Source organism: Shewanella sp. MTB7 (assembly GCF_027571385.1).
Taxonomy (GTDB): Bacteria; Pseudomonadota; Gammaproteobacteria; order Enterobacterales; family Shewanellaceae; genus Shewanella.
Map to the genome: position 1 here is coordinate 5,737,501 of NZ_CP085636.1, position 50,000 is coordinate 5,787,500.

The 50,000-nt window shown below is 42.5% G+C and carries 30 protein-coding genes, 4 rRNA genes and 3 pseudogenes (2 of these 37 only partly in view); 18 read left to right on the forward strand and 19 right to left on the reverse strand.

The genetic code is table 11. From position 1 onward, the window contains the following. From HWQ47_RS25025 to ampD, 11 genes and pseudogenes are all read right to left on the reverse strand, one after another. A 23S ribosomal RNA gene (locus HWQ47_RS25025) occupies window positions 1-150 on the reverse strand; it reaches 2,770 nt to the left of the window's first position. Between the two features lie 480 nt (window positions 151-630). Further along, window positions 631-2,181, reverse strand: a 16S ribosomal RNA gene (locus HWQ47_RS25030). The 16S and 23S rRNA genes sit together here, the layout of an rRNA operon. A gap of 795 nt (window positions 2,182-2,976) precedes the next feature. Then, on the reverse strand, window positions 2,977-5,031 hold the full coding sequence (locus HWQ47_RS25035; protein ID WP_269968677.1) for a M13 family metallopeptidase: 2,055 nt from the start codon (window positions 5,029-5,031) through the stop codon (window positions 2,977-2,979). A 123-nt stretch (window positions 5,032-5,154) separates the two neighbouring features. Continuing rightward, window positions 5,155-7,362 carry a patatin-like phospholipase family protein gene (locus HWQ47_RS25040; protein ID WP_269968678.1) on the reverse strand — a complete coding sequence of 736 codons (2,208 nt, stop codon included), beginning with the start codon at window positions 7,360-7,362 and terminating at the stop codon, window positions 5,155-5,157. 108 nt (window positions 7,363-7,470) lie between these two features. Further along, window positions 7,471-11,926, reverse strand: a pseudogene (locus tag HWQ47_RS28165) (EAL domain-containing protein). A 207-nt stretch (window positions 11,927-12,133) separates the two neighbouring features. Continuing rightward, a complete protein-coding gene (gene lpdA / locus HWQ47_RS25050; RefSeq protein ID WP_269968679.1) occupies window positions 12,134-13,588 on the reverse strand; it encodes a dihydrolipoyl dehydrogenase in 1,455 nt (484 codons plus the stop codon). A gap of 157 nt (window positions 13,589-13,745) precedes the next feature. Beyond that, window positions 13,746-15,611, reverse strand: a complete 1,866-nt coding sequence (gene aceF / locus HWQ47_RS25055; RefSeq protein WP_269968680.1) for a pyruvate dehydrogenase complex dihydrolipoyllysine-residue acetyltransferase — start codon at window positions 15,609-15,611, stop codon at window positions 13,746-13,748. A gap of 13 nt (window positions 15,612-15,624) precedes the next feature. After that, a complete protein-coding gene (aceE, locus tag HWQ47_RS25060; protein ID WP_269968681.1) occupies window positions 15,625-18,285 on the reverse strand; it encodes a pyruvate dehydrogenase (acetyl-transferring), homodimeric type in 2,661 nt (886 codons plus the stop codon). Window positions 18,286-18,361: 76 nt separating this feature from the next. Beyond that, window positions 18,362-19,114: a pyruvate dehydrogenase complex transcriptional repressor PdhR gene (pdhR, locus tag HWQ47_RS25065; protein WP_269968682.1), complete on the reverse strand. Its 753-nt coding sequence runs from the start codon at window positions 19,112-19,114 to the stop codon at window positions 18,362-18,364. 305 nt (window positions 19,115-19,419) lie between these two features. Continuing rightward, window positions 19,420-20,271, reverse strand: a complete 852-nt coding sequence (gene ampE / locus HWQ47_RS25070) for a beta-lactamase regulator AmpE (protein WP_269968683.1) — start codon at window positions 20,269-20,271, stop codon at window positions 19,420-19,422. Window positions 20,272-20,325: 54 nt separating this feature from the next. Beyond that, entirely contained in the window at window positions 20,326-20,922 is a 597-nt protein-coding gene (gene ampD / locus HWQ47_RS25075) for a 1,6-anhydro-N-acetylmuramyl-L-alanine amidase AmpD (protein WP_442802101.1), read from the reverse strand. Window positions 20,923-21,266: 344 nt separating this feature from the next. Between ampD and nadC the strand changes: the two genes are divergently transcribed. The 9 genes from nadC to mutT all read left to right on the forward strand — a co-directional run bounded on the left by nadC (window position 21,267) and on the right by mutT (window position 29,844). Further along, complete coding sequence (gene nadC, locus HWQ47_RS25080; protein WP_269968684.1) at window positions 21,267-22,157, forward strand: carboxylating nicotinate-nucleotide diphosphorylase; 891 nt, start codon at window positions 21,267-21,269, stop codon at window positions 22,155-22,157. A gap of 814 nt (window positions 22,158-22,971) precedes the next feature. Then, window positions 22,972-23,445: a prepilin-type N-terminal cleavage/methylation domain-containing protein gene (locus HWQ47_RS25085; RefSeq protein ID WP_269968685.1), complete on the forward strand. Its 474-nt coding sequence runs from the start codon at window positions 22,972-22,974 to the stop codon at window positions 23,443-23,445. A gap of 69 nt (window positions 23,446-23,514) precedes the next feature. Then, entirely contained in the window at window positions 23,515-25,224 is a 1,710-nt protein-coding gene (gene pilB / locus HWQ47_RS25090; RefSeq protein ID WP_269968686.1) for a type IV-A pilus assembly ATPase PilB, read from the forward strand. Between the two features lie 91 nt (window positions 25,225-25,315). Continuing rightward, complete coding sequence (locus tag HWQ47_RS25095; protein WP_269971857.1) at window positions 25,316-26,581, forward strand: type II secretion system F family protein; 1,266 nt, start codon at window positions 25,316-25,318, stop codon at window positions 26,579-26,581. A gap of 274 nt (window positions 26,582-26,855) precedes the next feature. Beyond that, window positions 26,856-27,767, forward strand: coding sequence for a prepilin peptidase (locus HWQ47_RS25100; RefSeq protein WP_269968687.1), 912 nt, complete (start codon window positions 26,856-26,858; stop codon window positions 27,765-27,767). 35 nt (window positions 27,768-27,802) lie between these two features. Further along, entirely contained in the window at window positions 27,803-28,408 is a 606-nt protein-coding gene (gene coaE, locus HWQ47_RS25105) for a dephospho-CoA kinase (RefSeq protein ID WP_269968688.1), read from the forward strand. Window positions 28,409-28,416: 8 nt separating this feature from the next. Beyond that, window positions 28,417-29,151 carry a cell division protein ZapD gene (gene zapD / locus HWQ47_RS25110; RefSeq protein WP_269968689.1) on the forward strand — a complete coding sequence of 245 codons (735 nt, stop codon included), beginning with the start codon at window positions 28,417-28,419 and terminating at the stop codon, window positions 29,149-29,151. A gap of 72 nt (window positions 29,152-29,223) precedes the next feature. After that, window positions 29,224-29,436 carry a DNA gyrase inhibitor YacG gene (gene yacG, locus HWQ47_RS25115; protein ID WP_269968690.1) on the forward strand — a complete coding sequence of 71 codons (213 nt, stop codon included), beginning with the start codon at window positions 29,224-29,226 and terminating at the stop codon, window positions 29,434-29,436. A 3-nt stretch (window positions 29,437-29,439) separates the two neighbouring features. After that, window positions 29,440-29,844, forward strand: a complete 405-nt coding sequence (gene mutT, locus HWQ47_RS25120) for an 8-oxo-dGTP diphosphatase MutT (RefSeq protein ID WP_269968691.1) — start codon at window positions 29,440-29,442, stop codon at window positions 29,842-29,844. Window positions 29,845-29,934: 90 nt separating this feature from the next. Here mutT and HWQ47_RS25125 read toward each other — a convergent pair whose 3' ends face one another. Continuing rightward, entirely contained in the window at window positions 29,935-31,194 is a 1,260-nt protein-coding gene (locus HWQ47_RS25125; RefSeq protein WP_269968692.1) for an SO_0444 family Cu/Zn efflux transporter, read from the reverse strand. A 3-nt stretch (window positions 31,195-31,197) separates the two neighbouring features. Next, window positions 31,198-31,677 (reverse strand): Zn(2+)-responsive transcriptional regulator, encoded by a 480-nt coding sequence (zntR, locus tag HWQ47_RS25130; RefSeq protein ID WP_269968693.1) that lies wholly within the window; start codon window positions 31,675-31,677, stop codon window positions 31,198-31,200. 397 nt (window positions 31,678-32,074) lie between these two features. Between zntR and purH the strand changes: the two genes are divergently transcribed. Both purH and purD read left to right on the forward strand, forming a co-directional pair. Further along, window positions 32,075-33,664, forward strand: a complete 1,590-nt coding sequence (gene purH / locus HWQ47_RS25135) for a bifunctional phosphoribosylaminoimidazolecarboxamide formyltransferase/IMP cyclohydrolase (RefSeq protein WP_269968694.1) — start codon at window positions 32,075-32,077, stop codon at window positions 33,662-33,664. Between the two features lie 81 nt (window positions 33,665-33,745). Next, the gene (gene purD, locus HWQ47_RS25140; protein ID WP_269968695.1) at window positions 33,746-35,038 is read left to right on the forward strand and encodes a phosphoribosylamine--glycine ligase; all 1,293 of its coding nucleotides are present in this window, start codon (window positions 33,746-33,748) and stop codon (window positions 35,036-35,038) included. Between the two features lie 148 nt (window positions 35,039-35,186). Here the strand turns inward: purD and HWQ47_RS25145 are convergent, their stop codons facing one another. Next, entirely contained in the window at window positions 35,187-37,793 is a 2,607-nt protein-coding gene (locus HWQ47_RS25145; protein WP_269968696.1) for a putative bifunctional diguanylate cyclase/phosphodiesterase, read from the reverse strand. A 356-nt stretch (window positions 37,794-38,149) separates the two neighbouring features. Here HWQ47_RS25145 and HWQ47_RS25150 point away from each other — a divergent pair, with 356 nt between their 5' ends. The 4 genes from HWQ47_RS25150 (at window position 38,150) to HWQ47_RS25165 (ending at window position 41,889) form a co-directional block, all read left to right on the forward strand. Then, window positions 38,150-38,851, forward strand: coding sequence for a spondin domain-containing protein (locus HWQ47_RS25150; protein WP_269968697.1), 702 nt, complete (start codon window positions 38,150-38,152; stop codon window positions 38,849-38,851). Between the two features lie 11 nt (window positions 38,852-38,862). Then, window positions 38,863-39,594 (forward strand): spondin domain-containing protein, encoded by a 732-nt coding sequence (locus HWQ47_RS25155; protein WP_269968698.1) that lies wholly within the window; start codon window positions 38,863-38,865, stop codon window positions 39,592-39,594. An 82-nt stretch (window positions 39,595-39,676) separates the two neighbouring features. Further along, window positions 39,677-40,408 (forward strand): response regulator transcription factor, encoded by a 732-nt coding sequence (locus tag HWQ47_RS25160; protein WP_269968699.1) that lies wholly within the window; start codon window positions 39,677-39,679, stop codon window positions 40,406-40,408. After that, entirely contained in the window at window positions 40,408-41,889 is a 1,482-nt protein-coding gene (locus HWQ47_RS25165) for a sensor histidine kinase (protein WP_269968700.1), read from the forward strand. Before HWQ47_RS25160 ends, HWQ47_RS25165 begins: the two co-directional genes overlap by 1 nt. Before the next feature lie 65 nt (window positions 41,890-41,954). Here HWQ47_RS25165 and hemE read toward each other — a convergent pair whose 3' ends face one another. Continuing rightward, window positions 41,955-43,019, reverse strand: coding sequence for a uroporphyrinogen decarboxylase (gene hemE, locus HWQ47_RS25170; protein WP_269968701.1), 1,065 nt, complete (start codon window positions 43,017-43,019; stop codon window positions 41,955-41,957). A gap of 501 nt (window positions 43,020-43,520) precedes the next feature. On the opposite strand from hemE, the gene rsd reads away from it, so the two are divergent. Continuing rightward, window positions 43,521-43,988 carry a sigma D regulator gene (gene rsd, locus HWQ47_RS25175; RefSeq protein ID WP_269968702.1) on the forward strand — a complete coding sequence of 156 codons (468 nt, stop codon included), beginning with the start codon at window positions 43,521-43,523 and terminating at the stop codon, window positions 43,986-43,988. A gap of 166 nt (window positions 43,989-44,154) precedes the next feature. Here rsd and acnB read toward each other — a convergent pair whose 3' ends face one another. Beyond that, entirely contained in the window at window positions 44,155-46,752 is a 2,598-nt protein-coding gene (gene acnB / locus HWQ47_RS25180; RefSeq protein WP_269968703.1) for a bifunctional aconitate hydratase 2/2-methylisocitrate dehydratase, read from the reverse strand. A 415-nt stretch (window positions 46,753-47,167) separates the two neighbouring features. On the opposite strand from acnB, the gene hxpB reads away from it, so the two are divergent. Both hxpB and HWQ47_RS25190 read left to right on the forward strand, forming a co-directional pair. Next, a complete protein-coding gene (gene hxpB, locus HWQ47_RS25185) occupies window positions 47,168-47,848 on the forward strand; it encodes a hexitol phosphatase HxpB (RefSeq protein WP_269968704.1) in 681 nt (226 codons plus the stop codon). Window positions 47,849-47,907: 59 nt separating this feature from the next. After that, window positions 47,908-48,259: pseudogene (locus HWQ47_RS25190) on the forward strand (winged helix-turn-helix domain-containing protein); the annotation flags it as partial. A 15-nt stretch (window positions 48,260-48,274) separates the two neighbouring features. Here the strand turns inward: HWQ47_RS25190 and HWQ47_RS25195 are convergent. The 3 genes and pseudogenes from HWQ47_RS25195 to HWQ47_RS25205 form a co-directional block, all read right to left on the reverse strand. Beyond that, window positions 48,275-49,309 (reverse strand): annotated as a pseudogene (locus HWQ47_RS25195) (IS630 family transposase). Window positions 49,310-49,478: 169 nt separating this feature from the next. After that, window positions 49,479-49,594 (reverse strand): 5S ribosomal RNA (gene rrf / locus HWQ47_RS25200). Window positions 49,595-49,809: 215 nt separating this feature from the next. Then, a 23S ribosomal RNA gene (locus HWQ47_RS25205) occupies window positions 49,810-50,000 on the reverse strand; it runs 2,729 nt beyond the window's last position.

Genomic DNA, 50,000 nt, shown 5'->3' on the forward strand with positions numbered 1-50,000 from the left:
TGATACATGCTTATGCATGTGGGTTTCCCCATTCGGACATCGTTAGCTCAATTGCTTGTTACTAGCTCGCCAACGCTTATCGCAAGTTACTACGTCCTTCATCGCCTCTGACTGCCAAGGCATCCACCGTATACGCTTAGTCACTTAACCATACAACCCACATAGGTTTTCTTTCGCTTGCCACTGAGCCACTATGCTGCGTTCATAAGTCGCACTCGTCAGTTATGTAGTAAACTACACGCCTTCCTCGTTTGCCTTATCGCCTTGCTTAGCATCACATTGACTGCGCTAATGTTATCTATTGTTCAAACGGGTAAGTCTGAACGAGATGTATCGCAACTAATGGTGTTTACTTTCGCCAAAAGAATACTCTTGAAACACTTCCCTAATAAAAGGTCGATGCTTCGGCACTTGATTTAAGTGTTTGAGAACTCAATTATTTATTTTTCGCGCTAATGCTATTAACAATAAATCACTTACAAATAAGATATTTACTGTCCCTTTCACATTAACACTATCAGCTTTCCAAATTTTTAAAGAACAAACATCACCGTAAAGGCGTGTTTCTCGCTCTAACAAGAACAAGTTATCTGTGTGAACACTCAACAAATATTAAGTTAGTCGTATAGGTAAGGAGGTGATCCAGCCCCAGGTTCCCCTAGGGCTACCTTGTTACGACTTCACCCCAGTCATGAACCACACCGTGGTAAACGCCCTCCCGAAGGGTTAAGCTATCTACTTCTGGTGCAGCCCACTCCCATGGTGTGACGGGCGGTGTGTACAAGGCCCGGGAACGTATTCACCGTAGCATTCTGATCTACGATTACTAGCGATTCCGACTTCACGGAGTCGAGTTGCAGACTCCGATCCGGACTACGACCGGCTTTGTGGGATTAGCTTGACCTCGCGGCGTTGCGACCCTCTGTACCGACCATTGTAGCACGTGTGTAGCCCTACTCGTAAGGGCCATGATGACTTGACGTCGTCCCCACCTTCCTCCGGTTTATCACCGGCAGTCTCCTAAAGTTCCCGACATAACTCGCTGGCAAATAAGGATAAGGGTTGCGCTCGTTGCGGGACTTAACCCAACATTTCACAACACGAGCTGACGACAGCCATGCAGCACCTGTCTCACAGTTCCCGAAGGCACCAAACCATCTCTGGTAAGTTCTGTGGATGTCAAGAGTAGGTAAGGTTCTTCGCGTTGCATCGAATTAAACCACATGCTCCACCGCTTGTGCGGGCCCCCGTCAATTCATTTGAGTTTTAACCTTGCGGCCGTACTCCCCAGGCGGTCTACTTAATGCGTTAGCTTGGGAGCCCAGTAACTAAGTTACCAAACTCCGAGTAGACATCGTTTACGGCGTGGACTACCAGGGTATCTAATCCTGTTTGCTCCCCACGCTTTCGTACCTGAGCGTCAGTCTTTGTCCAGGGGGCCGCCTTCGCCACCGGTATTCCTTCAGATCTCTACGCATTTCACCGCTACACCTGAAATTCTACCCCCCTCTACAAGACTCTAGTCTGTCAGTTCCAAATGCAATTCCCAGGTTGAGCCCGGGGCTTTCACATCTGGCTTAACAGACCGCCTGCGTACGCTTTACGCCCAGTAATTCCGATTAACGCTTGCACCCCTCGTATTACCGCGGCTGCTGGCACGAAGTTAGCCGGTGCTTCTTCTGCGAGTAACGTCACAGCTGTCGTTTATTAAACGACAACCTTTCCTCCTCGCTGAAAGTGCTTTACAACCCGAAGGCCTTCTTCACACACGCGGCATGGCTGCATCAGGCTTTCGCCCATTGTGCAATATTCCCCACTGCTGCCTCCCGTAGGAGTCTGGACCGTGTCTCAGTTCCAGTGTGGCTGATCATCCTCTCAGACCAGCTAGGGATCGTCGCCTAGGTGAGCCATTACCTCACCTACTAGCTAATCCCACCTAGACTCATCTAATCGCGAAAGGCGCTCTCGAAAGTGCGTCCTCCTTTCCCCCGTAGGGCGTATGCGGTATTAGCAGTCGTTTCCAACTGTTATCCCCCACGACTAGGCAGATATCTAGGCATTACTCACCCGTCCGCCGCTCGACAGCAAAAGTAGCAAGCTACTCCCCTGTTTCCGCTCGACTTGCATGTGTTAGGCCTGCCGCCAGCGTTCAATCTGAGCCATGATCAAACTCTTCAATTAAAGTTTTTTGCCTCATCCACCTTACAAGTAAGGCTAAATCAGCAACTCAACGAATTATACTGTTTTTCACAAACCCGAAGATTCATGAAGTTCACATATTATTGCTCCGTAACCTCATTTTCCCGAAAGAAGTTGAAGTCCGTTGCTATGGTCACTCAGTGGTTCATTGAGTAAATTTTTGATTGCCTCAAAAGAGACAATTTCGAATAACTCAACACCTGTGAGTGTCCACACAGATTTCTTGTTTTGAATTGTTAAAGAGCGTTAGCATCAATCTTTCAGATACTGCCGGTAGACGCTAGGTCATTGGCTTGAGGAGGCGTATTCTACACTCTCCAGTGTCGGCGTCAAGCGCTTATTTTAACAAGTTTTTCGAGTGGTGATTTCTTAAGCAGAAGTCAAACTCGAAGCCCGTAAAGCGGTTGTCACCTGAATCAAATCCCCGAAGAGTTTTAACTCTCACTCTTCGTTAAAAGAGTGAACTGATCACGCTGCAAGTCCCGTGCTATCTAGTTTTTCGACTATTGCTAATCTCAAGTCACTAGCTTAGTTGGCCTGCTGTGCCGTGTCAGTGGATGCGCATTATAGGGATATCGAAGAAGAGCACAAGGTTTTTTTTAGCTAAAAAGCACCATTTTTTGAAATGATTTTATTAAGCACATAATACCCACTTGTTACCCCCTAACTTATCCACAATTTCTTATAGAACAGCGAGTTTTAGCCATAATGAACAGATATAAGAAAGCCAGTTGATGCTTCAACTGGCTTAAATAGAAATAGAGTAAGAGGTATAACTTACCAGATCTTCACTCTATCTTCTGGTGCAAGAAACATCTTGTCTCCCTCTTTCAGATCGAAAGCTTGGTAGAACGCCGGAATGTTTCTTGGTGTCCCCATTGCACGGAAGTGACTCGGTGAATGTGAATCAGTCATCAAACGACGTCCTAGCTCTTCATCACGGTAGTTACGACGCCACACCTGTGACCAGCCAACAAATAATCTTTGCTCACCGGTTAAGCCATCGATCACGGGCCCTTGTTTACCATTAAGGCTCAGATGGTAGGAACGAGCTGCAACGGTAAGCCCGCCAAGATCACCAATATTTTCCCCTAAGGTCAGATCGCCATTTACATGCTTACCTGGTAATGCTTCATATTTTGAGTATTGGGCAGATAGTTGAGCACCACGTTTTTGGAACTCTTCACGATCGGCATCCGTCCACCAGTCACGTAAGTTACCATCCCCATCATATTTTGCACCTTGATCATCAAAACCATGACTAATCTCGTGGCCAATCACCGCGCCAATCCCACCAAAGTTAATCGCATCATCGGCATCCATATTGAAAAATGGCGGTTGAAGGATGGCGGCTGGAAATACAATTTCATTCATGACAGGATTGTAATATGCATTCACCGTTTGTGGTGTCATATGCCATTCGGTTCGATCGATAGGCTTACCCAGCTTATCCAACATGGTCTTGTATTCGAATTTGGCATAACGTTGATAGTTACCCACCAGCTCATCAGGTTTAATGGTTAGCTCTGTGTAGTCTCTCCATTTATCGGGATAGCCAATTTTATAGGTAAACTTAGATAGCTTTTCTTGCGCTGCTATCTTAGTTTCTGGAGTCATCCACTCAAGCTCATTGATGCTCACCTCAAAACCTTTAATCAGATCTTGGATAAGTAATTCCATCTTCTCTTTCGCTTCAGGCTGAAAGTGCTCCTTCACATATTCTTTACCCACCAGCTCACCAATAACTTGATCCGCTGAATCAACGGCTCTTTTCCATCGCGGCTTCTGAGCTTCAATTCCCATCAAGGTTTTACTGTGAAAGTCAAAATACAGATCCACAAAGTTCTGACTTAGGAGTTCTGCATAACTATCGACTAAATGAAATGATAAGTAGTCCTGCCACTCCTCAACGCTAAAGTCATCGAAATGAGCGCCGAATTTTTCAAAATAGGATTTTTGACGAACAATCACCTCTTTCACTTCACTGATATCAGCACTCGCAGCAAATTGCACAAAATCAAACTCTGGCGTATTTGCCTGCAGTTCAGCTCTATTCATCTTGTTATAACTCTTATTCACATCACGAGATTCAACACGACTCCATTGGCTCTGGGCAATAAAGAGTTCAATTTTGGCGACACTCATCGCAACCCGCTTAGCATCTTTGCTGCCAGACAGGATCATGATATCTGTCACGTAGGCGTTTAGTGCTACTCTATTGGCAACAAATTTGTCGTCATCTTTCAAGTAATAGTCACGATCTGGCAGGGTAAGGCCAGATTGATATAAATAGACAGCGTATTGAGTAGAGTTCTTAGCATCGTTATTAACATAGAAACCAAATGGGATCTGTACACCACTTAATAACAAGCTTCCCATTAAGCTCGCAATGTCAGCATGATCTTTTGCTAGCGAGATATCAGAGAGTTGTTCATTCAATGGTGAAACACCTAATTGCTCTACAATGTCGGTATTCATATAGCTAGCATAGAAATCACCGACCTTTTGTTCACTTGAACCATTTAGTTTATTTGGCTTTGAAGCCGCGTCATCAATGATTTTTTTTAGCGCATTTTGGCTCTGCTCATAAAGAACGGAAAAAGCACCATAATTAGATTTATCATCCGGGATAGGAGTATTGGCCAGCCAGTGGCCATTGACACTGTAAAAAAAGTCATCTTGATGACGTACTGAGGGATCAAAGTTAGCTTTCTCGACACCTGAAACCTTAGTTTTAACCTGCACCGTTGGCACATTAGCTTCATTGTTACTGCACGCTGTCAGCCCTAAACTTAAGGCAATACTGATTGCCAGCTTACTTACTCTTTTCATTATCATCCCCGTTATTATTATGATTTAGCTAATAAGCTCTCTAGCACGGAGCTTATTTAGTTTGGGTTCACTTTATCATTGAGCCTGAAAGCGCTATAGCCAGTTTTTGTAACCTTCTATGACTTACCAACTTTTACCTAAAAATAGAAACAGTGTCATTTCACCATCATCAGCCCAGCCGAAACCTAATGCTGCAGGCCCCATGGTGGTATCAGTACCGAAGAACACGCTGCCTGAATATATAAGATCGTTTAGGTCTATATTATCTCTGTTCTGCCACACGTTACCCGCCTCTAAACTTCCACCAAGATACAGTGGATACTCTGTCATTCCGAGAACATCACGGCCGAGATCATATTGATATACGAAGGCACCAAAAATTTTGTGAGCACCAACCAGAGAGTTCTTATGGTAACCAGACAAGTTAAGAAAGCCCCCAAGCTCAGCCAAGTGAGGATTGAAAGGATCTTCAGTATCAATAGTCGCTAAAGAAGCAATACCTACTAAAGCATGATTTCCTAAGCTTAGCGCCCCTCGCCAATCTGCTTCTACTTGAAAGGAGTAACCTGAACTTTCATATTCGAAAGATTGGTCGTTGTCATCTCTTCTATAGTACATACTCAAGGTGAAACGGTTACCCGTAGTCGGAAAGTTCATACTATTAAGATTATCGAAACCTAATTTCAAGTAACCACCATAAGAATGATAATGATTGTGGTCCTTCAGAAACTCAAACTCACCTTTCTCATTGGTGAATCCCAGTTCAATTAACCCTTCCAGCGTATAGTTATAACCTATTCCTATATCCGCTCGATACACGGTTTGAGAAAACTCAATAAACTTAGAATTACTCTCATATATATCAAAACTTTTAAGTTCATAAGCCAATTCTGTTCTAGCATAAAAGCCTTGATCATAATCCAGCGGTAGATAAAACTCGGTTGAAACTAATTTTTCAAAGCCTATTCGTAATTCATTGCGCCACTCACCACCGGTATCAGTCAAGTCAGTCATCGTATAGGAGAAATCCAATGACATACTTGAGTCCTCTGTAAGGTCATCCTCCCAGCTAAAACCTAAACCAAAATAATTAGGCCCCCATGACTTAGACCTGGTGTTTAAGGTCAGCACACGCCCTTTATCTGTATCGACAAACTCAGCATTGACCCGCTCAAATTTATCAAGAGAATAAACATTAGCAATTGCTTGTTCTAATACTTCTGTTGTGACAACTTCACCCACATGAAGGTCAAACGTTTCCCTCAACAACGACTCACTCACTTTAGAATCATTATTAAACACGATTTGTATAATGGGAAGTTGTACATTATTCTGCCAGCGCTGACTCAATCTGTGTTTATTATTCTTATATACAGCGTATTCAGCCTCCCCTACACTCAGTCCCTTAAGACTTAACACATGTTCAAGCGCGGCCTTTTCACCTAAAGCATAAGCTTGGGGCATAATCTCAAAATCAGTAGTGCTCATATTTCCCACATTTGGGCGAATAAGGATATCATCCTCACTGAGCAATAACTTTTGCCGCTCTGTGCTCGCATTCGTCAACATGGTTGATAACTGGTTAAGCACAGCAACGGTACTATCTAGTTCCTCCTTCTTTACCAGAGACGAGCCTATATCGACAGCAATGACTATATCGGCCCCCAGCGCCTTGACCACATCTACGGGCATGTTATTGGCGATGCCACCGTCCACCAACAGTTTTCCATCATACTTAATTGGCTGCAATGCCCCTGGCACGGTTGCCGATGCTTGCATCGCTTTGATAATACTGCCTTGGGAGAGAATAACCGGTTTACTGGTTTCTAGATCGGTCGCGACCGCACGGTAAGGGATAGCAAGTTCATCAAAATTGCCAAATTGATGAACTAAACCAGTGGATCTTTGCAGAAGCTGAGACATGGTTTGTCCACGAAGTAAACCGTTAGGTAACTTAACCGTTTCATCGCTATAACCCATATTGACTGGAATATTAAAACGGTCTCTCTGCTGCTTATCACGGTAACTCAGTGATTCTCTAGGAATGGTATCTGAATAACCATCGGACCATGATTCATTCATCATGATCTGCTCGATCTCTGAGGCAGAGTATCCAAGGGCGTACATACCAGCGACATAGGCTCCTATACTTGTACCTGCAATATAATCGACAGGTACTCTATTCGCTTCCAATACTTTGAGGACGCCAATATGAGCCGCACCTTTAGCCCCACCACCACTCAGTACTAAACCTATTTTAGGTCTGACTTCTGCCAGAGTAGAGAAAATGGTAAAAAATAGTAATAAAAATAGTGCAGTTGAACGTATCATTGAATGTTATTTCTTATAATTTTCTTATACAAGACTGATGTATAGTATCAAAAAAAACACAACATGGTAAAAACACAAGGGATAACAATTTAAAACATAATGCTCAGTTCAAGAATCTAATTTATTACGTTCCATATAAGCATTCATATCACTTTCGATTAAAGGCTTTGAGAAATAATATCCTTGGATAACATAACAGCCTCGACTGAAAACCTGCTCTAATTGTGCTTTAGTTTCTACGCCTTCGGCAATCACACTAAGTTTTAAGTTTCTAGCAAGCTCTATAATACTACTCGCTATCGCCTGATCTGATTCATTCGTTGCTATATCGATGAGAAAAGAACGATCAATTTTCAAAGTATCCACATCAAAATGTCGTAAGTAAGCTAACGATGAGTAACCCGTGCCAAAATCATCGATAGCGACCTTTATCCCTAAACGTCTTAACTCTTTGAGATGTGATTTTGCAGTATTTAACTCCTTCATCAATACTCCTTCAGTGATCTCAAAACCGAGTACTGAAGTTGGAATAGCAGTCTTCTTAAGAATGATTTTTATACTTTCAACAAAATCAGGTTGACGGAAATGAACCGCTGAAATATTCACCGACAGTTTAAAGGTCTCACCATATATACGAGACCAGTAGGCTCCTTGGATACAAACTTGGCGCAAGACCCAGCGATCGATATCTATGATTAAACCACAAGACTCTGCCACTTTGATAAAGGTATCAGTTCGTATTAAACCTTCACTGTGATGACGCCAACGTATTAATGCTTCCATGCCGACCAATTTGTCATTTTTCAGAATATCAACTTGTGGTTGATAATGTAATTCAAATTCATTACGTTCAATCGCACGACGCAGCTCAGCTTCCAGATGCAGATGGTACAAGGCCTCTAAGTTACGCTCTGAAGAATAGTATTGAAAGTTACCCTTTCCTTCCTCTTTAGCTTGATCTGCATTTTTAATCAATATTTCAGGTTCAGTCGTATCATCAGGCCACAAACTCACGCCAATACTGGTCGAAATAAAGAACTCTCGGCCATAAAGTTCAAACGGCATTTCTATCTGCTTTAGCAACTTGGTGCAGATATGATTAATCATATCAACATCATTGGCATTTTTGAGTAAAATCAAGAATTCATCGCCACCAAACCTGCACATAGTATGTTGTTCAGGAATACAGGACTGCAATCTGTTCGCAGCCTCGACAAGAAGTGCATCCCCCATACTATGACCATACGAATCATTAACATGTTTAAATCTATCTAAATCGAGGAACACTAACGCAAGCTTCTCACCAGTGTGATTGGCACGGTAAATGGACTGAGCTAGGCGAGTCGAAAACAGTGAACGATTGGGTAGACCGGTGAGTACATCATAATTTGCTAAACGACGTAGTTCAGCTTCTGAGCGTTTTCTCTCTGTAATATCAGAAAATACTGCGACATAGTGAATGATACCGCCCTTTTTCCCAAGCATGGTTGATACATTTAGCCACACTGGACAACTTGTACCATCAGAGCAGATAAACTCCCTCTCACCCGTCCAAGTATCTCCTTCATCTAATAATTTTGCGATCTCATCTAAACGCCCCTCTTTTGCCACGACAATAGTCGAAAATGCACAATAGTTTAACTGTTCAACACCTAATCTAAGGATAACTTGAGCCGCTTTATTAGATACTTTAACCCGCTCATTAGCGTCTAAAATCAACACCCCTTCTGACGTATTCTCGAATGCTTGAGCGAGTAGTTTCACATCATCTTCTAACTGGCGCTGAGCGGTAATATCTGAATATATCCCCGCAACTCGAGTGATTCTCCCGGTTTCAGGATCAAAATCAACTGGACGACCGCAAACACGTGTCCATCCCCAGGATTTGTCCTCACGACGGGAGCGATACTCCACTTCAAACCTATCGCTATCACCATCGATCATACTATTCCAACACGCCAACACCCCTTTCTTCTCATCACGATGAACCGGAAAGTCTTCCAGTGTTAACAGCAGGTTTGCACTACCACCCGCCGGTGCGGCTCCTTTATTTTCCAAATTAAACATTTGTGTATCATAGCGCCATTCCCATAACTCTGAATCACTGCCTTTCAATGACTGACGTAACCTATCTTCACTTTCAACCAGCGCCTTATTAACACTTTTAAACGCTGTGACTTGGCGTTGCCAGCCAATTAAAATGATGATTCCAATAAATAATAAAGCCATCACAAAGAAACTTTTGAACCAACTGTTTTCCCACCAAAATTCCTGCACTTTAAATTCATAGGAATAGGGCTCACTCGACCATATACCATTTTGTAAACTGAGTATTTCAAGCACGTAATCCCCAGCATGTAAACCTGAAACACTGACAAGCGACTGATCTGATAAGAATAAATAATTAACATTAGCTGACTCACTCTTAGCACGTATACGATATTGTAACGTGAGAGATGTATCGACTAAGTAATCGAGGCTGGTTAACTGAAAATTGATCATTCTAGCGCCAGGTTCAATAATACTGCTTTGCTCTGGAACCAAGTTTATCTCTGTATGGTTGTCATAAAAAACTGACACAGACTCTAGTAAAATTCCATCTTGTTGAATTCGATTTTTTAATCGAGCAACGTCGAGCAACATCGAGCAACATTGCACCATCAGGAGTCCCTACATAGAGGCCTGCATCAGGATCATAAAATGAAGCGCCATCGTTAAGCTCTTTACTTATCAATCCATCTTCATACTCTATGACTATTATCTCGTCGGAGTCCATGTCTTGACGAATAATTGAACTCAAACAACCTAATACCCTATATTGGTTAATTTCATGAATAAAATAAATTGAGGAACAATCCACCTTCCAGTCATTAGTTAACGAACGGGTTACCCCAGTTGCAAATTCATACTCGATTAACCCAGCAGAGCTACCCAACCACAATATTCCAGAAGAAACTTCTTTAATATAACTAATAGTGGGTAACCTTGTTTCATCATCAAAAATACCTAATGTTGAATGAAAGCTTCCCACGTTATCTATATATCCAAATATTTTGTCTCCAGCAAGCCATAACGTACCATCGAGACTACGGTAGATAATGCGCAACTCAGGTTTCTTATTGCCATTATCTAATCCCTTAATCAAAAGTTCTTGAGGGTTAGATAAACCCTGTTCCCAAAAAAATAACCCGCTTCCTGTAGCAAACCACCAGCGCCCTTCTATTTCAGGATCTTGATAACTTGAAAAAACAAATTTATTTTCTAAAGAATATTCACCATGGGTCCACCGAGCAAAACGCTGAGATTGAAAAGTATTTTTATTCACGACAAAGAGACCATTCGTGGTTGAGAGTAAAAGATGAGAGTCATCAAGTTCATCTATTTTATAGATACTACCGTTTAAGATTAGTTCTGCTGGTAACACTGTCGTGCTACTTTGGGAGTCTCTATTTATAACAACTAAACCTTTGTCGCTACCTAACCAAACATTGTTTTTCTCGGTAAAAATTGACCATATCATCTCATTAGAAATGAGATATGGAGGGGCTTGAGTGAAACGTTCAAGCATGAAGTCAGGAGTTTCAGCCAACACAGCAAGTCCATCTCCAGAGCTACCAACCCAAATGACGTCATTACGATCAACTTCAATGTCGAAAATGTAATCAATATCTGCAGCTTGCTTAATATCCTCCCTATAGATCTCTATCTCGGTACGATTAGCACTCCACTTTATTAAACCTTCCCAGCTTGCTAACCATAAAGCACCTTTGCTATCTTCAACTGCTTTAGTGATGAAAAAAGGAAGTTGTGGAACTTTCTTAACCTTAAAATCATCTTTAATTATTTCATACAAACCATAGCTGCTACTTAACCAAAGACGCCCAGAAGCGTCCTCTACAATCCCCTTTATCTTACCCATATCGTCTTGCCAATCTAAGTCATTGAGCAACGCTCCAGTCTGATCTCTTAATTGCAGCTGAAATGGAGATCCCACTAATAAGCGATTATCATCGAGGGCTAGCAACATTGACCATGGATCATCTGGATTATAAGGAAGTGCACTAACGGTTTTAAGAGTCATATTTGAATAGGAAAAAGTAAGCAGTTCACCTTGTTTGCTCAAAAAACTGTAATCACCATCCTCTCGTTTAGCAAAGGCGTAGAGCCCTGAGCTCTTATAATCAGGAAATAGCTGAGCACTACCAAAGCGAACAAAGTTATCTTGTAATATATCATATAGATAGGTGTCGAAATAATTACTGACGAGCAGATGTCTTTTACTTAATGGCTCCACAATATTAATATATTCATCGGATAGTCGGGTATTAAACCCTTTTTTATCAACTCTTCTGACTTTAGTATTACTAACCCGGTAAAGTCCCTCTTCTGTCGCTAGCCAAGTGAAGCCGTAACTATCGAAACTGATATCACTAATAGTGGCATTAACTAGACCATCTCGTTCAGTAAATACACGCTGCACAATATCACTCGCCTTCACTGGTACAAGGCTGGTAATTAACATCACTGTGAATAGCAGAGTAAAATGATTGATTCTATTTATCATTAGGCAACTAACTCATAAACTTATATTGAATGTAACAGTTCAACACATTGAATTCACCTGCTTAGTCCAAATTGAACTCATTTAATTTTAGTTTATGCTTAAATTTCAGGATATATTGCTAGAGATATGCAGTACAAGCAGATTAATTTATTTGGTCATAAAAAAGACGCTCATTGAGCGCCTTTTACTGTTGCAACAAAACTCAAATTACTTCTTTTTCTTTGCCTTTGGGTTTGGCAAATCAGTAATTGAACCTTCGTACATCTCAGCAGCAAGACCTACAGACTCATGCAGAGTCGGATGTGCATGGATAGTTAACGCTAAATCTTCAGCATCACAATCCATCTCAATAGCAAGACCAATCTCACCCAGTAGCTCACCACCGTTGACACCTACAATAGCACCACCGATAACGCGATGAGTCTCTTTATCAAAGATTAGCTTAGTCATACCATCGCTACAATCTGATGCAATTGCACGACCACTAGCAGCCCAAGGGAAAGTCGCGGTTTCATAAGCAATACCTTGCTCTTTAGCTTCTTTCTCAGTTAGACCAACCCATGCAACTTCTGGATCTGTGTATGCAATTGATGGAATAACTTTTGGATCGAAGAAGTGCTTAAGACCAGAAATAACTTCTGCAGCAACGTGACCTTCATGCACACCTTTATGTGCCAGCATAGGTTGACCAACGATATCACCGATAGCATAGATGTGTGGTACATTGGTACGCATCTGCTTATCAACATTGATAAAGCCACGCTCATCAACATTAACACCCGCTTTCTCAGCTTCAAGCAGCTTACCGTTAGGTGAACGACCAATGGCAACTAATACAGCATCATAACGAACAGGCTCAGCAGGGGCTTTCTTGCCTTCCATCGTCACATAAATACCGTCTTCTTTTGCTTCAACGGCTGTCACTTTTGTTTCGAGGATAAGATTGAATTTCTTCTTAATCTTCTTGGTATAAACGCGAACTACATCTTTATCCGCTGCTGGAATCACTTGGTCAAACATCTCAACCACGTCAATCTGACTGCCTAAAGAATAATAAACCGTTCCCATTTCCAGACCGATAATACCGCCACCCATAACGAGTAGTTTATCAGGTACTTCATTAAGCTCTAGCGCATCGGTTGAATCCCAAATACGTGGGTCTTCATGTGGGATGAATGGCAACTTGATTGGGCGCGAACCCGCAGCGATGATAGCATTTTCAAAGCGAACGACTTTAACAACGCCATCTTCACCAGTCACTTCAATCGTATTTGGACCAGTGAATTTACCTAGACCATGGACCACATCAACCTTACGCATCTTGGACATTCCGCCCAATCCGCCTGTAAGCTGATCGATCACAGATGTTTTATATTCACGAAGTTTAGCTAAATCTATTTTAGGCTCACCAAAAACAACACCGTGAGAGGAGATTGTTTTAGCATCTTCAATCACTTTAGCTACGTGTAATAGTGCCTTTGAAGGAATACAGCCCACATTTAAACATACACCGCCAAGTGTATTAAAACGCTCAATAATAATTACATCTAAACCTAAATCTGCCGCACGGAAAGCTGCTGAATATCCTGCAGGGCCTGCACCTAGTACTACTACCTGAGTTTTGATTTCGTTACTCATCTCTTCCTCTATTTTTCTAATCATAGCGCTGACGGATCAATCGTAAAACGGTTAAGAGTCAGCTAATTGAACATCAATGTTCTGTAGGTGGCTGCATTTTAACCTGTGTTTGGCACAGATAACAATCATTCACTTACATGCGAAATAGAAAAAGGCTACTTATACTAAGCAGCCTTCAATATTATAAAACCAGCGTGCGAATATCTGATAAACAGTTATTCAAGTAAGTGATGAAACGCGCACCTTCCGCGCCATCAACAACACGATGGTCATACGACAGTGATAAAGGCAGCATCAAGCGAGGCTCGAATTCTTTACCGTTCCAGACTGGCTTCATTTCAGACTTAGACACACCTAGAATACCAACTTCTGGCGCATTGACGATAGGCGTAAATGCTGTACCACCAATTCCGCCTAAGCTTGAAATCGTGAAACAACCACCTTGCATGTCAGCAGAAGTTAATTTTCCGCCGCGCGCTTTTTTAGAGATAACCTTAAGCTCATCAGACAATTCGTGAATGCCTTTCTTGTTCACATCTTTAAAGACAGGAACAACTAGACCATTTGGCGTATCAACAGCAATACCCACATTGACATACTTCTTCATGATCAAGCTTGCGCCGTCATCAGAAAGAGAGGAGTTAAATGTTGGGAAAGCTTCAAGCGCTTTAGCAACCGCTTTCATGATGAACACAAGTGGCGTTATTTTCATACCTGAGTCTTTCTTAGCTTCCGCAGCATTTTGTGCTTTACGGAACACTTCGAGCTCAGTGATATCAGCATTATCCCACTGAGTCACATGGGGGATTTTCACCCAGTTTCTATGCAGATTGGCACCAGAGATCTTCTGAATACGTGACAGAGGCTTAACTTCAGTCTCACCAAACTTGCTGAAATCAATTTTCGGCCATGGCAGTAAATCTAAATCACTATTACCACCTTTGCCAGCGCTAACAGTACCAGATTCGACCTGCTTAACAGCTGCTTTAACGTAGCTGTATACATCATCTTTAACGATACGATTTTTGCGGCCAGTGCCTTTTACATTCGCTAGGTTCACACCCAACTCACGTGCAAGACGACGGATAACAGGAGATGCGTGGGCATAAGCCTTATTAGCAACAAAATCTTCTTTCGCTGGTGCCGATGCTGCGGCCATTGCAACAGGGGCGGCTACTGGAGCAGCTTGAGCTGGTGCAGCAGATACAGGAGTCGCTACAGAAGCGCTACCAACAACTTCAAAGGTCATGATTAACGACCCTGTAGACACTTTATCACCTTGACTAATCTTAATCGCGGTCACTTTACCGGCAAAAGGTGCAGGTACTTCCATAGAAGCCTTATCACCTTCAACACTGATAAGAGATTGCTCTTCAGTGACCATATCGCCGACGTTGACCATAATTTCAGTCACTTCAACTTCATCACCACCAATATCAGGTACAAAGATATCTTGTACTGATGGGGCTGCTGAAGGAGTCGGAGCTGCAATAGGCGCGACTACTGGTGCTGCAGTTGCAGAACCTGCAACTTCAAACACCATGACCAAGCTACCTGTTGATACCTTGTCGCCTACCACTATTTTAATCTCTTTCAAAATACCAGCAAAGGGAGCAGGTACTTCCATTGAGGCTTTATCACCTTCAACACTTAACAGTGATTGCTCTTCAGCTATGCTGTCGCCTACGTTAACTAAAATCTCAGTAACTTCGACTTCGTCATCGCCAATATCAGGCACATGAACTTCTTTTAGCTCAGCAGATGCCGCTGGTGCCGCTACAGGAGCTGACTCCACAACGGGTGCAGCCTGAACTGCATCTGATTCAAAGATCATAATCAATGAGTCTGTAGAGACTTTATCGCCGACAGCAACTCTAATCTCTTTCACTATACCCGCTTGCGATGCAGGAACTTCCATCGAAGCTTTATCGCCTTCAACAGAGATCAGCGACTGCTCTTCTTCAACCTTGTCGCCTACGCTAACAAGGATCTCAGTCACTTCAACCTCATCGGCACCGATATCTGGTACATTAATTTCGATTGTCATTTTGTATTGCCTCTTACGCGTATAGCGGATTTGTCTTGTCAGCGTCGATGTTGAATTTAGCAATGGCTTTTGCAACCACTGACTTTTCAATATCGCCACGTTTAGCGAGTTCACTCAATGCTGCTACTACAACGTAACCAGCGTTCACTTCAAAGTGACGACGTAAATTCTCACGGCTATCTGAACGGCCGAAGCCATCAGTACCGAGTACTTTAAATGACTCAGCAGGTACGAAAGCGCGAACTTGCTCTGCATAGTTCTTCATGTAATCAGTCGCTGCAATGGCTGGCTCGCTGCCCATAACTTGAGTAATGTAAGCTTGCTTTGGCTCAGCTTCAGGATGCAGCATATTGAAACGCTCAACATCTTGACCTTCACGAGTTAACTCGTTGAAAGAGGTCACTGAGTAAACATCAGAAGCAACATCGTATTCATCACTCAAAATTTGGGCCGCTTTACGTACTTCATTCATGATAGTACCAGAGCTCATTAGCTGAACCTTATGACTACCTTTATAAGACTCAAGCTTATAGATACCTTTACGAATACCCTCTTCACTGCCTGCTGGCATCGCTGGCATCGCGTAGTTTTCATTCATTAGCGTTAAGTAGTAGAACACATTCTCTTGATCGCCATACATGCGACGGATACCGTCCTGCATAATGACTGCTAATTCATAAGCGAAAGTAGGATCATAAGAGATACAGTTAGGAATAGTGTTCGCCTGAATATGGCTGTGGCCATCTTCGTGCTGCAAACCTTCACCGTTCAATGTTGTACGACCCGCTGTAGCACCTAATAGGAAACCACGAGCTTGTTGATCACCCGCCATCCACGCCATGTCACCAACACGCTGGAAACCGAACATAGAATAGTAGATGTAGAATGGAATCATTGGCAAATCGTTAGTGCTGTATGACGTTGCTGCTGCAACCCATGAAGACATAGCACCTAACTCATTGATACCTTCTTGCAATACTTGACCCGACGTCGCTTCTTTGTAGTAAGAAACAACACTGCGATCTTCAGGCGTATATTCCTGACCATGTGGATTGTAGATACCGATTTGACGGAACAAGCCTTCCATACCAAAGGTACGCGCTTCATCGGCAATAATAGGAACGATATTCTTACCAATACCCTTGTTCTTTAACAAGATGTTCAATGTACGCACAAATGCCATTGTGGTAGATATTTCACGTTTTTGCTCAACAAGTAAAGGAGTAAACTCTTCAACTGTTGGTATCTCTAACGGCTTAGTAAAGTTAGGCAGACGCTGTGGAGTATAACCATGTAGTGCTTGACGACGAGCATGTAAATATTCATATTCAGCCGAGCCTTCCTCTAACTTAAGGTAGGGAAGTTCAGATACTTTCTCATCGGTTAACAAGTCTTCAAGACCCAGACGATTACGTAACTGAAGTACGTGTGTCATGTCCATCTTCTTCACGCCGTGAGCAATGTTCTTGCCTTCTGCGGCCTCACCCATGCCGTAACCTTTTACCGTTTTAGCAAGAATAACAGTTGGCTTACCTTTGGTATCTTGTGCATTCTTAAATGCAGCATACAACTTAGATGAATCATGACCACCACGCTTAAGCGCAAAGATCTCAACATCTGTCATATCAGATACAAGCGCGGCAGTTTCAGGGTACTTACCAAAGAAGTGTTCACGTACGTAAGCGCCATCTTTTGACTTAAATGTCTGGTAATCGCCATCGACAGTCTCATTCATCAACTGCAGTAGTTTGCCGGTGGTGTCTTTTGCTAATAGTGAATCCCAGTTGTTGCCCCAGATCACTTTAACCACATTCCAACCAGCACCTCTGAATAAGCCTTCAAGCTCTTGGATGATGCTACCGTTGCCCATCACAGGACCATCAAGGCGCTGTAGGTTACAGTTGATCAAGAAGCAGAGGTTATCTAGCTTTTCACGAGAAGCAAAAGAGATAGCACCACGTGATTCCGGTTCATCCATCTCACCGTCACCAAGGAAAGCATACACACGCTGTGCAGAGGTGTCTTTCAAGCCGCGACCATCTAAGTACTTAAGGAACCGTGCTTGATAAATAGCTGACATCGGACCCAGACCCATAGATACCGTTGGGAATTGCCAGAATTCAGGCATTAGCTTTGGATGAGGGTATGAAGGAAGACCTTTACCATCAACTTCTTGACGGAAGTTATCTAATTGGTCCTCAGTTAATCGACCTTCAACAAATGCACGAGAGTAGATACCAGGAGATATATGCCCTTGATAATAAACTAAATCACCACCATCGACTTCGTTTGGTGCACGGAAGAAGTGGTTAAAACAGACTTCATAAAATGAAGCCGCTGACTGGAATGAAGCCATGTGGCCACCGAGGTCTAAATCTTTTTTAGACGCACGTAGCACGATCATGATCGCGTTCCAGCGAATGATAGAACGAATACGACGCTCTATCGTCGTGTTACCAGGATATGCAGGTTCTTGGGTGGTAGGGATTGTGTTGATGTAATTAGTGGTGATACCCGTAGCCATATCAACACCGTCTAGACGGGCTTTATCAAGTACTTGCTCAAGTAAGAATTGAGCACGTTCAACGCCTTCTTCGCGTACAACTGATTCTAGAGCAGACAACCACTCGTTTGTTTCTAGTGGATCTACGTCTTGTAGCATATGTTCAGACATTTGGCTGTCCTTCCCTATATACGTTATGAAATTTGGATTTTCAGAATATGGTCTGGTGCTTACCTGCTGTCAGGTCTTAAGCACCGCTTTTTAAACGGCGCAGACTTCGCTGCAACCGACTATCTTCTTCCCGTACAGACAACATGACTTCCTCAATGTAACTTAAATGTTCATTTGAGGCTTCTCGTGCTGCATCAGGATCACGACGAACGATAGCTGCGAGTAGGGCTCGTCTGTGTTCATTCGCCGTAGTGGAAGCTTCCTCTCTCCGATCTAGAAGCTCCAAGTTCTGTGCCACGTTCTTATGCAGCACAGGAGATAAACTTAATACGAGATGAAGCATAGCAACGTTATGTGATGCCTCTGCAATGGCTCGGTAGAAGCACACAATCGCTTTAGCTTGCTGTTCAATCTCGTTAGCAGCCTCAACGTCCATAATAGTGCGCTTGATATTTTGCATATCAGCATCGGTTCCACGAAGTGCAGCAAAATAAGCCATCATGCCCTCTGTCGCATGACGAAACTCGAGCAGATCATATTGACTCTCAGAATCACTGTGCATCAGTTCCACGATGGGATCAGCTAAGCTCTGCCATAACTGCTCTTTGACATAAGTTCCACCACCTTGACGACGCATAAGCAAACCTTTCGCTTCAAGCTTTTGAATTGCTTCGCGTAATGATGGTCGTGACACTTCAAATTGAAGAGCAAGTTCACGTTCCGCTGGTAGTTTTTGGCCTGGTTGAAGACTTCCTTCAAGGATCATCTGCTCCAACTGTCCCATAATGACATCGGATATTTTTGGCTGGTTTATTTTGCTATAAGCCATGGGGCCCTCAGCTGCTATTGTAAATTGGTCTTACCAATTTAGTCGACTGCGCGCACTTTATCAAATCACATTTTAAATGTCTAGCTTGTGATCGCAATCATGTAAACGACTGATGTGTGAGCATAGCCGAAAATTGCCTCATTAGCGGTCAGACCATTGTCACCAAATTTGAATTTTATTATGGGTATGTGCTAAGAATTAGCTATGTAGGTACACGGACATTGAAAAGTAAAAAGATGAAAAGTAAAAATTAAACAATTTAGCTAAAGAAGACCCTATGTAGGATCTCCTCAAACAAGCCCAACCTATGCTACAACGCCAAATATCGTCAATATCGACAAACAAATAAGTAAAAGAATAAAATTTCGTTTACTTAACTGTAGTAAAGCTAATGTTGCTTGAGTACAGATAGGCATCGTCGACGACTCTGCTTGCGGTTCAGCGGCTAAAGCCACTTGGGTCACGATATCTCTTGCTGAGCTGCGAATATTAAAAGCATACTGTCCCCAGCGAGTAAAAGCCTGTGAGAATTGTCCGCTAAGTAAGTAGCCAAAAGCAAAAATACGACTAGGCAACCAATCAAGTAACATCAACACATCTTCAACTAGTGGTAATTCAAGTTTGTGCGCCTGGCTTTTATCGGAGAAATAACGAGCCGTACAATAAAAAACAGCGCCAGCAGGCCCCAGAAAAATCAAGAAAATTGCCACAGCGCCATAAAAACGATAATTGAGCCAGGCTGCACTTTGCCCTACCTTAGCTCCTAGCTCTTGTTCAGAAACGGCTTCTAATGAAGCACTAGGATCGAGCGCTTCAGCAAAATGGTAACAAGCTTGAGAATCTCCTCGGCAGGCAGCGAGCATATAGTGTTTAAACAATTGCCTCTGCTTCAGATGACTAAAACATAAAATGGAGATCCCAACCCATAAAATAAGACTCACACCGCCCCATAAAAGGCCATTAACAGCCCACATGATCACTTGCACTGCAATCGCAGGGAGAATCAATGCCAGTGCCATCATGACATCAGAATTAAGCTGTTTATTTCCAAACAGAGTCTTAGAATAGAGATTAAGCATTGAATCAAGTTGCCAAGATTGAGGCAGAAGCTTTAGCCTCTCTATCAAGATCGCCACCAGTAATGAAAAAAGTGCCATGGTTTATTCCTTAAATTCTATTGTTTATACCTAAACGCACATCAGAAATGTAACCTAAACGGCACCCGATGATCTGCTCAACGCGTTACTTAAACCATTCCTATACTTCGCCCAATCAAAACTATCACCTGGATCCGTTTTTCGCCCGGGGGCAATATCACTATGGCCGACTAACTTATCCATATTGAGCATAGGATATGCAGCGAACAAGGCAAGAGTCAGTCTAGTTAACTCTTGATATTGTATACAGGTATAAGGCATAAAGTCAGTGCCTTCCAACTCTACACCTATCGCAAAATCATTACAGCCTTGACGCCCTTGGTGATCAGAAACTCCAGCATGCCACGCACGTTTATCACAGGAAACATATTGCACTATCTCTCCATCTCTACGGATCATGAAATGAGCCGACACCTCTAAACCCTTCAAGTCAACAAAACTGCTATTAGCTTCCATATCTAAGCAACCTTGAAAGAGTTGATCAACATAAGGCGTTCCGAAACAGCCTGCAGGCAAACTAATATTATGGATCACCAGCAAACTCACCTCATTTTCAGGGCGGGCGTTAAAATAGGGAGATATACATTCTCTAGCGCCTTCTTGAATCCAACCAGAAGTTAATTTTATTGGTATTTTTGTAGTTATCGACAACGAGTTAGCCTTTAATACCCAGACCTTAATGACTAATACTTTATCAGCTAGATAAGCAACTGAAAAGAGCCTTGATTATGCAGACAAATATAGCAGTAATTGTTAACTAGCTTGTAGTGAGGATAAACAGCAAACTAATAACCAACAAAGTCCAACCTATCTGCCACACGTTGATCCAAGATAGGTAAATATTCATCCCTAGCGCTTACCTACCTTGCTGACTCTACTTTCTTCGTCAATTTTGTTATCATATCTCCACTAGCTTCTGCTATGTCATTCGTAGTAGTTAGGAACAATCCCAGACTTTTAATCTGTTCAGTTGTAGTAGTTCAAGGACATAGATCATGTTTGAAAATGACATAAGAATTGCCGTTAAAATCGCACTCGAAGAGGACTTAGGCTATCAGGATGAGAGCGCCTCCAACAAAGAACGTATTCTAGATAGAGCTTCAGCAGATATAACCGCACAACTAATACCAGCAGATAGATATGCTCAAGCCAACTTAATCACCCGTGAAGAGGGCGTGTTTTGTGGAAAAGCATGGGCTGAGCAAGTTTTTAACCAGTTAGGCAGCGAAGTCGCCCTCCATTGGCTTGTGGATGATGGCGATCTTTTGGTCCCCAATCAGCTTCTTTGTGAACTGTCCGGTCCAGCTAGAGCTATTCTGACCGGTGAACGTACTGCGATGAATTTTATTCAAACACTTTCTGGTGTCGCCACCATAACGAAACAGTACACAGACAAAATCTCAGCGACAAACACCAAACTGCTTGATACCAGGAAGACCATTCCAGGATTAAGAACCGCTCAGAAATATGCCGTCACATGTGGCGGTGGCAAAAATCACCGTATTGGCTTATTCGATGCTTTTCTTATCAAGGAGAACCACATTATGGCTTGTGGCGGTATCGCTCAGGCAATATCAAAAGCTCGCGAGCTCTACGCTGATAAGCTAGTAGAAGTGGAGGTCGAAAATATTTTAGAGTTTCAGCAAGCGTTAGAAGCGGGCGCTGATGTCATCATGCTCGACAACTTCGATGTAACTATGATGATTGAAGCGGTTGAATTGAATAAGCGTCTACCAGATGCCCAACAAGCTAAGCTGGAGGTATCAGGTAATGTGACCCTTGACACCATAGGTCATTTTGCTAAAACCGGTGTCGACTATATCTCTGTCGGTGCTTTGACAAAGCATGTTCGAGCGTTAGATCTCTCTCTCAGGCTTAAGAATTAACTCAGCTTCCAAATTAAATCCATAAAATATTAGCCTGTAAATCTGTAAAGAGCTGCAGGCTAATAACCAACTAAGCCACCACAAACACTAAACAAGCCAAATTAGCTATTAGCACAAGATGAAAACTTATCCCCTTAATGTCGAAGGCGGGCTCATTTATCATAACGGCAACGGTCCCCCACACACATGCAAGCGATCAACATTTGAGCAACATCCAGTTTAAATGAAGACTTCAACTAACAATATAACAAGAATACTGCATCCATATAAGTGACAAAAAATTGACAAACAAAGGTAAACGTCACTTTTTCATACAGCGACAAAAAAACGCTAGAACCTTTTTAACATTAAAAACACACCAGCAGACTAATTTATCATCAAATTAACACTTTATTGCAAATATGCATTCCAATCTCATTAACTTTATACTAACTTTGAACCTAGGCGAGATGGCCCCTTCGGTTTGCCTCACCTTAAGCTCACTTTAATTTCATTTTAAAAGAGCCGCTCAACCTTTCGAAACTGGATAGCAATCGGTATTGAACAGGAGGAGAAAACAAGGTGCGGTTTGCCGGAATAGAGCAACAATGAATCTACACCACAAGGTGTAACACTCTTACAACAGTTAGCAGATTGACAGGAAACAGAGACACTATAATAAAGCACATTTTAACACTTAGGTACCAACCGATTTTATAGACCTATTTATAAGCTCGATTGATTCAGGATGAAACAGCTAGCGCAGGAGCACCCAGCTAAGTGATCTATACTAAATGTACCAGTTATGATCTATGTTTGTCGACGGAGAGATATAATGAAAGGCACTAATTTTAGAAACAGCTTAAACAAGAATGCTAAGGGTTTCACCCTAATTGAATTAATGATCGTTGTGGCAATTATCGGTATTCTCGCCGCAGTTGCACTGCCTGCGTATAGAGATTATGTTGCAGCAGCCCATGGTGGTGCCGCAATGAAGGGGACTGGAGCCTACACATCCAAAGCTATTGCCTGTGTACAATCAGGTGTAGGTTGTCAAGCCATCGTTGATGATGCTGGAGCTGTTGCCGCATTAACCATTACCCCTGCTGCGGCTAATGCTGGTGCTGGTTCTTGGGACGAAGAAAACGGTGGTACTGTTGCTTACTCTGACGGAACATGTGTGATTACAGCAACAATTGCAGATGTTGGAACAGTTACATATGTAGCAACTCTAGCTGGAGCGGGTGGTGCAACAACAGCAGCACAATGTGCTGATGGCGCAGGTAGCAACGTTACATCAGCACCTTAAATCAAGTAGCAAATTGTGCTAAAAGAGAGCTTTAGCTCTCTTTTAGGTTTTTAATTATCAAGGTAACATATGCCAACAACAGGGCTACACCTAGGTCTATCTACACTTTTTATTCGTAAAAATCTGCTAAGTGAAGAGCAGATAGCCTCTGCCATCACCAAATCCAGACAAAGCACACAATCGCTCGTTTCAACTATCATCTCAGAAAAACTGATCTCAGCCCGTGAAATCGCTGAGCTTTGCTATGAGGAATATGGCACGCCACTGCTGGACTTGGATGAATTTGATGTCGCCAGTATTCCTGAAGATTTTCTTAATAAAAAACTGATCGAGAAACATAAATGCTTGCCCCTGTTTAAGCGAGGTAATCGCCTCTATATCGGCACTTCTGATCCCACCAACATTTCAGCTCTGGAAGATTTTCAATTCAGTGCAGGTCTGCATGCTGAAGCTATATTGGTCGAAGATGATAAACTCACCAAAGCATTAGATAAAATACTAGAAGATGATATATCGGGCTTAGACATCAGCGGCATAGATGAAGAGACTCTAGCCGGCATTGAAGTTGAAGATACCAGTAAACGCGTTGAGGATACGGCGGGTGAAAGTAGTGACGATGCGCCCATTGTTATCTACATTAATAAGATTCTCACCGATGCTATTCGTAAAGGTGCCTCGGATCTGCATTTTGAGCCCTATGAAAAACGCTATCGTATTCGCTTTCGTATCGATGGCATACTGCACGAAGTCTCCGAGCCTCCGGTTAACTTATCTAATCGTATATCCGCACGATTAAAGGTGATGTCAAAACTTGATATCGCCGAACGCCGAGTGCCACAAGATGGCCGTATCAAGATGAAACTGTCACGCACTAAGTCGATTGATTTCCGTGTCAGTACGCTCCCTACTATCTGGGGAGAGAAGATTGTGATGCGTATTCTAGATTCCTCTTCGGCGCAGCTTGGCATCGAGAAATTAGGCTATGAAGATGATCAACGGCAACTCTACGAAGAGATGCTGGCTAAACCCCAAGGCATGATTCTAGTCACTGGACCAACGGGTTCAGGTAAAACCGTCTCGCTGTATACTGGTCTCAATATCCTCAACACTGAAGAGCGCAATATTTCCACTGCTGAAGATCCGGTAGAGATTAACTTAGAAGGGGTTAATCAGGTTCACATCAATCTTAAGGCTGGGCTGACCTTCCCTGCCGCACTTAGATCTTTCCTGCGTCAAGACCCAGATGTAGTCATGGTCGGTGAAATTCGCGATTTAGAAACCGCCGAAATCGCCATTAAAGCTGCTCAAACCGGTCACTTAGTGCTCTCCACCCTGCACACTAATTCAGCGGCTGAAACACTCACCCGCTTGATCAACATGGGCGTGCCTGGCTACAACATCGCCAGCTCAGTCAACCTTATCATAGCCCAGCGATTAGCACGTCGATTGTGTCCTGAGTGTAAGCAACATGAAGAGGTCCCCGAACATGAGCTATTACGTCTCGGTTTTAAACAAACGCAGATTGACGAAGATCTAACCCTATTCAAACCCATAGGTTGCGACTTATGTTCCGGCGGTTACAAGGGGCGAGTCGGTATCTATGAGGTGATGAAGATGTCGGATGAGATAGCAAGGACCATTATGGAGGGAGGCAACTCTCTACAGATAGCCACTCAAGCCAAAGAGCAAGGAATGCGAGATCTGCGCGCTTCAGGCCTATTGAAGGTCATTCAAGGTGTGACCAGTATCACCGAGATCAATCGCGTCACTAGCTTCTAACGCTATAACGAAAGTAGTGCTATAACTAAGGAGTTGTTACCTAAATTGCGACTACCAAATAGCGAGTATCGAACAAAAACAAGGATAAGCTATAGCCATGGCAACAGCGACTAAAAAAGTTAAATCAACTAAAAAAGCTAAAGCCCAAACTAAAGTTCATACCTTCGAGTGGAAAGGTCTTAATCGCAATGGAGCAAAAACCTCCGGGGAGTTGCGTGGGGCAACGATTGCTGAGATAAAGAGCCAGCTTAAATCCCAAGGAGTCTCACCAAAATCAGTCAAGAAAAAAGCTCCCTCGCTTTTTAAGCTAGGCGAACCCAAAATATCAGCCATGGATATCGCTATGATGACCCGCCAGATAGCCACCATGCTTCAGGCTGGAGTTCCCTTAGTCACCACCATCGAGATGCTCGGGCGTGGTCATGAGAAAGTTAAGATGCGCGAACTGCTAGGGACTATTGTTTCTGAGATACAATCAGGTATCCCACTTTCAGATGCACTGCGCCCACACAGGCAATATTTTGATGACCTCTATGTCGATTTGGTTGCTGCGGGTGAGCATTCCGGTTCGCTAGATCAGGTTTTTGAGCGAGTAGCCCTCTATAAAGAGAAAGCTGAAGCATTAAAATCTAAAATAAAAAAAGCCATGTTCTATCCAGCTGCCGTCGTCGTCGTCGCCGTAGGTGTGACTACACTACTACTTCTTTTTGTGGTGCCACAATTTCAGGAAATTTTTGCAGGTTTTGGCGCCGAACTGCCCGCATTTACTCAATTTGTCATCGGCATATCTGAAGCCTTACAGGCTTCTTGGTATATCTTTGCCGTGGCGATTATTATTGCGGCTTTTCTATTTAAACGAGCCCACCTTCACTCGCAGACCTTTAGAGATAAGGTCGATACGTTAGTTTTAAAAATACCCATTGTTGGTCCTATTCTCCATAAAGCCGCCATGGCCCGTTTTGCGCGCACACTCGCGACAACTTTCGCCGCCGGTGTCCCCCTTATCGATGGACTGGAATCTGCAGCTGGAGCCTCCGGCAATGCTGTTTACCGTAACGCCGTAATTAAAGTGCGTTCTGAAGTCATGGCAGGAATGCAGATGAACGTTGCCATGAGAACCACAGGTCTCTTCCCTGACATGCTAATTCAGATGGTGATGATAGGTGAAGAATCTGGTTCACTGGATAATATGCTTAACAAAGTCGCCAACATCTACGAGATGCAGGTGGATGATGCCGTTGATGGCCTATCGAGCCTGATAGAACCCATCATGATGGTGGTGATTGGTACATTAGTGGGTGGATTGATTGTTGCTATGTACCTGCCGATATTCCAAATGGGTAAGATTGTGAGTTGAACCACCATAAAGCCCATGTACCTTACGAATAAATTCCAATGGGTAAGATTGTGAGTTGAACCATTATAAAGCCTATGTACCTTACGAATAAATTCCTGATGGGTAAGATTGTTAGTTGAGCCACCATAAAAGCCATGTACCTTACGGATAATGTCCAAATAGGTAAGATTGTGAGTTAAGGCCATCAATAACCATGTATCTAACAGATAGTTTCCAAATGGATAAGATCGTCAGTTAGAATACTGGTTAACAATATCAAAAAAACGTGGAAATCATGTCGGAATTCATCTCAACCATGAGTCAAAACTTGTGGCTCTTTGCTATTATAAGCTTTGTTTTTGCAAGCGTTATTGGTAGCTTTCTTAATGTAGTGATCCATCGTTTGCCTGTAATGATGAAGCGAGAGTGGCAACAGGAGTGTGATCAGTATTTGAATGAATATCATGAAAAGCTTGTTGCCCCTATCGCCAAAAAGTTAGCTAAACCCATTGACGATTATCCTGAGACATACAATTTAATCGTACCACATTCATCCTGTCCTAAATGTGGCAGCCATATTAAGCCTTGGCATAACCTGCCTATTTTAGGTTGGCTAATGCTCAAAGGTAAATGTGCTCAATGTAAAAGCCAAATATCGGCAAGATATCCCGTTGTAGAGCTATTTTCAGGGCTAGCGGTTGCTTTTCTCGCACTCCACTTCGGTCCAACGCTTGAGTTTGCACTTGCAACAACATTGACCTTCGGTTTGATCATTTTAACTGGTATCGACCTCGACGAGATGTTACTTCCCGATCAAATCACTCTACCTCTGCTTTGGCTGGGATTAATCATCAACTTGAATAGCACGTTTACCAGTCCAACTGATGCCGTTATTGGGGCTGCGGCCGGCTACTTGAGTCTCTGGAGTGTATTCTGGGCCTTTAAATTATTAACGGGTAAGGAGGGGATGGGTTATGGTGATTTCAAACTCTTAGCCGTTTTTGGTGCCTGGCTTGGCTGGCAGGTACTCCCCATCATTATTTTACTCTCTTCATTAGTGGGCGCGGTTATTGGTATAGGATTAATGCTAACTAAGAAAATGAATTCATCGAATCCCATTCCTTTCGGACCTTATATAGCTATAGCGGGTTGGATTGCCATGATATGGGGCTCCAGCATCAATACTTGGTACCTTTCAACTCTTTAGCATCATACCAGTCTCACTAAATAGGTACCTAGAATATGACAAAGCTAGTAATAGGATTAACAGGGGGGATCGGTAGCGGAAAAACTACCGTTGCTAATATATTTGCAGAGTTAGGTATTGAACTCGTCGACGCCGATGTCGTCGCCCGTGAAGTTGTGGCAAAAGGCACATATGGCTTAGCGCAAATTGTAGAACGCTTTGGAGATGAGATTTTAAACTCTGATGCCAGCCTAAACAGAGCCCAGTTAAGGCAGCGGATTTTTTCTGAGCCAACTGACCGAGAATGGTTGAATGCTTTGCTGCATCCGATAATACGCACAGAGATGCTAATACAACTCGATAAGACTAACTCTCCCTATACCATTTTGATTGCTCCCTTGCTATTTGAGAACGGATTAGATAGGTTAGTAAATCGAACACTTTTGATTGATATTTCACCAGAGCAACAACGAAATAGAACTATGTTTAGGGATTCTGTGCCCGCAATACAGGTACAGCGTATAATTGACAGCCAAGCCTCAAGAGAAGATAAACTGTCAAAAGCTGATGATGTCATCGACAATCATGGAGAGATATCGGCACTTAGAAGCAAAATAATTGCACTACATAATAACTATTTAAAATTGTCCAATAACGCTTAGCTGATACCATGACAAAATTGATCTATGAACAACCTTTAAATGAAAAGACCAGAAGCTTTCTTCGCTTAGAGTATTTATCTCAGCAGCTTCAGACCAATGTAGATCAGGATCATCAACACAGATGTTTCTATCCGCTGTTTTCTCTATGTGAATTGACGGAGCGCTGTGACTATCGAGGTGAAGTGTTACAAGACCTCGATAAAAAAATAATCAAGCTATCTAACTGGCAATCCCTTCCTCACATAGACACCATTCAAGTTGAAGCCTTTTTAAATCGTCTGGTGACAGCCAAAGAACACCTGCTAGCCAGTGACCGACCTGGTGCAAAACTTAAACAAGATCGCTTTCTCGCCGCCTTGAGGCAGAGGTTTAATATGCCCGGAGCATGCTGTAACTTCGATCTACCTCAACTTCATTACTGGTTAGCCAAGCCTTGGGATGTTCGCCAGCAAGAATATTTACAATGGGTCGATAGTTTTACCGCTCTTTTGTATCCAATCAATTTATTACTTGAACTAACTAGACTAACAACACAATACTGCGAAACAATTGCTAAGGCTGGGTTTTTTCAAGGAAATAGCAATCAAGCACTCTCTATGATTAGAGTTAAAATTGATTCTCAACAGGGTTGCTATCCCACCATCAGCGGACACAAAAACCGCTACGCTATTCACTTCGTTCAGTTTGACCAACAGAAACACTCAGATCAAACGATAGAATTCCAATTAGCCACCTGTGCTTAAAATCAGTATAGTTAACTCATTATCTAATCTTTAGTGGCACAAGGTCACTAAACTCAGTAATTGAGCTTTCTCATGCCTACAAGTGTAAAATGCCCTACCTGCCAGACTGAAGTTATCTGGAATGCCGAGTCTACATTCAAACCCTTTTGTAGCGATCGCTGCAAACTCATCGATCTAGGTGATTGGGCCTCTGAAAAACACGCTATCCCTGTCAAATCCGAATTCGATGTGGATGGCTTAGATAATGTAGGTTATGACGAAGCTGACTTTTTCAAAGAGAGTTAGCCCATGCCTGAATTAGCGGTAAAGAGAGTACATGTTGCAGTTGGCGTTATTATTAATTATAACCAAGAGGTTTTACTCGCAAAACGTCCACAACATCTGCATCAAGGTGGAAAATGGGAATTCCCAGGAGGTAAAGTAGAGCAAGGTGAAACGGTTACAGAGGCTCTTATTCGTGAGTTAAAAGAAGAGGTCAACTTAGATGTCTCGGCTACGACTCCACTGATGCAAATTAGCCATGATTACTCGGATAAACAAGTTTTACTAGATATTCATCTCGTCTCTCATTTTGATGGTGAAGCTAAAGGATTAGAAGATCAAGAGATCTGCTGGGTAGCAAAAGAAAATTTAGTAAATTATGATTTCCCAGAAGCCAACAAGCCAATTATTGATAGAATTTTAGCTCATTAGAAATAAGCTCTATTATCCTAAACGTCATATCATTATTAACAAAAAGCCAGTCGGGGTAACCAACTGGCTTAATCTAAGTCGCGAGTTAAATTAAGAGCAACAATCTCTGCGCCACCAATTCTTTGGCAACTTTTCAAATAACACTTTAAGCATCAATATCGCGAGCACCACACCAGAACTATATACGATAGCGCTCGGTAATAAATTATGCTGCTCACCGATTTGAGGCATTACTTCAAAACCAAAAGTGTCAACCAAGTAATTAACCAAAATGCCTGAAATTAAAGCTACACCCAACACGCCACCGAGATAACCAAAGAGTGCTCGCTTTCCCATCTCCTTAACCACAACACCTAGCGTGGCTATATTCGTCGCTGGCCCTGCCAACATAAACACCAATACAGCACCAGGTGATACACCAGCGAGCAGTAAGCCTGCTGCGATAGGTGTCGATGCCGTTGCACAGATGTACATAGGCACTGATATCACTACCATGACGAGCATAGCGAGTATTCCATCGCCCCACTTAGCCATGAAATCGGTCGGAACATAGGTCTGCACTAAAGCGGCAAAAAACAAACCAACCAATAACCAAACAGTCGTATCGCGTACCAGATCTGTCGCTGCAAAATGTAATCCCTTGCCGATACGGCTTATTACTGAAGTCCCTTTCAGTTCTGTCGCGATATCTTGTGTCGACTCACAACATGATTCGCTCTCAGTGTTGCTGTGGTTGTGACTAAGAGAAACTTGTTCATTCTTTGATGAGCCACAACAAGAGGCTTTAGGAGTTTGCTCCATAACCTCTTCATTAGCCTTACTGCTGCAACAAGAGCTAGTCTTCTCTGGAGCTTTTTGAACTTTAGTCGTCTCTTTATTACTACAGCATGATGCCGATGATGCTGTAGCTTGATTCTCAGACTTTATTGCTCCACTTTTTACTGCAGGCTCATCAGAATCATCGCGTCCAACTAGAAGTCCGGCAACAATGGCACTGATAACGGCAGCAATAGGCCTTACAACAGCCATAAATGGACCGAGTAGTACATATGATACAGCCACAGAGTCGACCCCCGTCTCTGGCGTTGAAACCAGAAAAGAGGTCGTCGCAGCTTTCGAGGCTCCTGAACGTCGTAATCCTACCGCTGCTGGAATAACCCCACATGAACATAGAGGAAGAGGTGCCCCTATCACAGCAGCCTTAACCACGGTTTTAAAACCATGGCCGCCAAGCTGTTTCTGCATCCACGCCATAGGCACAAACATCTTCAACATACCGGCTAAAAACAAACCCAAGAGTAACCAAGGGGCTGAATCTAAAAATAGATCAATAAAATTCGTGAACAACATAGATTATCCCTTACTCTGACAATTTTTTGTATATTGAAACTCATCATGGTGATGCCCATGATTTTCACACTTGATGTTATCGGTATTTGACTCTAACGCTTCTAAAATAGAACAATGTTCGGCGCTCTCAGGGCCTCCACAACATGCATCAGATAAACGCTGAAGTGACAATTGAAAATGATTAAGTTCAGAGAGCCTTTCATTCACTTGCGTTAATTTACTGTCCACTAAACCCTTAACGTCAGCACAAGCCCAGTTAGATTTATCCAGCTCAATAGAGAGTAGTTCAGCGATCTCCGCTAAAGTAAAGCCTACTGCCTTGGCTCTTAATATAAAGCGTAATCGCTCCGCATCCTTTTCATTGTATAAGCGGTAGCCCGAATCACTGCGTGATGAAGGTGCCAACAAACCGTGTTTTTCATAAAACCTTAATGTGTCAGCTTTCACTTCACATTGCTTAGCCAGCTCGCCAATTCGGTACATCGGTCACCCTTATCTATGTTCGAAATGAGTCTTTAATATTATAGAGTATAAACCTTGGAGTTAAATCAAAGGTCAAGAGTTATAGTGCTATAAATTAGCGTCAAGGGCATCTATTTATTCGCTAGAGTGTGAAGAACAACAAAAACTAACCATAACTGCGATAAATTGACCTTAAATCTCATAATTACCTAGGTCTTTGTTCGCTCAGGCATATTGTGATATCACACATAAAAAAAGCGTAAAGGATACTTTTACGTTAAAATACGCGCGCAGGATGGGGTAAGTAAAAGAAGCTAGCATTGAGGGACTTTTGGAAAACAGAATGGTTATCACCATTAATGACACCGTTCTATTTTCCGAAAGATCCTTAAAATAACTACTGGACACTGTACCCAAAATGAAAAATGCCAGACCTATTCGTCGCGCGCTATTGAGCGTTTCAGATAAAACCGGAATACTTGAGTTTGCTAAATCTCTACACGCTCAAGGCGTAGAACTACTGTCTACTGGTGGTACCGCCCGCCTTTTGGCAGATAATGGTGTGCCAGTCATTGAAGTATCGGATCATACCGGACATCCCGAAATTATGGATGGTCGTGTTAAAACCTTGCACCCTAAAGTGCATGGCGGCATCTTAGCACGTCGCGGTATCGACGAACTCGTCATGGAACAACACAATATCAAGCCCATTGATCTGGTTGCGGTCAATCTGTATCCATTTGCAGAAACCGTAGCAAAAGAGGGTTGTACTCTTGCTGACGCTGTCGAAAATATCGATATTGGCGGCCCGACTATGGTTCGCTCTACTGCTAAAAATCACAAAGATACGACCATCATAGTGAACGCTCAAGATTACGACCGCGTTATTGCAGAGATGCAAGCCAACGAAGGCAGCACAACGCTTGAGACTCGTTTTGATTTAGCCATTGCAGCTTTTGAACACACAGCAGCTTACGACGGCATGATCGCTAATTACTTCGGCACCATGGTTCCAGCCCATAGTCATGATGAGTGCCACGAAGACTCTAAGTTCCCACGCACTTACAACACTCAGCTTATCAAGAAGCAAGACCTGCGTTATGGCGAAAACAGCCATCAAACGGCGGCTTTCTATGTTGATATCAACTTAGATGAAGCTTCTGTTGCAACCGCTGTTCAACTTCAAGGAAAGGCGCTCTCTTACAACAATATCGCCGATACTGACTCTGCGCTTGAGTGTGTCAAAGAGTTCAGCGAACCAGCTTGCGTTATCGTTAAGCACGCAAATCCTTGTGGTGTTGCCATAGGTTCAGACCTTCTCGAAGCCTATAACCGAGCATATCAAACGGATCCAACATCGGCATTTGGCGGCATTATCGCCTTCAACCGTGAGCTTGATGCAGCAACAGCCAGTGCTATTGTTGAGCGTCAGTTTGTTGAAGTAATTATCGCACCAAAAGTCAGCCAAGCCGCTCGAGATATTGTTGCGGCCAAAGCTAACGTCCGCCTTCTTGAGTGTGGCGAATGGGGCACTAAAACCACCAGCCTAGATTACAAACGTGTTAACGGTGGCTTGCTACTTCAGGACCGAGATCAAGGTATGGTTGGACTGGATGATGTAAAAGTAGTCTCTAAACGTCAGCCTACTGCAGCCGAAATGAAAGATCTCATGTTTTGCTGGAAAGTGGCTAAATTCGTTAAATCTAACGCGATTGTTTATGCCAAAAACAGCATGACAATCGGTGTTGGCGCTGGCCAGATGAGTCGGGTATACAGCGCAAAAGTAGCAGGTATTAAAGCCGCTGACGAAGGTCTAGAAGTGCAAGACTCTGTGATGGCCTCTGATGCCTTCTTCCCATTCCGTGACGGCATTGATGCTGCCGCAGCGGCTGGTATCAGCTGTATCATTCAGCCCGGTGGTTCTATTCGTGATGAAGAGATTATTGCCGCAGCAGATGAGCACGGCATGGCAATGGTATTCACCGGAATGCGCCATTTCCGACATTAATAATAAGAAGAATTAAGGTTCTAGGGTTTAGCTCCTAGGAACTCTAACCTAGAACCTAGGAACTTATTTAAGGGTAAAAAAATGAATATACTTATTATTGGTGGTGGCGGTCGCGAACATGCATTGGCATGGAAAGCAGCCCAATCAGCACAAGTCAAAAAAGTCTTTGTTGCTCCGGGAAATGCTGGCACTTCATTAGAGCCTAAATTAGAAAATGTAGCTATTAATGTCGAAGACATTGCATCACTCGTTACTTTTGCACAAGAGTCTAACATCGAGATCACTATTGTCGGACCTGAAGTACCACTGGCGCTAGGGGTTGTTGATGCATTCAATGACGTAGGTTTGCCTATTTTTGGGCCAACCCAAGGTGCAGCTCAATTAGAATCATCTAAGGCCTTCACTAAAGACTTCTTGGCTCGCCATAATATTCCAACTGCTGCCTATTCAAACTTTACCGAAATTGCTCCCGCTAAAGCTTACGTCACTGAAATGACCGCGACCACAGGCTTTCCGATTGTGATCAAGGCTGATGGTTTAGCCGCAGGTAAAGGCGTCATCATAGCAGAAGATCAGGTTCAAGCTAACGCCGCTATCGATGACATGCTGGCAGGTAATAAGTTTGGAGAGGCAGGTTCTCGCGTCGTTATCGAAGAATTTCTAAAAGGCGAAGAAGCTAGTTTTATCGTAATGGTAGATGGCAAAAATATTCTCGCGATGGCTACCAGCCAAGATCATAAAGCGCGTGACAATGGCGATAATGGCCCTAATACCGGTGGTATGGGTGCTTATTCACCCGCTCCAGTTGTAACCCAAGCTATACATGACTGGACGATCAACCATGTTATCCGCCCAACGGTTGATGGCATGGCAGCAGAAGGCAATGTTTACACTGGCTTTCTATATGCTGGTTTGATGATCGCACCAGACGGTAGCGCTAAAGTACTTGAGTATAACTGTCGTTTTGGTGACCCTGAAACCCAACCTATTATGATGCGTCTACAATCGGATATCGTCGAGTTATGCTTGGCTGCTACCCGCGGTGAGCTAGATAAGGTCACGGCTGAATTTGATAGCCGCGCAGCTGTTGGTGTTGTACTGGCCGCAGGAGGTTATCCTGACACCTACCGTAAGCATGATGTTATCGTTGGTTTAGACCTAGGTAACCATGACGCCAAAGTGTTTCATGCGGGAACGAGCATGATCGATGGCCATGTCGTTACCAATGGCGGTCGTGTTCTGTGTGCAACGGCACTGGGCAATACCGTCACGGAGGCTCAACAATCTGCTTATCAATTGGTGGATAAGATCCATTGGGATGATGTGTATTTTCGTACAGATATCGCTTACCGAGCGATATCTAGGGAAAGTTAATTCATTTATCTAAATTAAAAACCGGTCTTGAACCGGTTTTTTTATACTTTTGTTTTCTTACTTATACTTCTACACAGCCAAATAACCCATCCATATCCACTCCTTGGATAATACTTATAAATTCAAATCTACACTATAGCGACAGAGCTTACGCACTTAAACGGCGAATTTCAGATCCTTGTTTCGCGGTTTGACTAAGTCTGCTGTAAACATAGCTACTTAATGGCTTAGGTCTACCTATCGCATACCCTTGAGCATAGTTAATACCGATCATCTCCAGCTTATCAATAATATCTTGGTTTTCGACAAATTCAGCGACCGTCTCTATGCCCATCACACCACAAACATCATGAATCGATTTGACGATGGCAAAATCTTTAGCATTAGTCGCTAAATTTTTGATAAAACAGCCATCAATTTTCACATAATCAACGGGTAACTCTTTAAGATAACCATAGGACGCGAAACCACTACCAAAATCATCTAAGGCAAACGAGAAACCTAGCTTGCGCAAATGATTAATCATATCCATGGCACGATTGCGATTCTGAATCGCACTCGTTTCAGTTATTTCAAAACAGATACACTGACTCGGGATCTCGAAACGTTCAAATTGCTCAGCGATATACTCCACCATTCCCTCTGCACCTAAACTGTTACCAGAAAGGTTGATCGAGATACAGTGATCATCCCAAATATCCTCATTAAGAGACAACCATAGGAATGCCTTTCGAATAACCTCTTTATCAACATCATTCATCAGTTTAAAACGCTCTGCGGCTTCGATGAACTGGGCAGGGGCTAAGATACGTCCATTAGGTTCTTGCACTCGCAGCAAAATCTCCATACGCTGACGTTTCCCCTCCTTCCCCATACCTTTAATCTCTTGGTAATAGAGCAACAACTCATTATGTTCAATCGCTTGGCTAATCCTAACAGCCCACATAGGTGCATTACGTTGGTAGATAGACTCTTTATCTTTATTATCATAAAAATGAATCTGATTGCTTCCTTTACGCTTCGCTGCTAAACAGGCAATGTCAGCGTCTTTTACTAATTCTTTTGATATTATGTAAGGAGGACGTGCAATCGCTATTCCCGCACTGATACCAACACGATAATTACAACCATTGTGATGTAAAACCTGCAGTGAAACTCTGGAAATCACACGCTTCACTATCTTTGCGACCTCCACAGCACTCAGATTTCTGATCGCCAAACCAAATTCATCACCGCCTAATCTAGCCAATAAATCCTCTTGATTGAGACAAGATTGAATCGCCTTAGCAACCATAGCCAACATCTGATCTCCAGCACTGTGACCACAGGAATCATTGATCAACTTAAATTGTTCTAGATCGAAATAACAGATAGCAAGAGACTGAGCGTTCTGGCTAAACCCTGCCAATGCCTCTTCGAAAGCTCTGCGATTTAACAAAGAGGTGATAGGATCAAAGTTTGCTCTCAGTCTAAGTTGTCGCGTTAACTTTTCTTCTTGAGTAATATCTCTGAGCACAATAACCGAACCAATCACCTCTTGCTTATGATTGAGTAAGTTACTAATGCTACGCTCCATCACTCTAGCGTTTTCAGTTTTGAACATATGCTTATTCAATACTGTCTGCTGCACCTGATTTGCCATGACACTAAAGAGTACACTTCTAATACTTTTATCAGCTTTAAGCAAAGAGTCTATAGAGATACCTATCGCTTCATCTCCTTTCAGATCTAACATACATTCGGCTTGCGGGTTCAGATAGACCACCTTAGCAAATGTATCCGTTAAGATAACTGCTTCTGCAATCGACTCTAAGGTTATTTTAGCCCGTTCTTTTTGCTGAATAATACGCTCTAACAAGGTATTAACTTGATCAGCCATCACCACAAATTCAGAACATCCAGTTCCTTCAATCGGTTTATAAGTTTGAGCATTAGGATCGATCTCAGCCAATTGCACCATCAAACGATGGAAAGGACGAATAAGGCCTAGTTTGAGCCAGATATAACCGATGATAACAATGAATAAACCTAAGCCGACGCTAGCAAATGTGGCCAGATCATATTTTAACCACAGCTTATTGAATATATCGGTGGAAAAATGAACCTCTAGGTGAGACTGTTGTTGTGGAAATATGCTGGGGACATCAAGATCTACGATGTATTTTGTTCCATCAACGATGTAATGTTCACCAGCAGGACCTGGCGAAAAATCAATTTTCTGAACAAAGCTATTTAATCCATAACCCGATAATAAATTTTCCGTCAATTGTCTCACAACAAGCACCGACTTCTGCTTTGTAACAGGCACTAGACTGACAATAAAGCCATTATCATCTTTAATATATACCCCACTTCTCACCTTTGTGCTCGCCAAAAACTCCCTAGGTAACTTATCAAACTCGAAAGAGAGGGTATCGTCATAGAATGGAGAGAAGGGCGCTAACTCACCCTGATTCAAATAAAACAGACTGAACTTATTCGAGAGTGCACTGCTACGCCATGCTTCATCTAAAGCAAGCCTAGACAACGGACTGAGATCTGTAATTGGCACAGCATAAACATCAGCCAGAAGAGTTAATTGCTTAATATCATTATTCAGTTGTGCCTTAATAGCCACTAATTCAGAGCTAACTGCATCTTTTCTTAATCTGTCTACTCGATGTTCAAACCACATGCTTAAACAATAAGAAACAGCAATGACTGCCGGAAGGCAGAAACCGACAACAAAAATGATTAATTTCTTGCCTATATGCATTTTGTCTCACTGCAATTATTCACTAAACATCAACATCAGTTCAAAAACTAAGTTAACTAGAACGTTAACTTCACCGTGCAAAGTAACGCATTTAGAAGCCAGATAATACTCGTTTAATCTTTCTCGTTGCCATTATTATCAATAGGATGCATAGAACGATGAACTCTGACTTTGATTTAGCACACAAAACCTTCTGTAAATATTATGTTTTACTCTATTTGGGGAGCTAAACATTCAAGCCAGCCTGCTTTGTGAATCTTTTGTGATACTTTTAAACGAAAAATGTGATTAACACGCGATACCCCAGTGAACTCATCTTGCCACACTCAACATATACATAAATATGGAGAGAGAAAATGAACCTGAACAAAGTAAGCATGATTTTAGTATTAAATGGATTAATGTTAGCACCAACAATGGCAGCTGAACTTGAAATTAGCATCACGAATCTAACCCATGGTAACCACTTTACGCCAATACTTATCACCGCTCATGACAATACTAGCCACCAATTTCAATCGGGAGAGATGGCGACTCCCGCACTACAGAAAATGGCGGAAGGGGGAAGCATTGCAGACTTAATGGCCGCTGCAACAGGTAACAATTACCCCATAGTTGCCAACCCAGCAGAAGGACTATTAGCGGCTGGCGGTAAAGTAGATAACATAATGTTAGACACTACAACCATGACCCACCTGTCTATTGTCGCGATGGTATTACCAACAAATGATGCCTTTATTGGCCTTGATGCCTGGGAGATCCCAACAACATCTGGTACTTACACTATAAATGTTAATGCCTATGATGCAGGTACAGAGGCTAATGATGAAATCATCAATGGCGGCGGCATGTCAGGCACGCCAGGTATTCCAGTTGCTCCAGGGATGAATGGCGGAGAAAATGGTACAGGAGTCAGTGATACGAGTGGTAACGATAAAGTACATATTCACCCTGGTGTATTGGGCGATACAGATATAGCAGGCGGCATGAGTGATCTTGATAGCCGTATTCACAGATGGCTCAATCCTGTAGCAAGAGTCGTTGTCGTAGTTAAATAGGTGGTACCCAGATGAATACATACAAAACTTTATCACGAAATAAGCTCCTTCTCGTGTCAGCCATCTCAGCAAGTTTATTACTCAGCGCTTGCTCTGATAATGATGATAAACCTGAAGTCGTGCCTCCCACACCTCCGGCTCCAATAGTCAATCAAGTCTACACCGTGACGGTGACAAACTTAACGGCAAATCAACCGATGTCACCGATTACGCTTATTGCTCATGATGACATTTCAACTTGGCAAGTTGGTGCTCCTGCAAGTTTAGCGTTAGAAACCATAGCAGAATCTGGTGATGGCTCACTTTTCTCATCAATGGATAATGTCGATAGTGTAACCGTAGGCCAAGGGATTTTACCACCTGGGATGTCAGAAAGTATCGAACTGAGCCTGATGCCTGATGATGTAGATTCTCTATCAATACTAACCATGCTGGTCAATACCAATGATGCATTTGCTGGTCTCAATGACTTTTCATTAGATTCTCTAGCAATTAATCAAGTGATGAGCTTTAGATCTATCGCCTATGATGCAGGTACTGAAGCAAACTCTGAAGCCAAAGGCACATTTCCTGGTCCTGCCGATGGTGGAGAAGGGTTTAATGCGCTTCGTGATGATGTAGATAGAGTTCACGCTCACCCTGGTGTAATTAGTCAAGATGACGGCCTGGCAGATTCAGTACTCTCTGCATCTCATAGATTCGACAACCCTGTACTTACTATCAAGATAGAACGAACTCAATAGCGGTAGCTTTATCCATTATTGGTGAAATAAAAAACACTCGACGCGGGTCTACTATTTACGGATCCGCTTCGAGACACACAAAATGAAAGGAACACGTACAGCGAATAATCATTATAGTCATAAGATTTTACTGGTTGAAGATGAACCAGATCTCGCTAACTTAGTTAAGCTTAATCTCAATACTCTCAATTTTGATGTCATTCAATGTTCGACTATAAAACAAGCAAATCAACAGTTAGATCTCAAAAGTTTTGACCTTGTTTTAATCGATCGTACACTCCCAGACGGAGATGGACTTATGTTGTGTCAGCAACTTCGTCATGCAGGAAAAGAAACACCTTGCATGATGCTAACCGCTAAAGATTCTGAAGCCGATATCGTACTCGGTTTAGAATCTGGTGCCGATGATTATCTGACAAAACCGTTTAGCGTACTTGAACTAAGAGCAAGAGTTAAAGCGCTTTTAAGACGAGGACATCAAACTGAACAAGAGGAGCAGCAGCTTGATTTCAATGGTATTACAATTAACTGTGATACCCGTGAAGTGATCGCTTTCGATACCCTGTTAGCATTAACTGCCAGAGAATTTGATCTACTACTTTTCATGGCGAAACATCCTAAACAAGTCTTTAGTCGGCTGCAATTGTTAGAGGCTGTATGGGGCTACTCATATTCTGGTTATGAACACACTGTTAATAGCCATATTAATCGCCTACGCGCTAAATTATCTTCCTGTACTCCTGCTGCCGAGTTAGTGAAAACGGTATGGGGAGTGGGTTATAAATTTTCGCCTCCAGAGAGCCGCCCCCACTAATGAATAGTCTATTTAGTCGATTATTACTGTCAGCCAGTTTAATCGTCTTTATCTTAATTATCGCTTTATGGCAATGGTTTCAATTTAACCAAGACTTTAGCCGAGATCAGCTTCAGCAATCTCTGCATCGAGATCTCGCACTCCACATGGCCCATATTAATCCTCTCTTATCACAAGGGATCACATCCAGTGCTGCGTTAAAGGAAGCGTTTCATGACTTCATGCTATTAGGCCCAAGTTTCGAGATATACACTTTAGATACCTTAGGTAATGTGGTCGCCTATGATGCAAAAACCGAGAAAATAAAACGCTTAAGGGTCGATACGCCAGCGTTAAGAGCTTTTATAAATGGTGCTCAATTGCCCATAAAAGGGCTAGATCCCAGATCATTACACAGTAAAAAGATATTTTCAGCAGCATATTTACAAAATTCCAATGGAAAAAACACTGGCTATTTATACGTAATAATAGGCGGTGAAGATTTCGATATGTGGCAATCCTTAGTCAGTGAACATCAAGCCCCTAGATTCTGGATTGGTGTAGTTTTAGCTTCAATTGTGTTTGCGCTGACTCTATTTGCCCTTTTAGCAAAATATTTAACCCTCCCCCTCTCAAAATTGGAGCAAGACTTAGGAAAGTTAGAGTCACAGAACCTAAATGAAGGTTTAACCCTTCCCGATGAATATAGAGGCAGTAGTGAGATCCACGGACTCAGTTTACATATCAATCAACTTCTGGAAAGAATCCGTCAACAACATCAAGCGATTAATCGCCAGCAACAAGCGAGACACGATTTCATGCTACACCTATCTCATGATTTAAAAACCCCGCTCACATCACTACAGGGCTACATAGATACTTGGTTACTAATGCCTGCAAATGAGCGTAGTAGTGATTTAATTGAAATAGCTGCAAACTCAGGAAGGTACATTCAGCAGTTATTAAGCCAAATGTTAGAGCTTGCCGCATTAGAAAACGGACAGATAACGCCAGAGTTTAAACGAGTTGAATTAGCACCACTCTTACATGAATTAACACTTATTTTTGCCCCTAGAGCCAAACAACAAAAAGTAGTGCTAAATTTCGATCTACCTTCAAACATAATTATCCTAACCGATCCACAAATTTTGATGCGTGTTTTAAGTAACCTTATTGATAACGCCATCCGCTACACGCCAGCGGGTGGCAGTATCACCATAAAACCGACTTCCCATTTAACCGAGGGTCAGTTCAATGAAGATAATACCGCCATTTGGCTATGCGTTTCTGATAATGGTTCTGGGATGCACAAACATGAGTTACAAGCGCTACAACATTTAAAGAATAAGCCCAAATTTAAACGTGACGAAGTTTTACCTCAGTTAGGTGTAGGACTGGCCATCGTTAGGCAGTTATTAGGGCTATTAAGGTGTAATATCGATATCGAGAGCACTCCTGGAGAGGGCAGTCAATTTCACATAGAATTACGACTTGCAGAATAAAAATTGAATTTAGCACATAAAAAAGCCCATCAAATGACAGGCTTCATGTGAACATGTAAATCTAATTACTTATGATATTGACCTGATAACTCATGTACTGAGTTGATAAATGCACCTGCGTGCTCAGGATCAACATGTTGATGGATACCATGACCTAAGTTGAATACATGTCCAGTACCTTCACCATAGCTAGATAATATTTGACCAACCTCTTGATGAATACGCTCAGGAGATGCATAAAGTACTGAAGGATCCATATTACCCTGTAGCGCAACTTTATGACCCACACGGCGACGTGCATCACCAATATCGACAGTCCAATCTAGTCCTAGTGCATCACAGCCGGTTTCAGCCATCGCTTCTAACCATAGACCGCCACCTTTAGTAAATAAGGTCACAGGAACTTGACGTCCATCGGCATAGCGAGTCAAGCCATCGATAATCTTCTGCATATAACGCAGTGAAAATTCACGATAAGCGTGGTGTGAGAGTGCTCCACCCCATGAATCGAAAATCATCAAAGATTGTGCACCATTGGCAACTTGTGCATTTAAGTACAAGATCACTGAGTCAGCTAACTTATCGAGTAACATGTGTAGAGTCTTAGGCTCTTCGTATGCCATCTTCTTAATTTTCTCGAAAGTCTTACTCGAGCCACCTTCAACCATGTAAGTTGCCAATGTCCAAGGAGAACCAGAGAAACCGATCAATGGAACTTCACCTTTAAGCTCGCGACGAATAGTGCTTACAGCACGCATCACATAACCAAGTTCATCTTCAGGATCAGGGATTGAAAGCTTCTTGATCGCATCGATAGTATCGGTCGGACGCTCAAAACGAGGACCTTCACCAGTTTCAAAGTATAAGCCTAGGCCCATTGCATCCGGTACAGTCAAAATATCAGAAAACAGGATAGCAGCATCAAGATCATATCGGCGAAGTGGCTGAAGCGTTACTTCACACGCTAAATCCTGATTCTTACACAAAGACATAAAGTCACCGGCTTCTGCACGGGTTGCTTTATATTCTGGTAGGTAACGGCCAGCTTGACGCATCATCCAGACAGGAGTTCTGTCAACAGGTTGTTTTAGTAAAGCGCGTAAATAACGATCATTTTTTAATTCTGCCATTTGGCTCTATTCCTAGACTTATTGATTTCCGCTGCGCGTAGTTTAGCATTTACGAGAGTAGAATATCCTCTCTCAGATCATTTATGTGACAAACACCACTACATATAAAAATAATCAAGATGAACATGCTTAACCTAGCCGAGTAAATAGTAACCAGATGATATGGCCGGATAATTAATTCGTGTTAATGTTCCCAATATGACAAAAAAAAGTTGCACACACCTCAAGCCTTTGGTATAAAAAGTCTGCGCTAGCAAGAACAATCAAGAAGCTCGTTCTATCGAGCCTGAAAAACCAATACTCGCCCAGCGATAATTTTTCATCGCTGGGCATTTTATTTTAGACGATCCAATTTCCTAATCCCCATCAATATCCAAGTATAAAAACCAACCCAAAGCACTAATTTACTTTATCTCATCAAATAGTCGAATAATGGTTGATTAATACCCTAGTTGTCACCTACATTAGAAGTCAGGGAAGAACTCAGAATCGAGAACTATCATGTTAAAACAACTGGAAAAAGTCGAACAAAGATGGGGTGGTGCAAACAGCCTAATCGATCATTGGCTAAATAACCGTCGTAAACTGCTGATTAATTACTGCAAAATTGCAGGTATACCTCCTTACGATTCAACAGAGAAATCTCTTCCTCCTGTAATCTTAGTCAAAGAGTTTTGTGATCTATTGATGGACTATGTTTCTGAAGGACATTTTGAAGTTTATGATCAAGTTGTTACTGCATGCGAAAAAAATGGAATATCGAGTAAAACACTAGCGCAAAATCTAGTGCCTCGAATCAGCGAAACAACAGATTCAGCCCTTGATTTCAATGATAAATACACAGAATTGGTAGATGATAATGTGTTATTTCAGCTCGATAAAGATCTGTCATCTTTAGGCCATGCGATGGAAACTCGTTTCGAACTGGAAGATAAGCTATTGGAAGTATTACATGCAAAACACTCCTAGTTGAACGATTTATGGTGAGTATTCAATTAGATTGCCGAACAAATTTTTATGGTTCTCCCTAGATGTAAACTATCCATTTAACGCTTATTATTTTTAAAGACAGATACAAGAAGGCCAGCTAACAAGCTGGCCTTCTTACGTTTATATCACTCGAATAAATGAGAGATTAAACTGCAGACTGAAAGATTACTTCGCCAGCTTTTTCTGTATAAGATGCGATCTGATCAAAGTTCAGGTAACGATAGGTATCAGCTGCTGTGGCATCTAACTCCTTCGCATAGCTCTGATACTCTTCTGCAGAAGGTAGACGACCTAGCAATGCAGCTACAGCCGCTAACTCAGCAGAGGCTAAGTAAACATTTGCCCCCGTTCCTAAACGGTTAGGGAAATTACGCGTCGATGTAGAAACAACCGTCGCACCTTCAGCAACACGTGCCTGATTGCCCATACATAGAGAACAACCTGGGATCTCGATACGAGCACCAACACGACCGAAGATTGCGTAATAACCCTCTTCAGTTAATTGATCGCGATCCATCTTTGTTGGAGGCGCGATCCACAAACGAGTTGGCAGTGAAGTGGCAAACTTATCAAGCATCTTACCCGTAGCACGGAAATGACCAATATTAGTCATACAAGAACCGACAAAAACCTCATCAATCTTAGTGTCTTTAACAGCTGAAAGCAGTACCGCGTCATCGGGATCATTGGGGGCACAAAGAATGGGTTCTTTAATGTCATTCAAATCGATTTCGATAACGGCAGCATATTCAGCATCAGCATCGGCAGCCATTAATTCAGGGTTAGCTAACCAATCCTGCATGGCGATAATACGGCGCTCAATAGTACGGCGATCGCCATAACCTTCAGCAATCATCCATTTCAACATCACGATGTTTGAGTTTAGATATTCGATGATAGGCTCTTTATCTAGCTTGATACTACAACCAGCAGCACTACGCTCAGCAGAAGCATCAGAAAGCTCAAAGGCCTGCTCCACTTTCAAACTTTCCAAGCCTTCGATTTCAAGTACGCGACCAGAGAAAAAGTTAACTTTACCTTTCTTCTCAACGGTCAATAGACCCATCTCGATCGCTTTAAGCGGAATAGCATGAACAAGATCACGTAGTGTGATACCAGGTTGCATTTCACCTTTAAAGCGCACTAAAACAGACTCAGGCATATCCAGTGGCATTACACCCGTTGCAGCGGCAAATGCCACCAAGCCAGAACCCGCAGGGAAAGAGATTCCAATAGGAAAACGAGTATGAGAGTCACCACCTGTACCTACGGTATCAGGAAGTAACATACGGTTTAGCCAAGAATGAATAACACCATCACCAGGACGCAATGAAATACCACCACGATTCATAATGAAATCGGGAAGAGTATGGTGAGTATTTACATCAACTGGCTTAGGATAAGCTGCAGTATGACAGAAAGATTGCATCGTCAAGTCGGCACTAAAACCAAGACAAGCGAGATCTTTAAGCTCATCGCGAGTCATAGGGCCAGTCGTGTCTTGCGAGCCAACAGAGGCCATCTTAGGCTCACAATATTGACCGGGACGAACACCTGTCACACCACAAGCTTTACCCACCATCTTCTGTGCCAACGTGTAACCTTTACCCGTATCAGCCACATCTTGTGGCAATACGAATACAGTAGACTCCTTAAGTTTTAACACTTCTCGAGCACGAGTAGTTAAGCCACGACCGATAATTAATGGGATACGACCACCGGCACGAACCTCATCCATAAGTACTGCTGTTTTAAGTGCAAACTCAGAGATCACCTCGTCGCTATCATGACGCTTAACTACGCCTTGATATGGATAGATATCAATGACATCCCCCATATTCATCTTGCTAACATCTAATTCAATTGGCAATGCACCAGCATCTTCCATTGTGTTGAAAAAGATTGGAGCGATCTTACCACCTAGACAAAAACCACCGCCGCGCTTATTAGGAACATTAGGAATATCATCGCCCATGAACCACAACACAGAGTTAGTCGCTGACTTACGAGAAGAGCCAGTACCAACAACATCACCAACATAAACTAACGGGAAGCCCTTAGTTTTAAGTTGCTCAATCTCTTTGATTGGACCAACAGCACCCGCTTCATCAGGTACAATACCTTCACGAGCATTTTTTAACATAGCTAAAGCATGTAATGGGATATCTGGACGAGACCAAGCATCTGGTGCTGGTGACAAATCATCCGTGTTAGTCTCACCAGTGACTTTAAATACTGTCAAGGAAATTTTATCTTCAAGCTTTGGACGGTTCAGGAACCAATCGGCATTAGCCCAGGATTCAACAACTTGTTTGGCATAAGCATTACCAGCTTGCATCTTTTCTACTACATCATGGAAAGAATCAAACATCAGCAAGGTTTTTGATAAAGCAGTAACAGCTAACGGAGCTTGTACATCATCATCCAACTGAGCAATCAAAGGGTCAATGTTGTAACCCCCTTGCATAGTACCTAGCAGTTCAACCGCACGCGCAGATGACAATATAGGTGAACTAACATCACCTTTAGCTAAAGCATCCAGGAAACCAGCTTTTACATACGCTGCTTCATCTACTCCTGGTGGAATTCTGTTCTCAAGTAGATCGAGGAGAAGTGCCTCTTCACCTACGGGTGGGTTTTTAACTAACTCAACTAATTCTGCCACTTGTTGGGCATCTAGTGGCTTAGGGACTACGCCCTCTGAAGCACGCTCTGCGACGTGTTTACGATATGCTTCTAGCACGGCAATATTCCTCTTTGTTTGGCGTTCTTACAATGAAACTGCACTGCTTCATAAATAAAGCTCACAGTTAAGCAGGCTCGACCCTTATTTCTGGCCGTATTATACTACAGCTTTAAAAAAGTTTGAATCAGATCACACTCTTGTGGTTAGCAAACCAGAACTAGATCCACAACATAACTCACGATGCACTGTAATTTATTCCATCAGCACCATCAATGTAATTAGACCATAGTTTAAAAATATAGTTAATGTCATTGTCAACAAACAGTTACATTGTAATTAGTTTGATAAAATCTGTAAAAGCAATCAGAAAACAAACTAACAAACACAGACTATTTATCTTTCTACATTGCTAATAAAAACCATAATAATGCAGTACTATTCACCTTAATTATACTGAACATACTGGAACACGATGACATCACTCTCACTTAAGGCCGTAATTTTCGACATGGATGGCATATTGATTGATTCAGAACCTATGTGGCAAACTGCTGAATATGAAGTTCTTACAAACCTTGGACTAAACCTCAATCATAGCGACATTTTACAAACTACCGGCCTTAGAATCGATCAAGTAGTCAGCTATTGGTATCAGAATTTCCCATGGGATAACTATGATAACGAGCAAACATCAAAGCTAATTGTAGATCAGGTCCTCAAACAGATTTTAACCAGTGGTAGACCTATGAATGGAGTCATACAGGCATTAGATTTTTGCCGAGAAAATGGTTTAAAAATTGGTTTAACAACCTCTTCATCTCATGCCATAGTTAAAGCTACGTTAGCCAAACTCAATATAAAGCATTTTTTTGATTCGATTAACTCGGCTGAGTATTTAGCCTTTGGAAAACCACACCCAGAAGTTTACCTTAATTGCGCTCACGACTTAAATATCAACCCCACACAATGTATTGCAATCGAAGACTCATTAAACGGTCTCATAGCAGCTAGAGCTGCAAGCATGCAAACTATTGCCATACCTGCCATTGAGCAGCAACACGAGTCGAAGTGGATTATCGCCCACAAGCAATTAGTATCACTCACCGATCTACCAAAATACCTAACTGATGAATTGAAACTGCAAGGGCAATAAAGCTACAGCCACTAGAAACGCTTCAACTATATTAAGCTTGCATGACTCACTTCCGTAGAGAGAAAGGAGGTCGTATAAACGCCCAAGATGTAGCATCCTTTATAAAAATGGAGTTTGGCGTTGAGTTTCAGCAAAGTAATCTCTATCGATTATTGCATCAACAAGGCTTCTCCTGAATAACCACTTGATCGCGTTGATGTGTGGTTCCAAGATGAAGCGAGATTTGGCCAACAGAACACCACTACACGGCTTTGGGCCACCAAAGGAACTCGCCCACGGGCAGTTCGTCAACAGCAGTTTGAATCAGCATATTTATTTGGCGCAGTCTGTCCTGCAGCTGGCACAACAGAAGCCATCATTGCTCCATTTGCTAATAGTGAATGTATGCATGAACACTTGAAATTAATATCATACCAATCGGTATAATCATCTGGTCAGGTTTATCCATGAACGATTGCATAGATTCTTTACAGTATCAATGTCACTAATAAAGCTATTCCAAGCTTGCGTGCATTGCTCGACAATGTCCTCATAATTGGCAAAACACCTATTGGCTAAAGGCGCTGTCTTATCCATCCCCAAACTTGTTCGATAGGATTAAGCTCTGGTGAATAGGGAGGTAGTTTAATCATGGTTAGATTATCGAATTCATCATCTAGATCTTTTGTATGCCAACCGGCACCATCCATGATCACGACAGCGTGGCGATCTGGAAGAGTTGCTTCAGAAATTAACTTTAGGTGTTGCCGCATGAACCTTTTATCTACCCATGGAGTGATCAACGCTTCGGTATTTCCATTCGACGGACATACCGCCCCAAAAACATAAGCGTACTCAAACTGTTGTTGTCGAACGACTCTTGGACGACTTCCTTTTTTTGCCCATAAGCGTGTCGTCGTGTTTTGTTGCCCTATACGAGCTTCATCTTGAAACCAAACATCAACTTGAGCCAGGGCAATATGACCGGGGATGTTAAGGATCGTTTCCAAGCGGAAGTTTTTTAAAAGCTTCTTGTGCTTTTTGGGATTGTTTAGGATGTTTTGACCTACTCGTTATCCAAGAAAAACCTAGCCGCTTTAATACTCTATAGACACTTGATGGTTCATAATTGATACCAAAGTGCTGAGAAATATATTCATTAATATCAGCACCCGATAGTCTGCCGCCTTCTTCAGATAAACTTTGCTGCTCAATGAATGTTGCGAGTTGTTTAGATTGAGTCTTGTTTAAAGATGGAGGTCGACCAGGTGATGTTTTGTGCTCAAGGCTCGCTAAACCGTCGGTTAAGAAATCACTTACCCATTTGTTTACACTGGTACGACTCACCTTAAGAATACTCGTGATCTCAATGCGGTTATGCCCTTCACTGAAATGTGCTAATGCCAAAAGACGGATCCGCTTTTGTGCATTTTTCTCTCGTCGTGCCAGAGAGCGAAAGTCAGTGGTATTAAGCTTTTCCATATGTAACCTAATCATTAAAATTAACTGTTCAGATTAGATCACATCTTTATACCGATTGGTATAAATGAGGAGTGCACTAGGAAACGGACAAATTGTTTCCAATCAAAACGAAAAAAGCCCGTTGCATAAGCAACGGGCTTTATCGCTTCTCTTTCGAGAATAAATAGGCGTCTGGAAATGACCTACTCTCACATGGGGAGACCCCACACTACCATCGGCGCGATTGCGTTTCACTTCTGAGTTCGGGATGGGATCAGGTGGGGCCACAATGCTATGGTTTCCAGACAAATTTGCTATTACTTTCAGCGTTTAAAAAGCTAAAGGTAAATAATTTCGAAAGCTGTTATCTCACATTCGCAAGATAATTCTAAATAATTGGGTTTAGTACACGGATGTACTGTATGTCATAAATGCAGAAGCATTTTATGACCAACTTAAATCAAGTTCGTATTCTTTTGTCGCTAAGTATCACCTAGCTACATAAAACCCATCTGGGTTGTATGGTTAAGCCTTACGAGTCATTAGTACAAGTTAGCTCAACGCCTCACAACGCTTACACACCTTGCCTATCAACGTCCTAGTCTCGAACGGCTCTTTAAAGAGATTTAATCTCTAGGGATGACTCATCTTAGGACTCGCTTCCCGCTTAGATGCTTTCAGCGGTTATCGATTCCGAACGTAGCTACCGGGC

Bases quoted from the DNA above. Each gene is read 5' to 3' on its own strand.
- HWQ47_RS25035 (WP_269968677.1), bottom strand. From the start codon at position 5,031: ATGAAAAGAGTAAGTAAGCTGGCAATCAGTATTGCCTTAAGTTTAGGG.
- HWQ47_RS25040 (WP_269968678.1), bottom strand. From the start codon at position 7,362: ATGATACGTTCAACTGCACTATTTTTATTACTATTTTTTACCATTTTC.
- lpdA (WP_269968679.1), bottom strand. From the start codon at position 13,588: ATGATTAGAAAAATAGAGGAAGAGATGAGTAACGAAATCAAAACTCAG.
- aceF (WP_269968680.1), bottom strand. From the start codon at position 15,611: ATGACAATCGAAATTAATGTACCAGATATCGGTGCCGATGAGGTTGAA.
- aceE (WP_269968681.1), bottom strand. From the start codon at position 18,285: ATGTCTGAACATATGCTACAAGACGTAGATCCACTAGAAACAAACGAG.
- pdhR (WP_269968682.1), bottom strand. From the start codon at position 19,114: ATGGCTTATAGCAAAATAAACCAGCCAAAAATATCCGATGTCATTATG.
- ampE (WP_269968683.1), bottom strand. From the start codon at position 20,271: ATGGCACTTTTTTCATTACTGGTGGCGATCTTGATAGAGAGGCTAAAG.
- nadC (WP_269968684.1), top strand. From the start codon at position 21,267: ATGTTTGAAAATGACATAAGAATTGCCGTTAAAATCGCACTCGAAGAG.
- HWQ47_RS25085 (WP_269968685.1), top strand. From the start codon at position 22,972: ATGAAAGGCACTAATTTTAGAAACAGCTTAAACAAGAATGCTAAGGGT.
- pilB (WP_269968686.1), top strand. From the start codon at position 23,515: ATGCCAACAACAGGGCTACACCTAGGTCTATCTACACTTTTTATTCGT.
- HWQ47_RS25100 (WP_269968687.1), top strand. From the start codon at position 26,856: ATGTCGGAATTCATCTCAACCATGAGTCAAAACTTGTGGCTCTTTGCT.
- coaE (WP_269968688.1), top strand. From the start codon at position 27,803: ATGACAAAGCTAGTAATAGGATTAACAGGGGGGATCGGTAGCGGAAAA.
- zapD (WP_269968689.1), top strand. From the start codon at position 28,417: ATGACAAAATTGATCTATGAACAACCTTTAAATGAAAAGACCAGAAGC.
- yacG (WP_269968690.1), top strand. From the start codon at position 29,224: ATGCCTACAAGTGTAAAATGCCCTACCTGCCAGACTGAAGTTATCTGG.
- mutT (WP_269968691.1), top strand. From the start codon at position 29,440: ATGCCTGAATTAGCGGTAAAGAGAGTACATGTTGCAGTTGGCGTTATT.
- HWQ47_RS25125 (WP_269968692.1), bottom strand. From the start codon at position 31,194: ATGTTGTTCACGAATTTTATTGATCTATTTTTAGATTCAGCCCCTTGG.
- zntR (WP_269968693.1), bottom strand. From the start codon at position 31,677: ATGTACCGAATTGGCGAGCTGGCTAAGCAATGTGAAGTGAAAGCTGAC.
- purH (WP_269968694.1), top strand. From the start codon at position 32,075: ATGAAAAATGCCAGACCTATTCGTCGCGCGCTATTGAGCGTTTCAGAT.
- purD (WP_269968695.1), top strand. From the start codon at position 33,746: ATGAATATACTTATTATTGGTGGTGGCGGTCGCGAACATGCATTGGCA.
- HWQ47_RS25145 (WP_269968696.1), bottom strand. From the start codon at position 37,793: ATGCATATAGGCAAGAAATTAATCATTTTTGTTGTCGGTTTCTGCCTT.
- HWQ47_RS25150 (WP_269968697.1), top strand. From the start codon at position 38,150: ATGAACCTGAACAAAGTAAGCATGATTTTAGTATTAAATGGATTAATG.
- HWQ47_RS25155 (WP_269968698.1), top strand. From the start codon at position 38,863: ATGAATACATACAAAACTTTATCACGAAATAAGCTCCTTCTCGTGTCA.
- HWQ47_RS25160 (WP_269968699.1), top strand. From the start codon at position 39,677: ATGAAAGGAACACGTACAGCGAATAATCATTATAGTCATAAGATTTTA.
- HWQ47_RS25165 (WP_269968700.1), top strand. From the start codon at position 40,408: ATGAATAGTCTATTTAGTCGATTATTACTGTCAGCCAGTTTAATCGTC.
- hemE (WP_269968701.1), bottom strand. From the start codon at position 43,019: ATGGCAGAATTAAAAAATGATCGTTATTTACGCGCTTTACTAAAACAA.
- rsd (WP_269968702.1), top strand. From the start codon at position 43,521: ATGTTAAAACAACTGGAAAAAGTCGAACAAAGATGGGGTGGTGCAAAC.
- hxpB (WP_269968704.1), top strand. From the start codon at position 47,168: ATGACATCACTCTCACTTAAGGCCGTAATTTTCGACATGGATGGCATA.